Annotated in this window: 48 protein-coding genes (1 of these 48 running past the window's edge); 42 read left to right on the forward strand and 6 right to left on the reverse strand. The window is 28.4% G+C overall.

All coding sequences use genetic code 11. From position 1 onward, the window contains the following. Positions 1–171 precede the first annotated feature (171 nt). The 23 genes from rpoB to ACQY5W_RS10880 all read left to right on the forward strand — a co-directional run bounded on the left by rpoB (position 172) and on the right by ACQY5W_RS10880 (position 29191). Positions 172–4317, forward strand: a complete 4146-nt coding sequence (gene rpoB, locus ACQY5W_RS10770) for a DNA-directed RNA polymerase subunit beta (RefSeq protein ID WP_428024973.1) — start codon at positions 172–174, stop codon at positions 4315–4317. Then, on the forward strand, positions 4310–8836 hold the full coding sequence (gene rpoC / locus ACQY5W_RS10775) for a DNA-directed RNA polymerase subunit beta' (protein WP_428024974.1): 4527 nt from the start codon (positions 4310–4312) through the stop codon (positions 8834–8836). The genes rpoB and rpoC overlap by 8 nt, the downstream gene beginning before the upstream one ends. Before the next feature lie 37 nt (positions 8837–8873). Continuing rightward, positions 8874–9266 (forward strand): hypothetical protein, encoded by a 393-nt coding sequence (locus ACQY5W_RS10780; protein WP_428024975.1) that lies wholly within the window; start codon positions 8874–8876, stop codon positions 9264–9266. 56 nt (positions 9267–9322) lie between these two features. Further along, positions 9323–9610, forward strand: a complete 288-nt coding sequence (locus ACQY5W_RS10785; RefSeq protein ID WP_428024976.1) for a YciI family protein — start codon at positions 9323–9325, stop codon at positions 9608–9610. A 168-nt stretch (positions 9611–9778) separates the two neighbouring features. After that, positions 9779–10360 (forward strand): Wzz/FepE/Etk N-terminal domain-containing protein, encoded by a 582-nt coding sequence (locus ACQY5W_RS10790; protein ID WP_428024977.1) that lies wholly within the window; start codon positions 9779–9781, stop codon positions 10358–10360. Positions 10361–10387: 27 nt separating this feature from the next. After that, the gene (gene galE, locus ACQY5W_RS10795) at positions 10388–11425 is read left to right on the forward strand and encodes a UDP-glucose 4-epimerase GalE (RefSeq protein WP_428024978.1); all 1038 of its coding nucleotides are present in this window, start codon (positions 10388–10390) and stop codon (positions 11423–11425) included. A gap of 7 nt (positions 11426–11432) precedes the next feature. After that, the gene (locus tag ACQY5W_RS10800) at positions 11433–12602 is read left to right on the forward strand and encodes a nucleotide sugar dehydrogenase (RefSeq protein WP_428024979.1); all 1170 of its coding nucleotides are present in this window, start codon (positions 11433–11435) and stop codon (positions 12600–12602) included. A 16-nt stretch (positions 12603–12618) separates the two neighbouring features. Next, entirely contained in the window at positions 12619–13689 is a 1071-nt protein-coding gene (locus ACQY5W_RS10805; protein WP_428024980.1) for an NAD-dependent epimerase, read from the forward strand. Next, positions 13689–14936, forward strand: a complete 1248-nt coding sequence (tviB, locus tag ACQY5W_RS10810; protein WP_428024981.1) for a Vi polysaccharide biosynthesis UDP-N-acetylglucosamine C-6 dehydrogenase TviB — start codon at positions 13689–13691, stop codon at positions 14934–14936. Before ACQY5W_RS10805 ends, tviB begins: the two co-directional genes overlap by 1 nt. Before the next feature lie 160 nt (positions 14937–15096). Next, complete coding sequence (locus tag ACQY5W_RS10815) at positions 15097–16836, forward strand: ABC transporter ATP-binding protein (RefSeq protein ID WP_428024982.1); 1740 nt, start codon at positions 15097–15099, stop codon at positions 16834–16836. Continuing rightward, on the forward strand, positions 16817–17350 hold the full coding sequence (locus ACQY5W_RS10820) for a hypothetical protein (protein ID WP_428024983.1): 534 nt from the start codon (positions 16817–16819) through the stop codon (positions 17348–17350). Before ACQY5W_RS10815 ends, ACQY5W_RS10820 begins: the two co-directional genes overlap by 20 nt. Beyond that, positions 17347–18321: an NAD-dependent epimerase/dehydratase family protein gene (locus ACQY5W_RS10825; protein ID WP_428024984.1), complete on the forward strand. Its 975-nt coding sequence runs from the start codon at positions 17347–17349 to the stop codon at positions 18319–18321. The genes ACQY5W_RS10820 and ACQY5W_RS10825 overlap by 4 nt, the downstream gene beginning before the upstream one ends. 20 nt (positions 18322–18341) lie before the next feature. After that, a complete protein-coding gene (locus ACQY5W_RS10830; RefSeq protein ID WP_428024985.1) occupies positions 18342–19481 on the forward strand; it encodes a LegC family aminotransferase in 1140 nt (379 codons plus the stop codon). Continuing rightward, on the forward strand, positions 19478–20056 hold the full coding sequence (locus tag ACQY5W_RS10835; protein ID WP_428024986.1) for a NeuD/PglB/VioB family sugar acetyltransferase: 579 nt from the start codon (positions 19478–19480) through the stop codon (positions 20054–20056). Before ACQY5W_RS10830 ends, ACQY5W_RS10835 begins: the two co-directional genes overlap by 4 nt. Then, complete coding sequence (gene neuB, locus ACQY5W_RS10840) at positions 20053–21051, forward strand: N-acetylneuraminate synthase (protein WP_428024987.1); 999 nt, start codon at positions 20053–20055, stop codon at positions 21049–21051. Before ACQY5W_RS10835 ends, neuB begins: the two co-directional genes overlap by 4 nt. Beyond that, the gene (neuC, locus tag ACQY5W_RS10845; protein ID WP_428024988.1) at positions 21052–22212 is read left to right on the forward strand and encodes a UDP-N-acetylglucosamine 2-epimerase; all 1161 of its coding nucleotides are present in this window, start codon (positions 21052–21054) and stop codon (positions 22210–22212) included. Beyond that, the gene (gene hisF / locus ACQY5W_RS10850; RefSeq protein ID WP_428024989.1) at positions 22209–22964 is read left to right on the forward strand and encodes an imidazole glycerol phosphate synthase subunit HisF; all 756 of its coding nucleotides are present in this window, start codon (positions 22209–22211) and stop codon (positions 22962–22964) included. The genes neuC and hisF overlap by 4 nt, the downstream gene beginning before the upstream one ends. Continuing rightward, positions 22961–23563: an imidazole glycerol phosphate synthase subunit HisH gene (gene hisH / locus ACQY5W_RS10855; RefSeq protein ID WP_428024990.1), complete on the forward strand. Its 603-nt coding sequence runs from the start codon at positions 22961–22963 to the stop codon at positions 23561–23563. Before hisF ends, hisH begins: the two co-directional genes overlap by 4 nt. A 12-nt stretch (positions 23564–23575) precedes the next feature. Continuing rightward, entirely contained in the window at positions 23576–24793 is a 1218-nt protein-coding gene (locus ACQY5W_RS10860; protein ID WP_428024991.1) for an N-acetyl sugar amidotransferase, read from the forward strand. Next, on the forward strand, positions 24793–25839 hold the full coding sequence (locus ACQY5W_RS10865; protein WP_428024992.1) for a nucleotidyltransferase family protein: 1047 nt from the start codon (positions 24793–24795) through the stop codon (positions 25837–25839). Before ACQY5W_RS10860 ends, ACQY5W_RS10865 begins: the two co-directional genes overlap by 1 nt. Next, a complete protein-coding gene (locus ACQY5W_RS10870) occupies positions 25839–26522 on the forward strand; it encodes a cytidylyltransferase domain-containing protein (RefSeq protein WP_428024993.1) in 684 nt (227 codons plus the stop codon). Before ACQY5W_RS10865 ends, ACQY5W_RS10870 begins: the two co-directional genes overlap by 1 nt. A gap of 48 nt (positions 26523–26570) precedes the next feature. Further along, positions 26571–28031 (forward strand): MBOAT family O-acyltransferase, encoded by a 1461-nt coding sequence (locus ACQY5W_RS10875; protein ID WP_428024994.1) that lies wholly within the window; start codon positions 26571–26573, stop codon positions 28029–28031. An 11-nt stretch (positions 28032–28042) separates the two neighbouring features. Then, complete coding sequence (locus ACQY5W_RS10880) at positions 28043–29191, forward strand: hypothetical protein (protein WP_428024995.1); 1149 nt, start codon at positions 28043–28045, stop codon at positions 29189–29191. 267 nt (positions 29192–29458) lie between these two features. Here the strand turns inward: ACQY5W_RS10880 and ACQY5W_RS10885 are convergent, their stop codons facing one another. Further along, complete coding sequence (locus ACQY5W_RS10885; RefSeq protein ID WP_428024996.1) at positions 29459–30472, reverse strand: hypothetical protein; 1014 nt, start codon at positions 30470–30472, stop codon at positions 29459–29461. Positions 30473–30474: 2 nt separating this feature from the next. Next, positions 30475–31311: a sulfotransferase family 2 domain-containing protein gene (locus tag ACQY5W_RS10890; RefSeq protein ID WP_428024997.1), complete on the reverse strand. Its 837-nt coding sequence runs from the start codon at positions 31309–31311 to the stop codon at positions 30475–30477. Positions 31312–31650: 339 nt separating this feature from the next. On the opposite strand from ACQY5W_RS10890, the gene ACQY5W_RS10895 reads away from it, so the two are divergent. The 12 genes from ACQY5W_RS10895 to cysC are packed head-to-tail and all read left to right on the forward strand — an operon-like array spanning position 31651 to position 45300. Further along, on the forward strand, positions 31651–33234 hold the full coding sequence (locus tag ACQY5W_RS10895; RefSeq protein WP_428024998.1) for a hypothetical protein: 1584 nt from the start codon (positions 31651–31653) through the stop codon (positions 33232–33234). After that, positions 33234–34013, forward strand: coding sequence for a class I SAM-dependent methyltransferase (locus tag ACQY5W_RS10900; protein ID WP_428024999.1), 780 nt, complete (start codon positions 33234–33236; stop codon positions 34011–34013). Before ACQY5W_RS10895 ends, ACQY5W_RS10900 begins: the two co-directional genes overlap by 1 nt. Next, positions 34006–34857 carry a hypothetical protein gene (locus ACQY5W_RS10905; protein ID WP_428025000.1) on the forward strand — a complete coding sequence of 284 codons (852 nt, stop codon included), beginning with the start codon at positions 34006–34008 and terminating at the stop codon, positions 34855–34857. Before ACQY5W_RS10900 ends, ACQY5W_RS10905 begins: the two co-directional genes overlap by 8 nt. A 31-nt stretch (positions 34858–34888) precedes the next feature. Next, positions 34889–36043, forward strand: a complete 1155-nt coding sequence (locus ACQY5W_RS10910) for a hypothetical protein (RefSeq protein ID WP_428025001.1) — start codon at positions 34889–34891, stop codon at positions 36041–36043. Between the two features lie 35 nt (positions 36044–36078). Next, complete coding sequence (locus ACQY5W_RS10915) at positions 36079–37053, forward strand: EpsG family protein (protein WP_428025002.1); 975 nt, start codon at positions 36079–36081, stop codon at positions 37051–37053. Between the two features lie 7 nt (positions 37054–37060). After that, on the forward strand, positions 37061–38215 hold the full coding sequence (locus ACQY5W_RS10920; protein ID WP_428025003.1) for a glycosyltransferase: 1155 nt from the start codon (positions 37061–37063) through the stop codon (positions 38213–38215). Between the two features lie 26 nt (positions 38216–38241). Further along, a complete protein-coding gene (locus ACQY5W_RS10925) occupies positions 38242–39354 on the forward strand; it encodes a glycosyltransferase family 4 protein (RefSeq protein WP_428025004.1) in 1113 nt (370 codons plus the stop codon). Positions 39355–39363: 9 nt separating this feature from the next. Next, the gene (locus tag ACQY5W_RS10930; RefSeq protein ID WP_428025005.1) at positions 39364–40251 is read left to right on the forward strand and encodes an NAD-dependent epimerase/dehydratase family protein; all 888 of its coding nucleotides are present in this window, start codon (positions 39364–39366) and stop codon (positions 40249–40251) included. Next, positions 40248–41210 carry an MraY family glycosyltransferase gene (locus ACQY5W_RS10935; RefSeq protein WP_428025006.1) on the forward strand — a complete coding sequence of 321 codons (963 nt, stop codon included), beginning with the start codon at positions 40248–40250 and terminating at the stop codon, positions 41208–41210. The genes ACQY5W_RS10930 and ACQY5W_RS10935 overlap by 4 nt, the downstream gene beginning before the upstream one ends. Further along, a complete protein-coding gene (locus ACQY5W_RS10940; RefSeq protein WP_428025007.1) occupies positions 41210–42940 on the forward strand; it encodes a polysaccharide biosynthesis protein in 1731 nt (576 codons plus the stop codon). The genes ACQY5W_RS10935 and ACQY5W_RS10940 overlap by 1 nt, the downstream gene beginning before the upstream one ends. A 14-nt stretch (positions 42941–42954) precedes the next feature. Next, entirely contained in the window at positions 42955–44667 is a 1713-nt protein-coding gene (locus tag ACQY5W_RS10945) for an SLC13 family permease (protein WP_428025008.1), read from the forward strand. 12 nt (positions 44668–44679) lie between these two features. Further along, positions 44680–45300: an adenylyl-sulfate kinase gene (cysC, locus tag ACQY5W_RS10950; protein ID WP_428025009.1), complete on the forward strand. Its 621-nt coding sequence runs from the start codon at positions 44680–44682 to the stop codon at positions 45298–45300. Positions 45301–45367: 67 nt separating this feature from the next. Here the strand turns inward: cysC and ACQY5W_RS10955 are convergent, their stop codons facing one another. Genes ACQY5W_RS10955 through aceE form a run of 4 tightly spaced genes read right to left on the reverse strand, consistent with a single transcriptional unit; the run spans position 45368 to position 52132 of the window. Next, positions 45368–45925, reverse strand: a complete 558-nt coding sequence (locus ACQY5W_RS10955; RefSeq protein WP_428025010.1) for a hypothetical protein — start codon at positions 45923–45925, stop codon at positions 45368–45370. A 29-nt stretch (positions 45926–45954) separates the two neighbouring features. After that, a complete protein-coding gene (lpdA, locus tag ACQY5W_RS10960) occupies positions 45955–47718 on the reverse strand; it encodes a dihydrolipoyl dehydrogenase (RefSeq protein ID WP_428025011.1) in 1764 nt (587 codons plus the stop codon). A 9-nt stretch (positions 47719–47727) separates the two neighbouring features. Beyond that, a complete protein-coding gene (gene aceF / locus ACQY5W_RS10965; protein ID WP_428025012.1) occupies positions 47728–49437 on the reverse strand; it encodes a dihydrolipoyllysine-residue acetyltransferase in 1710 nt (569 codons plus the stop codon). A 10-nt stretch (positions 49438–49447) separates the two neighbouring features. After that, on the reverse strand, positions 49448–52132 hold the full coding sequence (gene aceE, locus ACQY5W_RS10970) for a pyruvate dehydrogenase (acetyl-transferring), homodimeric type (protein WP_428025013.1): 2685 nt from the start codon (positions 52130–52132) through the stop codon (positions 49448–49450). Positions 52133–52458: 326 nt separating this feature from the next. Here aceE and ACQY5W_RS10975 point away from each other — a divergent pair, with 326 nt between their 5' ends. From ACQY5W_RS10975 to ACQY5W_RS11005, 7 genes are all read left to right on the forward strand, one after another. Then, positions 52459–53223, forward strand: a complete 765-nt coding sequence (locus ACQY5W_RS10975) for a lipoate--protein ligase family protein (protein ID WP_428025014.1) — start codon at positions 52459–52461, stop codon at positions 53221–53223. After that, on the forward strand, positions 53207–54124 hold the full coding sequence (gene lipA, locus ACQY5W_RS10980) for a lipoyl synthase (protein ID WP_428025015.1): 918 nt from the start codon (positions 53207–53209) through the stop codon (positions 54122–54124). Before ACQY5W_RS10975 ends, lipA begins: the two co-directional genes overlap by 17 nt. A gap of 316 nt (positions 54125–54440) precedes the next feature. After that, positions 54441–55244: an FkbM family methyltransferase gene (locus ACQY5W_RS10985; protein ID WP_428025016.1), complete on the forward strand. Its 804-nt coding sequence runs from the start codon at positions 54441–54443 to the stop codon at positions 55242–55244. Next, the gene (locus ACQY5W_RS10990) at positions 55244–55438 is read left to right on the forward strand and encodes a YwbE family protein (RefSeq protein WP_428025017.1); all 195 of its coding nucleotides are present in this window, start codon (positions 55244–55246) and stop codon (positions 55436–55438) included. Before ACQY5W_RS10985 ends, ACQY5W_RS10990 begins: the two co-directional genes overlap by 1 nt. Next, positions 55438–55890 carry a YaiI/YqxD family protein gene (locus ACQY5W_RS10995; RefSeq protein WP_428025018.1) on the forward strand — a complete coding sequence of 151 codons (453 nt, stop codon included), beginning with the start codon at positions 55438–55440 and terminating at the stop codon, positions 55888–55890. Before ACQY5W_RS10990 ends, ACQY5W_RS10995 begins: the two co-directional genes overlap by 1 nt. A gap of 181 nt (positions 55891–56071) precedes the next feature. Further along, positions 56072–56515 (forward strand): cache domain-containing protein, encoded by a 444-nt coding sequence (locus tag ACQY5W_RS11000; protein ID WP_428025019.1) that lies wholly within the window; start codon positions 56072–56074, stop codon positions 56513–56515. Between the two features lie 113 nt (positions 56516–56628). Then, positions 56629–57671 carry part of the coding region annotated (locus tag ACQY5W_RS11005; RefSeq protein WP_428025020.1) for a HAMP domain-containing methyl-accepting chemotaxis protein on the forward strand (this coding region is incomplete at its 3' end). 548 nt of the annotated region lie beyond the right edge of the window, so 1043 of the 1591 annotated nt are shown.

Consider the following 57671-nt stretch of genomic DNA (forward strand, 5'->3'; position numbering starts at 1 on the left):
ATTACTCACCTGTAATTATGCTGTTATACAAGGCATTGTGCCTTGTATAAAGACTAGCATCTTTGAAGGCTAAGGTTAGAATTTGATCAAATTCTAACCCTATCCTTTAAGGATGCTTTTGCGCTTTATATACAAAGCTAAAAGTAAACCACATTTTTTATAAGGTCGACAATGTTAAACTCTTTAAAATCTGGTAATAGACTTAGAGTAGATTTTGCAAAAAATCCTCAACAAATCGAAATTCCAAATTTATTACAATTACAACAAAATTCGTATGACAATTTTTTAATGGTAGGAAAAGAGAATAGAAATGATGCTGGTATTGAAAAAGTATTTAAATCAATTTTCCCTATTCATGATGCCCAAGGTAGAATAACTCTTGACTACATCGAAAGTGAAGTAGGAAAACCAAAATATGATGTAAGAGAGTCTATGATTAGAGGTCTTACTTATTCAATTCCATTAAAAATCAAAATAAGATTAACACTTTGGGATGTAAACGAAAAAACTGGTGAAAAAATCGGTGTTAAAGACATGAAAGAGCAGTCTTTATTCGTAAGAGAAATACCTTTAATGACTGATAGAACTTCATTTATTGTAAATGGTGTTGAAAGAGTAGTTGTTAACCAATTACATAGATCGCCAGGTGTTATTTTTAAAGAAGAAGAATCAAACACTGCTGGAAATAAACTAATCTATACAGGACAAATTATTCCTGATAGAGGTTCATGGTTATATTTTGAATATGATGCAAAAGATGTATTATATGTAAGAATCAACAAAAGAAGAAAAGTTCCAGTAACTATTCTATTTAGAGCATTAGGTTATTCAAAAGAGGACATTATCAAAATGTTCTATCCTATACTAAATATCAAAGTTAAAAATAATAAATTCTTAACAGAATTTAATCCTGATGACTTTACTGGAAGAGTTGAATTTGATATCAAAGATGATAAAGGTAACTTAATCATTGGTGCAGGAAAAAGATTAACAGCTAGAAAAGCAAAAGCATTAGTTGATGGTGGATTAAAATTAGTTGAATATCCAGTTGAATTATTGATGGATAGAAGCACAGCAAGTACAATATTTGATCCAGAATCTGGTGAAGTATTATTTGATTCTTTAACTCATTTAGATGAATTAAAATTAAAAAAATTACTTGACTTAGGTTTTGATTCTTTTGATATTGCAAATGATTTAGCTGATGGTGTTGATGATTCTATTATTAACGCATTTGCTGCTGATGCAGAGTCTTTAAAACTTTTAAAACAAACTGAGCAACTAGAAGATGAAAACGATTTAGCTGCAATTAGAATTTATAAAGTAATGAGACCAGGTGAGCCTGTAACTAAAGAAGCTGCAAAAGATTTCGTTAAAAAACTATTCTTTGATCCAGAAAGATATGACTTAACAAAAGTGGGAAGAATGAAAATGAACCACAAGTTAGGTGTAAATGTTCCTGAATATGTTACAACACTTACATATGAAGACGTTATCAAAACTGTTCAATACCTTGTAAAAGTTAAATCAGGTCATGGACATATTGATGATAGAGATCACTTAGGAAATAGAAGAATTAGAGCTATTGGTGAATTACTTGCTAATGAAATGCACTCTGGTTTAATCAAAATGCAAAAAGCAATTAGAGATAAAATGACAACATTATCTGGTACATTAGAAGATATTATGCCACATGATTTAGTTAACTCTAAAATGATTACATCAACAATTACAGAGTTTTTTACATCTGGACAATTGTCTCAATTTATGGACCAAACTAACCCATTATCAGAAGTTACTCATAAAAGAAGACTTTCTGCACTTGGAGAAGGTGGACTTGTTAAAGAGAGAGCTGGATTTGAAGTAAGGGACGTTCACCCAACGCACTACGGAAGAATCTGTCCAGTTGAAACTCCAGAGGGACAAAATATTGGTCTTATCAATACTCTTTCTACATTTGCAAAAGTAAATGAATTAGGATTTATTGAAGCACCTTATAAAAAAGTTCATGATGGTGTAGTTTCAAATGAAATTATTTATGTAACTGCAACTCAAGAAGAGGGGTTATTAATTGCTCCTGGTTCTACAAAAGTTGATGATAATGGAAAAATTGTTGAGCCATTAATTGAAGCTAGACAAGATGGTGAAATCTTAATAGTTGAAAGAAATAAAGTTGATTTAATTGATATCTCTTCTCAAATGGTTATGGGGGTTGCCGCTTCACTTATTCCTTTCTTAGAGCATGATGATGCCAACAGAGCACTTATGGGATCAAACATGATGAGACAAGCTGTTCCATTATTAAGACCAAATGCTCCAATAGTTGGAACTGGTTTAGAAAAAACAGTTGCAAGAGACGCATGGGAAGCTATCAAAGCTAATAGAACTGGTATAGTTGAAAAAGCAGATGCAAAAAATATTTACGTTAGAGGTGAAGATGAAAATGGCGCATTTATTGACCATTATAGCGTAAATAAAAATGTTAGAACAAATAATAATACTTCTTTTGGACAAAGAATTGCTGTAAAAGAAGGTGATTTAGTTGAAAAAGGTCAAGTAATTGCAGATGGTCCTTCAATGGATAAAGGTGAGTTAGCAGTTGGTGTTAACGCTTGTGTTGCCTTTATGCCATGGAATGGATATAACTACGAAGATGCGATTATACTTTCTCAAAGACTAATTGAAGAAGACGCATTTACATCTGTTCATATTTATGAAAAAGAAGTAGAGTGTAGAGAATTAAAACACGGTAATGAAGAGATTACTAGAGATTTACCAGGTGTAAAAGATGAATCAATTACTCACCTTGATGAATCAGGAATTGTAAAGGTTGGTACATATATCAAACCAGGTATGATTATGGTTGGAAAAGTTACACCTAAAGGTGAAATTAAACCAACTCCTGAAGAAAGACTATTAAGAGCTATCTTTGGTGAAAAAGCTGGACATGTTATTAACAAATCACTTTACTGTCCTACTTCAATGGAAGGTACTGTTGTTGATGTTAAAGTGTTCACTAAAAAAGGTTATGAAAAAGATTCAAGAGCAATTGCTGAAATTGAATCAGAAAAAGCAGAACTTGATTTAAAACACCATGATAAATTATTAATGCTTGATAGAGAAGAGATTTTAAAAATCAATGATTTATTATCAAAAGCAGTTTTATCTAAAGATGTTGATTTAGATGAAGTAGTTTACAAAAAAGGTGAAACTATTCCTTTAGATGTATTATCTAATGTAAATAGATTTGCTATGAAAAAAGTTGTATCTTCATATGACAAAAATGTTGAGAATAAGTATAATGAAATCAAAGAGTATTTTATTAATCAAAAATCTCAATTAAGAAAAGATCATGAAGAAAAACTTGAAGTTCTTGAGCACGATGATATTTTACAATCTGGTGTAATCAAACAAGTTAAAGTTTATATTGCAACTAAGAGAAAAATCAAAGTTGGGGATAAAATGGCTGGACGACATGGAAACAAAGGTATTGTTTCTAACATTGTTCCACAAGTTGATATGCCTTATTTAGAAGATGGTTCAACAGTTGATGTTATTCTTAACCCACTTGGGGTTCCTTCAAGGATGAATATTGGACAAATTCTAGAAGTACATTTAGGATTAGTTGGTAAAAAACTAGGAACACAAATCCAAGATATCTTTGATGCAAAAAGAACTGAATTTGTTGCAGAATTAAGAGCAAAAATGACTGAGATTGCAGATGTTGCAAAACTTATGAATGGTAAAGAATTCTTAGCTAATTTAAGTGACGAAGAGTTAATTAAACATGCACAAGATTGGACAAAAGGTGTTAGATTTGCAACACAAGTTTTTGATGGTGTAAAAGAAGACGAATTTGTTAAATTATTTGAATTAGCAAAAATAGATTTAGATGGTAAAACTCAACTTATTGATGGTAAAACTGGTGATAAGATGAAAGAAAGAGTAAATGTAGGTTATATGTATATGCTTAAACTTCACCACTTAGTTGATGAAAAAGTACATGCAAGATCTACTGGACCTTATTCTCTTGTAACACAACAACCAGTTGGTGGAAAAGCACTATTTGGTGGTCAAAGATTTGGGGAGATGGAAGTTTGGGCATTGGAAGCTTATGGAGCAACTGCTGTTCTAAAAGAAATGCTTACAACAAAATCGGATGACGTTGAAGGAAGAACAAGAGCTTATAGAGCAATTTCAAATGGTGAAAATGTTCCAAAATCAGGTGTTCCTGAAACTTTCTTTGTATTAACAAAAGAGTTAAAAGCTTTAGGTTTAGATGTAGAGATTTTTGACGAGGTAGAAGATAATGAGTAAAAATACAGTATTAGAGCCAATTGAAATTAAAGAATTAGAAAGACCGCAAGATTTTTCAGCGTTTCAATTAAGATTAGCAAGTCCAGAAAAAATTCTTTCTTGGTCTTGTGGAGAAGTTAAAAAACCTGAAACAATTAACTATAGAACACTTAAACCAGAAAGAGATGGACTTTTTTGTGCTAAAATTTTTGGACCAGTAAAAGATTATGAGTGTCTTTGTGGTAAATATAAAAAGATGAGATATAAAGGTGTTGTTTGTGAAAAATGTGGGGTTGAAGTAACTTCTGCAAAGGTGCGACGACACAGAATGGGACATATTGATTTAGTATCTCCTGTTGCACATATCTGGATGGTTAGCTCACTTCCTACAAGAATTGGTACATTACTAGGTGTTAAATTAAAAGATTTAGAAAGAGTATTATATTATGAAGCATACATTGTAAATGAGCCAGGTGAAGCTTATTATGACAATGAGCATACTAAAAAAGTAATGAAATATGATATTTTAAATGAAGAGCAATATAGAACAATTTATGATCACTTTGAACACACTGGTTTTGAAGCAAACATGGGTGGACAAATTGTAAGAGATTTACTTGAAAATCTTGATTTAATGGAATTATTACATAGCTTAAAAGAAGAGATGCAATCTACTAAATCTGAAGCTAAAAGTAAAACTATTATCAAAAGATTAAAAGTTGTTGAAAACTTTATTAACTCTGGAAATAGACCTGAATGGATGATGTTAACTCAACTTCCAGTTCTTCCACCAGACTTAAGACCACTTGTTTCACTTGATGGTGGAAAATTTGCAGTTTCAGACGTAAATGACCTTTATAGAAGAGTTATCAACAGAAATAACAGACTTAAGAGATTATCAGAACTTGATGCACCTGAAATCATTCAAAGAAATGAAAAAAGAATGCTTCAAGAAGCGGTTGATGCACTATTTGATAATGGTAAAACTGCAAATGCTGTTAAGGGTGCAAATAAAAGACCTCTTAAATCTTTATCTGAAATTATTAAAGGGAAACAAGGGCGATTTAGACAAAACTTACTTGGAAAAAGGGTTGACTTCTCAGGAAGATCTGTAATCGTTGTTGGACCATCACTTAATATGGATCAATGTGGTATTCCTAAAAAAATGGCTTTAGAGTTATTTAAACCGCATTTAATGGCAAAACTAGAAGAAAAAGGTTATGCAACTACATTAAAATCAGCGAAAAGAATGATTGAAGCTGAAACAAATGAAGTATGGGAATGTTTAAGTGAAATTGTTGATGAATATCCTATTTTATTAAATAGAGCACCAACTCTTCATAAACTTTCAATTCAAGCATTTCACCCTACGTTAATTGATGGAAAAGCTATTCAATTACACCCATTAGTTTGTTCTGCATTTAATGCCGACTTCGATGGTGACCAAATGGCAGTTCACGTGCCTTTATCACAAGAAGCAATTGCTGAAGCAAAAATTCTTATGATGAGTTCAATGAACATTCTTTTACCAGCATCAGGTCGTGCTATTGCTGTACCTTCACAAGATATGATTTTAGGTATTTATTATCTATCATTGGAAAAAGATGGTGTAAAAGGTGAGCATAAATTATTTACAGGTGTTGATGAAGCAGTTATCGCTTTAGAGATGAAACAAGTAGATTTACATGCAAAAATTAGAACAAAAATTGATGATAGAATTATTCATACAACTGTAGGAAGACTTATTATTCATAATATTTTACCTGATTTTGTTCCTTTAGAATTATGGAATAAAATTTTAAAGAAAAAAGATATTGGTACTTTAGTTGATTATATTTATAAACATGGTGGATATGAAGTAACTCCAAGATTCTTAGATAACCTTAAAAATCTAGGATTTAGATATGCAACAGATGCAGGTATCTCTGTTTCTATTGATGATATTAGAGTTCCAGAAACAAAATCTGGGCACATTGCTAAATCTAAAAAAGAAGTTATTGAAGTACAAAAACAGTTTGCTCAAGGTTTATTAACTGAGCAAGAAAGATATAATAAAATCATTGATATCTGGACAGAAGTTAATAATAAACTTGGTCGAGAGATGATGGAACTTGTTGAAACTGATAAAAATGGATTTAACTCTATTTATATGATGGCTGATTCAGGGGCTAGAGGGTCTGCAGCTCAAATTAGACAGTTAGCAGGTATGAGGGGACTTATGGCTAAGCCAGATGGTTCTATTATTGAAACACCAATTATCTCTAACTTTAAAGAGGGGCTAAACGTACTTGAGTACTTTATTTCAACTCACGGAGCTAGAAAAGGTCTTGCCGATACTGCACTTAAAACTGCAAATGCTGGTTATTTAACAAGAAAACTAATTGACGTTTCTCAAAATGTAAGAATTACAGCTGAAGATTGTGGAACTCATGAAGGTATTGAAATTACTGACTTATCAAGCGGTAATGAGTTAATTGAGAGTTTAGAAGAGAGAATTACAGGAAGAGTAATAGCTGAAGATATTATTGATCCTATATCTAATGAGATTTTATTTACTGAAGGTACATTAATAACTGAAGAAGATGCAAAAATTGTAAGAGAATCAGAAGTTAAATCTGTAGTAATTAGAACTCCATTAACTTGTAAAGAAGAAAACGGATTATGTTCAAAATGTTATGGTCTAAATCTTGGTGAGCAAAGAAAAGCAAATCCAGGTGAAGCTGTTGGAGTACTTGCAGCACAATCAATTGGGGAGCCAGGAACACAGCTTACGCTTAGAACTTTCCACGTTGGGGGAACTGCTAGTGCAACTCAAACTGAGAGAGAATTAAGAGCAGATAAAGAAGGTTTTATTAGATATTATAATATCAAAACTTATGTATCTAAAGCTGAAAAATTAATTGTTGCAAATAGAAGAAATGCAGGTATTTTACTTGTTGAGCCAAAAATTAATGCACCATTTAAAGGAAAAGTTACAGTTGAAACTCTTCATGAAGAGACAATTTTAACAATTACAAATGGTAAAGATGAGAAAAAATTCTATTTAAGAAAGAATGACGTAGCAAGACCAAATGAACTTGCTGGTGTATCTGGTAAAATAGAAGGTAAACTATATTTACCATATTCAAATGGTGAAGAAGTTAATGAAAATGAATCAATCGTAGAGATGATTAAAGACGGATGGAATGTTCCAAACAGAATTCCTTTTGCATCTGAATTAAAAGTAAGAGATGGAGCTCCAATTACAACTGTTGTTACTTCTGGAGCTAAAGGTTCAATTAAATATTATAAATTAATTGGAGATTATTTAGAAAGAAGACCAGATATTAGAGCAGGACATAAAGTTGTTGAAAAAGGACTTTTTGCCGTAATCGTTGATGGCGATGATAGAGAAGCATTAAGACACTATATTTCAAGAGGTTCTGTTTTAGAGCTAAATGATAGTACGGATGTTGAAAAAGATACAATACTTTCTAAACCAGAAGGTACTGAGCAAGTTGTAATTGCAGAGTGGGATCCATATGCTAACCCAACAATTTCTGAAAAAGCTGGTACTGTAACATTTGAAGATATTATTCCAGGTCTTACAGCATCTGAACAATTTGATGATTTAACAGGTACTTCTAAATTAGTTATTAATGAGTATGTTCCTGCAGGATATAAACCAACTATCGTATTAGCTACTGAATCAAAAGAGCTAATAAGATATGCTTTAGATCCTAAAACTTCACTTTTTGTTAGTGAAGGTCAAAAAGTTGAAGTTGCTGATATTATTGGTAAAACGCCAAAAGCTTCTCAAAAATCAAAAGATATTACTGGAGGTCTTCCAAGAGTATCTGAATTATTTGAAGCAAGACGACCAAAAAATATAGCAGTACTTGCATCATTTGATGGTGTTGTAACTTTTGGTAAAAGTTTAAGAAGCAAACAAAGAGTTATTATTACTGATGATAAAGGTAATAAAGTTGAATATTTAGTTGATAAATCTAAACAAATTTTAGTACATGAAGGTGAGTTTGTTCATGCTGGTGAGGCATTAACAGATGGGCAAGTTGCTTCACATGATGTACTTAGAATTTTAGGTGAAAAAGCACTTCATTATTTTATTGTTTCTGAAGTACAACAAGTATATAGATCTCAAGGGGTAAATATTGCGGATAAACATATTGAGGTTATCTTATCTCAAATGTTAAGACAAGTTTCTATACTTGATGGTGGAGATACTAAGTTTATCGTTGGAGATATGGTTTCTAAGAAAAGATTCCAAATGGAAAATGAAAGAATTATGAGATTAGGTGGAGAACCTGCGATTGCTGATCCATTACTTTTAGGTATTACAAGAGCTGCTGTTACATCAGATTCTATTATTTCTGCTGCATCTTTCCAAGAGACTACTAAAGTTCTTACGGAAGCTGCAATTAGTGCTAAAATGGATATGTTAGAAGACTTAAAAGAAAACGTTGTAATTGGTAGAACTATACCAGTTGGAACAGGTCTTTATAAAAATCAAAAAGTTAAGTTTAAAGACTTAGAAGAATAGGCAATAGAGCTTTTGCTCTATTGTTATACATTTAACAATGGATTTATACTCACTACTTCTACTTTTTATTGCCGTTGAACTTTTTGAATCAAACTGGCAAAAACATGACAATCTTTATGGATTGATTTATAATAACTATCAAATTTACAAAAAAAATATTTTTCTATATTTTATCTTACATGCAAGTTTTTTTTATGCTCTTGCCGTAACAATTTACCTTAATAATTTTAATTTTTGGATGCTTTCGATTATAGGTATTAAGTTTTTAGATATGGCGTTTAAAATCAATATGATGCAAAAACTTAGTTCTGGATTTGAAATACATGAAGTAATGCCAATAAATATTAAAATAACAACTTTCTTTAGATACTTTAATGTTTTAATATATCCTGCTTCTTTTGCCTTTGCAAATGGCATGATTTTTAACTAATTTTATATTTTTATCATCTATTCTAGCTATAATAAGCAAAAAATAAAAGGAATAGTATGCAATATTTAGTAATAGCTTATGATAATGAAAATGTATTAGATAAAAGAATGGCATCAAGACCAGCTCACGTAGAAGCTACTCAAAAACTTATGGCTGAAGGTAAAATCGTAAGTGCATGTGCATTAATTGAAGATGATATTATGGTTGGTTCATCAGTATTAACAAACTTTGAAACAGAAGATGAATTTAATGAATGGTTAGAAAATGAGCCATATGTTAAAGGCGGAGTTTGGGATATGGAAGAGATTCAAATCGTACCTATAAAGATAATGCCTAAAGCATAATAATAGGACAAGTTTTTATTGGCTTTTATTCTAATCTAACTTTTATTATAAATTTTTTAATATAGAAATATATGGTTAATCAATTTAACATATAAAAAAGATAACTTTAGATAAAATCCGACATTAAAAAGATACTATTTTACAAGTTTAAGGAAAGGATTTATCAAATTGCAAGATATTAAGCAACAATGTAGTTATGAAGATGAAATAGATTTAAGAGAATTATTTAAAACAATTTGGCACAGAAAATATTTTATAGTTTCTTTTACTATGATAATTACTATTTTTGCTGGTTTTTATGCTTTTTTTAAGAATCCAGAACCAATTTATGAGGGTAAAGTGTTATTTGAAATTGGAGAATTACATAGTGAATCTTTTGGAACTATGTATTTAGATAATCCTAATAATTTATCAGAAATAATTAAAGTAAAACTAAATATAGATTCTACTTTACCTAGTAAAACAAATGATTTGATTGAATTAAGTGTAAAAAGTATAGATAAAGATAATATTAGAAAAGAGCTTGAAACAGCTATTGATTTTATAATTAATAGACATAAAGAAAAAGTAAAATTTTATAAAAATTATATAATGTCAAAACAAATTGGAAAAATAAAAATTGATGATAATCCCATAAATAAACCAAAGAAAAAACTAATAGTATCTGTTGCTTTTATAACAGGATTTATATTATCAATTTTTTTAGTTTTATTGATTGATTTTATTCAAAGTTTAAAAAAAGATGTTTAAACTGAAAAAACTTAAAAAGAATATAAAGTGAATATTTTAATAACAGGTGGTGCTGGCTATATAGGTACCCATACTTTAGTAGAACTTAATAATGCTGGATATGAGTTCATAGTTTATGATAATCTTTCAAATTCTTCACAAGCTTCAATTAAGGCTGTAGAAAAAATTATAAATAAAGATGTTATTTTTCAAGAAGGAGATATTAGAGATAAAGAAGCTTTGAAAAAGCTATTTTCTAAATATAATATTGATTCTGTTATTCATTTTGCTGGACTTAAAGCTGTTGGAGAATCAGTTTCAACTCCGCTTGAGTATTATAATAATAACGTATATGGAACTTTATGCTTACTTGAAGTTATGAAAGAGTTCGATTGTAAAAAAATTGTATTTTCAAGTTCTGCAACAGTTTATAATGAAATCGATTCAAAAAATTATATTCCTTTAACAGAAAATAATCCAATCGGTAATACAACAAACCCATATGGAACTAGTAAATTCATGGTTGAAAGAGTTTTAAAAGATTTATATATTTCTGATAATTCATTTAAAATAGCAATATTAAGATATTTTAATCCTGTAGGTGCTCATGAATCTGGGTTAATAGGAGAGGATCCTTCTGGTATACCAAATAATTTAATGCCATATATTTCTCAAGTTGCGGTTGCTAAAAGAGAGTATTTAAATGTTTTTGGAGATGATTATGATACACATGATGGTACAGGAGTAAGGGATTATATTCATGTGCTAGATTTAGCTGATGCTCATGTTAAAGCATTAAATTATTTAGATTTGATGGCTAATAATAATGTTCCTTTGATTGTAAATATTGGAACTGGCATTGGATATTCTGTTCTTGATATAATAAAAGCTTATGAAAAAGCAAGTAATAAGAAAATACCATATAAAATAGTAAATAGAAGATTAGGTGATATTTCAAAATGCTATGCAAATCCAACATATGCAAAAGAAATTTTAAATTGGGAAGCTAAAAGAACATTAGAACAGATGTGCATTGATAGCTGGAGATGGCAAAAGAATAATCCAAATGGATATAAGAAAGGTTAATTAAAGTATGAAAATTGCAATAGCGGGTACAGGATATGTAGGATTATCAAATGGTATTTTACTTTCTCAACATAATGAAGTAGTTGCATTAGATATTATTCCTGAAAAAGTAGAAATGCTTAAAAATAAAAAATCGCCAATAGAAGATAAAGAGATAGAAGAATATCTTTTAAGAGATGATTTAAATTTTACAGCTACATTAGATAAAGAAGAAGCCTATAAAGATGCTGATTATGTAATAATTGCAACTCCAACAGACTATGACCCTGAAACAAATTATTTTAATACAAAATCAATAGAGTATGTTATTGCAGATGTATTAAGTATAAATTCAAATACTACAATGGTAATCAAATCAACTATTCCAGTTGGTTATACAAAAACATTAAGAGAAAAATTCAAAACTGATAATATCATATTTTCACCAGAATTTCTTAGAGAAGGACTTGCTTTATATGATAACTTATATCCTTCAAGAATAATTGTTGGTGAAAAAAGTGAGAGAGCAACAGTATTTGCAAACTTATTAGCACAAGGTGCAATAAAAGAAAATATTGATATTCTTTTTACAGATTCGACAGAAGCAGAAGCCATAAAACTTTTTGCAAATACATATTTAGCAATGAGAGTTGCATATTTTAATGAATTAGATTCTTATGCTCAATCTCATAATTTAGATTCAAAACAAATAATTGAAGGTGTTGGATTAGATCCTAGAATTGGAAATCATTACAATAATCCATCTTTTGGCTATGGTGGATATTGTTTACCCAAAGATACAAAACAACTTAGAGCAAATTATGCTGATGTACCATCTAATTTGATTAATGCCATTGTTGAATCAAATAGTACAAGAAAAGATTTTATAGCAGATTCTATTTTAGCTAAAAAACCAAAAATAGTTGGTATTTACAGACTTGTAATGAAATCAGGAAGTGATAATTTTAGAAGTTCAGCTATTCAAGGTATTATGAAAAGAATAAAAGCAAAAGGAATCGAAGTCGTTGTTTATGAACCAGTTATAGAAGAAGATAATTTTTTTAACTCAAAAGTTATCAAAGATTTAGAAGAGTTTAAAAATATATCAGATGTAATAGTTGCAAATAGATTAAGTGAAGATATTCTTGATGTAAAAGACAAAGTTTATACAAGAGATATTTTTAATAGTGATAGTTGATAAAAGAAGGAATAAATTGAAGATATTAGTAACAGGAACAGCTGGATTTATTGGTAGTCACCTAGCCATAAAACTTTTAGAACGTGGAGATGAAGTAGTAGGATTAGATAATATCAATGATTACTATGACCAAAATGTAAAATATGGAAGACTTCAAAGCGGAGGTATAATTAATTCACTTGAAGAAGGAGAAAATATTTCTTATGGTAGATTATTAACATCCTCAATAAACTCAAATTATAAATTTATTAAATTAAATTTAGAAGATAAAGAGGCAATGATGGCTCTTTTTTCACAAGAAAAATTTGATGCTGTTTGTAATCTTGCTGCTCAAGCTGGAGTTAGATACTCTCTTACAAACCCAGATGCATATATGGATAGTAATATTATAGGATTTATGAATATTCTTGAATCATGCAGACATAATAATGTAAAAAATCTATCATATGCCAGTAGCTCATCTGTATATGGATTAAATGAAGAATTGCCATTTTCTACTAATCATAATGTTGATCATCCCATATCACTTTATGCTGCTAGTAAAAAGTCAAATGAACTTATGGCTCATACTTATTCTCATCTTTTTGGTATTTCTACTACTGGGCTTAGATTTTTTACTGTATATGGTCCATGGGGAAGACCAGATATGGCACTTTTTTTATTTACAAAAGCTGCTTTAGAAGGAAAAGCAATAGATGTATTTAATAACGGAAATATGTTAAGAGATTTTACATATGTAGATGATATTGTAGAAGGAATAATAAGAGTTATTGATAATCCAGCTAAATCAAACGAAAGTTGGGATAAAAAAGAACCCTCAACATCATCTGCACCTTATAAAATATATAATATTGGAAACAATAATCCTGTTAAGCTTATGGATTTTATAGAAGCTATAGAAAATAAATTAGGTAAAAAAATAGAAAAAAATATGCTACCAATTCAAGCTGGAGATGTTCCTGCTACTTATGCAGATGTAACAGATTTAGTTGAAGATTTAGATTATAAACCTAAAACACCAGTACAAGAAGGAATTAATAATTTTATTGATTGGTATTTAGAATTTTTTAATGTGGAGACAAAATAGTGAGTGATAAAATATGCATAATAGGCCTTGGTTATGTTGGTCTTCCTTTAGCTCATGCTTTTTCTTTAAAATATGAAGTGGTAGGGTTTGATATATCATCTTGGAGAATAGATGAATTAAATAAAGGATATGACAGAACTTTAGAATTAAGTGAAGTTCAAGTAAACGAAGCTTTATCAAATAATATGAAATTTACTTTAAATGTTGATGATATTAAAGATTGTAATATTTATATCGTAACAGTTCCAACTCCTATTGATAAAAATAAAAGACCTGATTTAACACCGCTTATAAAGGCAAGTGAAACAATAGGAAAAGTTTTAAAAAAAGATGACATAGTAATTTATGAGTCTACAGTATACCCCGGAGCTACAGAAGAGGATTGTGTACCTGTGTTGGAAAAAGTATCAGGATTAAAATTTAATGAGGATTTCTTCTGCGGTTACTCCCCTGAAAGAATTAATCCTGGAGATAAAGAACATACAGTTACAAAAATACTTAAAGTAACATCAGGCTCAACACCTGAAACTGGAGAAAGAGTAAATGATCTGTATGCTTCTATTATCACTGCTGGAACTCACTTGGCTCCTACAATTAAAGTAGCAGAAGCTGCAAAAGTTATAGAGAATTCTCAAAGAGATATTAATATTGCATTCGTAAATGAACTTGCAATCATTTTTAATAAATTAAATATAGATACAAATGCAGTACTTGAAGCTGCAGGTACAAAATGGAATTTCCTTCCCTTTAGGCCTGGCCTTGTAGGGGGACACTGTATAGGTGTGGATCCATACTACTTGACCCATAAAGCCCAACAAGTAGGATATAACCCTGAAATCATTCTAGCAGGAAGAAGATTAAATGATAATATGGGTATTTATGTAGCAAATCAAGTAATAAAACTTATGATAAAAAAAGGCCATAAAATTGAAGGTTCGAACATTTTAATTCTTGGTATCACTTTTAAAGAGAACTGCCCAGATATAAGAAATTCAAGGGTCATAGATGTAATAGAAGAGTTAAAAGAGTTTGGATGCAATATTGATGTATATGACCCGTGTGCAGATAAAGACGAAGTGAAACATGAGTATAACCTGGACTTGATAGATAGTTTAGATTCTTCAAAATATGAAGCTATAGTGTTAGCAGTGGCACATAATCAATTTAAAAAGTTAGAGTTAAAAGCAGATGATAATGTGGTGTTTGATATTAAATTTATTTTAGATGAAATTGATGGAAGATTATAATTATAAAAATACTACTTTGTAATAATCATATATAACAAAAAGAAATTTTTAGTAAGTATTGGATATACTCTCGGAACTATAGCCTTTATAAGAAACAGACATATCCATAAAAAAGTAAGTTAAAATATTATAATATATTAATTAAATAAAAGAATAAAAAATGATAGAAATGTATAAACAAATTTGGTTGCTATTTAATCCTCATGAAAAAAAACGGGTATTTCAACTTTTATTTTTAATGATAATAATGGCATTTGTAGAAATAATAGGAATAGGATCTATTATGCCTTTTTTAGCAGTTCTAGGGAACCCGGAAACTATAGAAACAAACAAATATCTAAATAGTATATATAACTTTTTTAACTTTCAAGATAAAAATAGCTTTTTAGTAGTTTTAGGTTGCTTTGCTTTTTTAATGTTATTAATCAGTGCCATCGTACGTAGTGTTACTAGTTATGCAAAATTCCGCTTTTCAAACTTGCGACGACATAGTTTAGGACAAAAATTACTTAAAAATTATCTTCATAGACCTTACAGCTTTTTTCTTTCAAAAAATAGCAGTGAAATAACTAAAGTTATACTTTCTGAAACTGATTTAGCTATAAGCCAATCAATACTTCCTTCTTTAAATGTGCTCACTTATAGTATACTTTCAGTAGGACTTATTGGATTTCTTGTGATGGTAGATCCTGTATTGGCAATGATACTTGCTTTAGTTGTTGGAGGTTTTTACATAATGATGTATATTTTTGTACGTAAATATATTACAAAAATAGGTCAAAAAAGAGATAAAGCAAATAGTAAACGTTTTAAAATAACTTCTGAAACAATATGGGGTATCAAAGATCTTAAAATTTTAGGTAGAGAAAAGATTTACCTAAATAACTTCAAAAAACCATCATATGAATTTTCAAATTATCAGCTTATAAGTCAAACACTTGGAGAGATACCACAATTTTTAGTAGAAGTTATAGCTTTTGGAGCACTACTAACAATAGCATTGTACGCACTTATAACTAATGAGGTAGATATAGGGACACTTTTACCGGTACTTGGACTTTATTCATTAGGAGCTCTAAAACTAAAACCTGCTGTGCAAAATGTGTATAAATCTCTTTCCTCAATGAAATTTGGTATTTCAGCTGTAAACAATATTATAAATGATTTACACGTTACGATAGATAATATAAACTTAAATAATGATAATAAAAGGCTGCAACTAAAAAAAGAGTTACAGCTACAAAACTTAGAGTTTATTTATCCAAATACAAAAATATCAGTTTTAAAAAATATTAATATCCAAATACAAGCAAACACAACAATAGGAATAATAGGTACTACAGGAGCGGGTAAAAGTACCCTTTTAGATATAATTCTGGGACTTTTAACTCCCACTGAAGGGAAAATAATCATAGATAAAAAAGAATTAACAAAACATAACATTCGCCAATGGCAAAATGCTATAGGCTATGTACCTCAAAATATCTTTTTATCTGATGATACGATAACAAGTAATATAGCATTTGGGATAGAAAAAGAAAATATAAATATGGAACAGGTAGAACAAGTAGCTAAAATGGCTCAAGTTCATGAATTTATTAATAAACTTGAACAAGGATATGATACTATCATAGGTGAAAGAGGTGTACGACTTTCGGGTGGACAAAGGCAACGATTAGGTATAGCTAGAGCACTCTACCACAATCCAGATCTATTAGTACTAGATGAAGCTACAAGTGCACTGGATAATCAAACAGAAGGAGAAGTAATGAAAGCTATTAACAGTATGAGTGGCAGTAAGACCATTATAATGATAGCACATAGACTTAGTACTGTAGAAAAATGTGATAAGATCATAAAGCTTGAAAATGGAGCAATAGTTGAATCAAAGAATAGATAAGTATGATTATTTAATAGTTCGTGCAGGTATCATAGGGATGAGTATTACTTATAAACTGAGGGGAAAGTACCCAAATGCAACTATAGCTATTATTGATAAAGAAGAGGATGTTGCAATTCCTGCTTTTTGGAGAGAAAATTACCATGGTATAAGTAACTTTAATTTAAAAGAAATGATTGAAATATTATACTACGAAACAAAATTATTTATCTTAAATAGTTTTAACTTTCGAGATTTGGCAATAGAAGAGATAAAAAATTATGATTCTAGTGTATTTACGAAAAAAGCAAAAGATGTGGTTAAAAATATAGAAGATAATTTTAAACCTATGCCTGCAGGTATTAGAGCACAACTTCTAAATAAACAAACAAATGAGTTAGTGCAAGATTTTATGATAGAACATGATAAAAATGCAACACATATTTTAAATGCAGTAAGTCCAGCATTTACTTGTAGTTTTGCTTTTGCTAGATATGTCGTAGATAAAATAAATAAAATGGAGAAGAATAAGTGAAAAAAGTTTTAGTTACTGGTGGAGCAGGATATATTGGAAGTGTTTTAGTAAGATTACTATTAAAAAAAGGTTATTTTGTTAGAGTTTTAGATAATTTATCTTTTGGAGGAGAAGCCATCGTAGAGCTTTTAAATGATGATAATTTTGATTTTATCAAAGGTGACATTAGAAATAAAGAAGATTTAATTAAAGCTATGCAAGATATTGACTATGTTGCTCATTTAGCTTCTATTGTAGGAGATCCAGCCTGTGCAGTAGATCCGGAGTTAACAAAAGATATTAATTTAAATGGTGCAAAACTAACTTACCAAGTTGCAAATGAGATGGGTATAAAAAGATTCGTATTTGCATCTACATGTAGTAATTATGGAAAAATGGAAGACTCAAATTCATATGTTAATGAAGAATCTGAGTTAAAACCTGTTTCTTTATATGCAGAAACAAAAGTAGAGTTTGAAAAATATTTATTATCACAAGATAAAAACAACGAAGCAAAACCTACTTGTCTAAGATTTTCTACTGTATATGGATTGTCTCCAAGAATTAGATTTGATTTAACAGTAAATGAATTTACAAAAGAGTTAGCAATGAACAGGGAGCTAGTAGTATTTGGTGAACAATTTTGGAGACCATATTGCCATGTAGTAGATTTATCAAGAGGTGTAATAGCAGTTATTGAAGCAGAAGAAGAAAAAGTAGCTTTTAATGTATTTAATGTTGGTGACTCAAATGAAAATTATCAAAAACAAATGATAGTTGATGAGATAAAAAAACAATTACCGGAAAGTAAAATCAAATATGTAAAAAAAGAAGAGGACCCTAGAGATTATAGAGTTTCTTTTGAAAAAATCAAAAATGAACTTGACTTCAAAGTTACCAAAAAAGTGCCAGATGGTATTAAACAAGTTATACAAATAGTAAGAGACGGATTTATCAATGATCCTGATGATAAAAAATATAAAAATGTATAAATTATAATATTGAGTCATATATGCAAAAGATAGTAGATTTTATTAAAATGAGTTTTAACACAAAAGATTTTATTCCTTTACATGAGCCTAGATTTATAGGAAATGAAAAAAAATATTTAAATGATTGTATAGATTCTACATTTGTTTCTAGTGTAGGAAAATATGTGGATATTTTTGAGGAAGAATTTGCCAAAAAAGTGGGTTCAAAATTTGCAATTGGAACAGTAAATGGGACAGCAGCTTTACATGTTTCGCTTATTTTAGCAAATGTAGAAAAAGATGATGAAGTTATTACACAGCCATTGACTTTCATTGCAACTTGTAACGCAATTTCTTATATAGGAGCAAAGCCCATATTTATAGATGTTGATTTAGGTACGATGGGAATGTCACCGGACTCTTTAGTAGAGTTTTTAGTGAAAAATTGTGAGATCAATGGAAATAAATGTATTAATAAAACTACAAAAAAGACCATTAAAGCATGTGTTCCTATGCATACTTTTGGTCATCCTTGTGAGATAGATAAAATTAAGAATATATGTGAAGAATGGAATATTACTTTAGTAGAAGATAGTGCAGAGTCATTAGGAAGTTATTACAAAGGTAAGCATACCGGTACGTTCGGTAAATTGGCTGCATTTAGCTTTAATGGGAATAAGATTATTACTTCAGGTGGTGGCGGAGTAATTGTAACAGATGATGAAGCATTAGCCAAGAGAGCAAAACATATAACAACTACTGCAAAAATCCCTCACCCTTTTGAATATGTTCATGATGAAATTGGCTATAACTACAGAATGCCAAATCTTAATGCATCATTGTTAGTTGCACAATTAGAACAATTAGAAAAATTTTTAGAGAATAAAAGAGATTTGGCAAATAAATATCAAGAGTTTTTTAAAGATATTCCAAATATTGATTTTATCATGGAACCTGAAAATACAATATCTAATTATTGGTTACATGCAGTTTTAGTTAAAGATATATCTCAAAGAGATGATTTTTTATCTTTTACAAATAGTAATGGAGTTATGACCAGACCTATATGGAAACTTATGAATGAGTTAGAGATGTTTACAGATTGCCAAAAGAGCAATTTAAAAAATGCAAAATATCTTGAAGAAAGAATTATAAATATACCAAGTTCGGTCAGGATATGAAAAAAGAAAAAATAATCTTAATCGGTGGTGGTGGACATTGTAGAAGTGCGATTGATATCATTGAAAGAGAAAACAAATATGAAATCGCTGGTATCATAGATAAGAAAGAAATGATAGGTTCTAATATATTTGATTATGAAATTATTGGCTGTGACGATGATCTAAAAGTGATTTTTAAAGATATTAAAAATGCACTTATTACAGTTGGTCATTTATATGATAATAAGGTTAGAGTAAATCTATATAAAAAATTAAAAAATATCGGTTTCTCTTTACCCACTATTATTTCACCATTTTCCTATGTCTCAAAATATTCTTTTATTGAGGAAGGCACAATAATAATGCATCATGCACTTGTTAACGCAAATGTAAAAATAGGTAAAAACTGTATAATAAATTCAAAAGCTTTGGTTGAGCATGATGTAATAATTGAAGACCATTGTCACATTTCTACGGGAACTATCCTTAATGGTGGTGTTTTTGTTAAAGCTAACACATTTATTGGGAGTAATAGTACATCAAAGCAGTATAGTGAAATTCATGGATTTATAAAAGCGGGGAGTCTTGTCAAATGAAAAAAGTATTTATAATTGCAGAAGCTGGAGTAAACCATAATGGTTCTATTGAAACTGCAAAAAAGCTTATTGATGTAGCTAAAGAAGCGGAAGTAGATGCAGTAAAATTCCAAACTTTTAAAACAGAAAATCTAGTATCTAAAAATGCACAGAAAGCAGAATATCAAAAGCAAACTACTGATGCTGAAGAATCTCAATTTGATATGATCAAAAAATTAGAATTGGATCTTAATACACATAATGAATTAATGAAGTATTGTGAAGAAAAAGAGATTATGTTTCTTTCAACTCCTTTTGATCATGACAGCATAGATCTTTTAGCAGAATTGGGATTAAAGATATTTAAAATACCAAGTGGGGAAATTACAAACCTTCCATACTTAAGGCATATAGGAAAACTAAATAAAAAAGTGATTTTATCTACTGGTATGTCAGATATCGGTGAGATAGAAAATGCCTTAGATATACTCATTGAATCTGGAACCCAGAAAGAAAATATTACTATATTACATGCAAATACAGAATACCCTACACCAATGGAAGATGTGAATTTAAAAGCGATGGTTACCATCGGCAATACATTTGATATAGATTACGGATATAGTGATCATACATTGGGTATAGAGGTTCCTACTGCAGCAGTTGCTATGGGAGCAAGTTGTATAGAAAAACATTTTACATTAGATAAAAACATGGAAGGTCCAGATCATAAAGCCAGTCTAGAGCCAGATGAGCTTATGGCAATGGTAACATCCATACGAAATATTGAAGCGGCATTGGGAAATGGAATAAAAAAACCGTCTAAAAGTGAATCTAAAAATATTGTTATTGCAAGAAAATCAATAGTTGCAAACTGTGATATAAAAAAAGGGGAAGTTTTAACTGATAAAAATTTAACCATAAAAAGACCAGGATCAGGAATAAACCCTATGCAATGGGATGAAATAATTGGCAGCATAGCAAAAAAAGATTATAAAGAAGATGAATTAATTTAAATGAAAAAAATATGTATAGTAACGGGAACTAGAGCCGAATATGGACTTTTATATTGGTTAATAAAAGAGATTGAATCCCAGAGTGATTTCTGCTTACAATTAATTGTTACAGGGATGCATTTAAGTCCGGAATTTGGCTTAACATATAAAGAAATAGAAAAAGAATTTAAGATAGATAAAAAAATTGAAATGCTGCTTTCATCAGATACTCCTATAGGGATATCAAAATCTATGGGATTAGCTCAAATAAGTTTTTCTGAGGCCTATAATGAATTAGCACCGGATTTAGTAATTATATTAGGTGATAGATATGAAATGCTTTCTGCTGCTAGCGCAGCAATGATAGCAAAGATCCCAATTGCACACCTTCATGGTGGTGAAACTACAGAAGGTGCTTTTGATGAAGCTATAAGACATAGTATTACAAAAATGAGTCATTTGCACTTCGTCGCATCAGAAGAGTATAGAAATAGAGTGATTCAATTAGGTGAAGAACCAAGTAGAGTTTTTAATGTTGGAGGGATGGGTATAGAAAATATCAAACGGTTAAAACTTTTAACACGAGATAAATTTGAAAAATCTATTAACTTTAAATTAAATAAAAAGAATATTTTAGTGACTTTTCATCCAGTAACATTGGAAAAGCAAACTTCAAAAGAACAATTTCAAGAATTATTAGATGCTTTAGATGAGTTGAAAGATACTCATATTATATTCACTAAAGCTAATAGCGATACTGATGGAAGAATTATAAATCAAATGCTTGATGAATATGTTATTAAAAATCCAGAAAAATCTATTGCCTTCATATCTTTAGGACAGCTCAGGTATCTTTCTTCTCTTCAATTTATTGATGCTATAGTAGGAAATAGTTCAAGTGGAATTATAGAAGCTCCCTCTTTTAAAATAGCAACGATAAATATCGGAGATAGACAAAAAGGGCGTCTAAAGGCAAATAGTATAATAGACACAAAACCTGAAAAACATGACATTTTGAACTCTTTTAATTTAGTTTTTAATAAGAAGTTAAAAGAAGAAATAGTAAACCCTTATGGAGATGGTTGTTCTAGCGAAAAGATATTAAATATATTGAAATCTATGGATTTTGATACATTATTGAAAAAAAATTTTTTTGACATTAAATTTAGGAGTAAAAATTGAATACAAGACTAATCGCAAAACTTGATGTAAAACCACCGTATGTCGTCAAACCTGTTCATTTTGAGGGATTGAGAAAAATAGGGCTTCCTTCAGAGATAGCAAAAGAGTATTATGAACAAGGTGCAGATGAAATCATGTATATTGATATAGTATCTTCATTATATCAAAGAGAGATACTTTTTGATGAGATCGAAAAAACAGCAAATGAAATATTTATTCCTTTTGGTGTAGGTGGAGGAGTTAAAACTATAGAAGATTTTTCTAAGCTATTTCATTGTGGAGCGGATAAAGTATCAATAAATACTTATGCTTTACAGGAAAACCCAGATATTATTAACCAGGCTGCCGAGATATTCGGAAATCAGGCTGTAGTTGTAAATATAGAAGCTAAAAGATGGAAAAATTACTATGAATGCTATACTGATTGTGGTAGAGTTCAAAGTAATAAAGATGTTATCGAGTGGGTAAAAGAAGTTGAGCAAAGAGGTGCTGGAGAAATATTTTTGCAATGTGTTGATACAGATGGTAGAAAAAAAGGCTTTGATCTTGAGTTAGCTAAGAAAGTTGTCGACAGTGTAAATATTCCAGTTGTTGTATCAAGCGGTGCGGGTAGTTTAGAAGATATAAAAGAATTAATCGAGTTTGTTAAACCAAGTGGTGTTGCAATAGCTTCATTGCTTCATTATAAAACAACAACAATAAAAGAGATTAAAGAATATTTAAGAAGTAATGGTATTGAGGTTTCAAAATGAGTAATTTAATTGGTATTATTAACTATGGTATAGCAGGTAATATTCATAGTATTAAAAAAGCAATAGTAAAAGCCGGTGGCACTGTAAAAGTAATCAATAAAAAAGAAGATATGACAGGCGTAGATAAAATCGTTATCCCTGGTGTTGGAAGCTTTAAAGATGCTATGACAGAATTAGAAAATGAAAAGCTTATTGAACCTTTAAAAGAAGCTATGAAGAGTAAGCCTGTTTTAGGAATTTGTCTTGGAATGCAAATCCTTTCTAGTTTAGGTTTTGAATATGGTATAACAAATGGACTAGATATTATTAAAGCAGAGGTCAAACCTATGATTGTAAATGGCAAAGTACCTCATGTCGGCTTTAATACTATTGAAGTTGTGAAGTCAAATCCTATATTAAAAGGTCTAGAGAAAGAAGAGTTCTATTTTATGCATTCTTATGAAGTTGTTAATTATACAGATATACTCTCTTTAACAGATTATTTAGGTCATAAATTTGTTTCTTCTATTCAAAAGGATAATATTTATGGAGTTCAGTTTCATCCAGAGAAAAGTAGAAAAGCTGGTATAAAACTTTTCGAAAATTTTATTAACTTATAAAGGTTTATGAATATGAAAGAAGAATTTGGAAAGTATGGATTACCATTAGAAGTAAAGTTTTGTAAAAAATGTACAATGAATAATCAAAGACCTTCTTCTACTGTTGAATTTAAACAAAAAGAAGGTGAAAAGAAAAGAACATTAGCTTTTAATGAAGATGGAATATGTGAAGCTTGTAAATATGCAGAAAAGAAAAAAACTATAAATTGGGAAGAACGACATAAACAACTTGAAGAATTGTGTAATAAGTTTAGAAGAAATGATGGGCGTTATGATGTTGTAGTACCTGGTAGTGGAGGTAAAGATAGTGTTCAAGCTGCTCATATGTTAAAGTATAAATATAATATGAATCCAATTTTGATAACTTGGCCACCTGCTCTTTATACAGAAATAGGTAGAAGAAATTTCGACTCCTGGTTGAATGCAGGTTTTGCAAATTATACATATAATCAGAATAAAAAGTTACATAGGTTTTTGACAAGAAGTGCATTTTTAAATTTAGGTCATCCTTTTCAACCATTCATCTTAGGACAAAAGAATTTAGCACCAAGACTTTCAGTTTTATTAGATATTCCTTTAGTAATATTTGGTGAAAATGAAGCTGAATATGGTAATGCAATAGAGGATAATGAAAAACCTACAAGAGATCCTAAATATTACAGTGCTGAACTTAGTATTAAAGATTTAGTATTAGGTGGAGTTTCTGCACAAGAGTTAATTGAAAAACATAATTTCAAATTATCAGATTTAGAAGCATATTTTCCAGTTAATCCATATGAAATAGAAAAAACAGGTACAGAGGTACATTATTTAGGATATTATGTTAAATGGCATCCTCAAGAAACATATTATTATTCAGTAGAAAATAGTGATTTTATGCCTAATGATCATAGAACAGAAGGTAGTTTTAGTAAATATAGTTCACTAGATGATAAAATTGATTGGTTACATTATCATACTACACATATTAAGTTTGGTATTGGTAGAGCAACTTACGATTCAGCACAAGAAGTTAGGAACGGAGATATTACCAGAGAAGAAGGAATATCTTTAATAAAAAGATTTGATGGAGAATTTCCAGAACAATATATTAAAGATTGTTGTGATTATATGGGTATTTCATTACAAAATTATTATGATACAATAGAAAAATTTAGAACTCCACATTTATGGGATAAGAAATATGGTAAATGGGAACTAAAACACCCAATTTGGAAAGAAAATAAATAATGAAAGACATCGAAGATATAATTGTATATGAATCTTCTACTATTTTAGAAGTTCTTGAGAAAATAGATAAAAGTTCAAAGCAATTAGCTATTGTAGTAGATGATAATAAAAAGCTTCTAGGTACAATAAGTGATGGGGATATAAGAAGAGCACTTTTAAGGAGTATATCGCTAACTGATAACATAAAAGATGTTTACTTTAAAGAATCTACCTTTGTAACAATCAATAACTCCAGAGAAGAGATATTAAATATATGTAAAAGAAAAAAAATACATCAAATACCTGTTGTTGACAATAGCGGAAACTTAATTGGATTAGAAATTTTAGATGAACTTATATCAAAAGAGAATAGACCCAATAAAGTAGTTTTAATGGTAGGAGGACTTGGAACAAGACTTAGACCTTTAACTGAAAATATTCCCAAACCTATGTTAACTGTGGGGAATAAACCAATTTTACATACTATTGTAGAAAAATTTGCCGAATACGGATATATTAATATTATAATGTGTGTAAATTATAAATCTCATATGATCAAAGAATATTTTGAAGATGGAAGTAAGTTCGGAGTTAATATTGAATATATATATGAAGAACAAAGAATGGGCACAGCAGGTGCCCTGAGCCTTTTAACAGAAAAACCGGATAGACCTTTTTTTGTAATGAACGGTGATTTACTAACAAATATAAATTTTGAAGCTTTAGAAAACTATCACAATAGTTATCATTCAATAGGGACTATGTGTGTTAGGGAATATGATTTACAGGTTCCTTACGGTGTAGTAAATATAGAAAATAGCAATATATTATCAATTGAAGAGAAACCAGTACACAAGTTTTTTGTAAATGCCGGAATATATATGTTATCTCCTGAAGCCTTAGATTACATTCCTAAAAATACTTTTTATGATATGCCAACTCTATTTGATAAATTAATCAAAGAAGAGAAAAAAATAGTATCTTTCCCAATTCGTGAGTACTGGCTTGATATAGGAAGAATAGAGGAGTATAAAAGGGCAAATGATGAATACGATAAGGTTTTTTAATGTTTAAAAAGAAAAAATTCTTAGCCGTTATTCCTGCAAGAGGAGGAAGTAAAAGACTACCTAAAAAAAACATACTTGATTTAGCAGGAAAGCCTTTAATTGCTTGGAGTATTGAAGCAGGTTTAAGAAGTAAATATATTGACGATGTAATTGTCACAAGTGATTGTGACGACATTCTTAAGATATCTAAAGAATACGGTGCAAAAACTCTTAAAAGACCTCAAGAACTGGCACAAGATACAACAACTACATTTGATACGATCATGCATACTCTTCAAAATACTGAACAATATGATTTTATTGTTTTATTACAACCAACAAGTCCTCTAAGAACTGAAGTACATATAGATGAGGCTATTGAGCTTTTAGATAGAAAAAATGCAGAAGCTGTTATTTCAATCTGTGAAATGGCACATAGTCCATTATGGAGTAATACACTACCAGTTGATGATAGTATGGAAAACTTTATAAACGAAGAAATAAAAAATACTAGAAGTCAAGATTTACCAAAATATTTTAGACTCAATGGAGCTATTTATATATGTAGAATTGAAAATTTCTTGAGAGAAAAAAGCTTCTTTATAAAAAAGAATATTTTTGGATATAAAATGGATCAAAATAATTCTATAGATATAGATACTAAATTAGACTTTGAAATAGCAAAAGTTTTAAAACAGAAATAGATTGTATAGAATAAAAGAGTTACTTTAAAGAGATGATAGGAGTTAAGAGTGCTATTTAATAGTTATGAATTTATATTTCTTTTTTTACCCATAACATTTTTTATTTATTTTTATCTTAATAATAAAAGATTAACAGAAGCTTCAAAAGCGTTTTTGGTTATATCATCATTGTTCTTTTACAGTTGGTGGAACCCAATTTATTTACCCCTCATACTATTATCAATGGTCTTTAACTATGTAATTGGTACTTCACTTGCTAAAGATGAAGAACACAAAAAGATATCAAAAAAACAGTTACTTACAATCGGTATAATTGGAAATGTTGGATTATTAGCCTACTTCAAATACTCTGATTTTTTAATTTCCAATATTAATTTTGCCTTAGATACCGATATACCTTTGTTTCATTTGGCTTTACCTTTAGCAATATCTTTTTTTACTTTCCAGCAAATAGCATATTTAGTAGATTCATACAGAGGTGAGACCAAAGAGTATGATTTTATGAATTATGCAGTATTTGTCACATTTTTTCCACAGTTAATTGCAGGTCCTATCGTGCATCACAAGGAGATGATGCCCCAGTTCTCAAATATTAAAAATAAAGTGATCAATTATAAAAATATCGCATTGGGGTTATTTATATTTTCTATTGGACTATTTAAAAAGGTAATCATAGCTGATACATTTGCAGTTTGGGCTACTAATGGCTTTGATAACTCAGATATACTTACTTTACTTGAAGCATGGGCAACTTCACTCTCTTATACATTTCAATTATATTTTGATTTTAGCGGATATACAGATATGGCTATTGGCGCAGCCCTTCTTTTCAATATAAAGTTACCTATTAATTTTAACTCTCCATACAAAGCAACAAATATTCAAGACTTTTGGAGAAGATGGCATATTACATTAAGCAGATTCCTAAGGGACTATATTTATATTCCATTAGGAGGGAATATAAGAGGAAACTTCAGAACTTATAATAATCTTATGGCAACTTTTATTATAGGGGGTATTTGGCACGGAGCAGGCTGGACCTTTGTATTTTGGGGCTTTCTACATGGATTATCTTTAATTATACATAGATTTTGTAGTAATTTAGGTTTAAAGATAAACCCTATATTGGGTTGGTTTATAACATTTAACTTTATAAATATAAGTTGGGTGTTCTTTAGAGCTAAAGAGTGGGAAGATGCTATTAAAGTTTTAAATGGAATGCTTGGTTTTAATGGAATAATTTTACCACTGTCACTTTCAAATAAATTAGCATTTTTATCTCAATATGGTATAGAGTTTGGTAGTTATGTACAAAATATTGGTGGTGATAAGTTTACACCTATTTGGATTATATCAGGTTTTGTATTGATTATTATCTTTAAAAATTCAACTCAAAGAATTGATAATTTTAAATTAAAATATAAAGCTGCTCTATGGTCTGGGATTGCTTTTGCAAGTGGTATATTATCACTTACTAAAGTATCTGAATTTTTATACTTTAATTTTTAGGAGATAGTAATATGTATAGTAAAAAGTGGATTAGAACTTGGTTTATTATTATTATTATTATTATTATTCCTATTGTTGGTGGTTTTAATTATATAATTGACCCATATGGATTATATAATACAAATATTATCAATAAACCAAAAATAAAACAATCTGATAAAATGAGACTAATTAAGGCGATTAAAACTCAAGAGATTAAACCAGTTTCAATTTGTTTGGGAACATCAAGAACTGAAGGTGGTTACGATCCAACTCATAAATATTTTTTACAGCCAGCATATAACTTAGCAGTATCGGGGAGTAGTATGTATGAAGCCAGAATTTATTTTGAAAATGCATTAAAACAAGGTAGATTAAAAAAAGTTTTATTAGTATCAGATTATATTATGTTCTCTATGGAGAAAAAAAAACAAGTTAATGAATTTGAAACATATTTTAAAGAAAATTCAAAAAAATATTTATTTAGTTTAGATACATTTATAGATTCATTAAATACATTAGTTGGAACCAATAAATCTGAAATTCTTTATTATGAAAATGGTCAAAGATTACATAATTATAAAGAAAAATACCTATATGAAATAGGTGGACATAGTGAAGCATTTAAAATAAATGAAACCTATTCTTATGAAAAAAATACCAATAATTATACATATAAAGATACTGGAGAAAATGCATTTATTGACTTTGAATTTATAGTTAATTCGTGTTATCAAAATAATATAAAACTAGATATTATTTTTGGTCCGTCCCATATTAGACAATGGGAAGCGTTTAATTACAAAAAAAGTTTTGATAAATGGCAACAATGGAAAAAAGATGTTGTAATATCCGTGAATAAAATAGCAAGCCGGTATAATAAAAAACAATTTAGAATAATGGACTTTGCAGTATATCATCCATTAACTGCGGAAGAAGTTCCAACTGATAAAAATGTTAAAATGAAATATTATTGGGAGTCGAATCATTATAAAAATGAATTAGGCTCTATTGTTTTAGATAAATTAATTGGAGATAGTCAATATAAATATTTTGGTGCTGAATTAAATTTTTCAAATATTGATGAACATTTAGAAAGTCAAAAAGTTAAAAGGCATCAATATATAGATACAAAAGCTTATCAGATTGAAGTGTGGGGAAAAGAAAAGAAAAGTAAATAAGCTTGAATATTTTATCTTTTAAGTTAATAAAATTTAGAAAAGAAAAGCTATGGAAAAAATTTCAGGCTGAATAATCATTTTTCATTAAGCCTAAATTTTGAAAAATAATTACTAATTCTAAAAAAATCATTTTTAATATTCCTAGAGCAATAATACTCTAGAATTTCACTTGCTGTTTTAGGATAATCTAAAAAAATGTAATTTCTATTCATAATTTAATATCTTTAATAATTAATAAAACAAGATTGTTTTATTAATCTAGTGACATTATCTTGTTGGAATATATTTTGCATTTTTTATCATTTTAACATATTCAGAATCAGTCTTAGAAAATGGCATATTCATATCTAAGTTTAGAGAATCTCTGAAATTCTCTTTTGGACCACAACAAAATGATAAACTAAACACTAATCTTGGTTTACTTTTAGCCCTACTACCAAAATGAAAACAGCTACATGGATCGCCAAAAACAATGGTTCCCTTTGAACCAAGTGCTTTTACAATTTCGTCTTGACTTACACATGAATTTACTTCTTCATCAGATAAATCCAAACTTTTATAAAATGAACCATAACCCGTCTTTTTTTCAATAAATTTAGTCAACTTTTTGGTAATTATTGTAAATGGACCAGTTTCTTCATCTACATCGTTAATATAAACAAACACTCTTATAAAGGGTCGAGTAACATTGTCTAAGTGCCAATTTTGTGATCCTAAATAGTTTTTTTCAAATGTATTATCTCTAGGATCACTTCTAAGCAAGTCAATACTTAACAAAGTAGGTACACCACCAAGATAATTACTAACAACATACAATATTTCATCAGAAAAACAAAAATTAAGCATTGCTTTATTTTGATAAATCTCTTTTCTATCTAAGATAGGATAAGGCATGACCATTACATCATTTTTTTGTTCTATCAAGTCAAATAGCTTTTCACATTCTGAAATCACTTGATCTAAGTATTTAAAATTCTGTGTTGAATCTAAAGACCATCCATCATCTTTCAACTGCTTATTCCTTTGCCAAGCAGCTTCTGAATCATCATTCTTCAGAACTCTTAAAAATGACTGATAATTTTGTTTTCTATAATTTATTGCTTTTCTATTTTTAATAGAATTATAAAAATTTGCTACTACACGATAACTACATAAACTCAATATACGTACACCAGAGAATTTGAGTCGTTCAAAAAGAAAATATAAAAGTAATTCAAAATAATTTCTATTATCTTCCCCATTCATGTAACGGTAAATTTTTCTTTTTATTGATTTCAACATAGTTAGCTCCTTAACTTAACATAAGTATCTGCTGCTTTACTTCCCAATTTAAGATAAATACGAGCTAACTTATGTTCAAAACTATTAGCAACTTGTGATACTTGATTCATATACTTACTGTGTAGAGCAGAATCTACCTTATTTCTTTCCAAGATCACTTTTCGGGCAGCATCTGAAACATCAACTTTGACAGTTGAACGATTTTGTGTAATATATGTATTAAATGCATTAAACCCAAGAAGTTTGTTGATCTCAATAAAAGAATCATCAAACATCTCTGTTGTACCTACAAAATCAAAATCTTTTTTTATATTGTTTTCTACAAGATCAAGTAAATTATCTGTAAGATAATCTTCTCCAATCCGGATATCCTCACCTGACATAACTTTTGCCTGTCCATCTTCCAAAACATAATTTAATTCATGGACATCAGCTTTTTCAATATCACTTTGTTTCATCTCGATAAATTGTTCAAAAGAGATATTGTTATCATGAAGATATCGATGTATTTTTGTTCCTTCACTCTTAAGTGAGTATGCATAATATGACCTTGCTCTGGATACAGGATCTCTTAAGAGAGTGAAATACCTTGATTCACCCTCCAACATTTTATGAAGTCCATAGGTAAAGTGTCCTGCTACAAGTCTAGCATTATTTAAAATATCTATTTTAGCTTGATCTTTTGAATTAAGTATTGAAAAGATATTATTGATTGTTTCTTCATTAAAAATGATAGTTGTTTTACAAAATTGATCCTGAAATTTGCGAAGCAAAAATTTTTCTACTGTTTTTCCTGCAGTTTTAACTTGATGGAGATAAAGAAAACGAGGTTGTGTCATAAAAAGTCCAATCTGAATTTTAAATAGGTTATTATCATTTAGAATTTTGATAATAAAACGGTGGATAGTATATCCGAAAGAGTTACAATTGTCAATATAATTTTTCTTATTCTTCTATTAGAAATTTTTCATACAAAAAAACTATTTTTTTCTTTTGAAGTTTAATATAGTTTGCATTATAATGTGCTTTTTATTTAAAGAAAATGTTATATTGTATTAATTAAAGATTTTAGATAACTTTTCTTATTCCATAGTAGTTGTTACTATTTGAATGATTTCCTTTAAATCAATTTAAAATAAAACCAGGCTATTTAAAATAAATTATTTATTAGGTAAAGTATGACCAATGTTTTTTATATGAGCTATCAGCCATATTTTGTAGAAATGGCAAAAATTCTTTATAAAGAGGATGATTTTCAACCAGTTTATTGGAATATTGTAAATGATATTGAGAATAATATTAAAGATGTTTTTGAAAATTGTATATTACATAACCATTATGATGCCATTAAGGGAATTCCCCCTAAAGAACTTGCAAATATTCTCTTAGAACCTTTATGTCCTAAGACTTTGCAAAAATTATCACAATGTGAACGAATTGCATTAAGGATGATGGAGAGAAACGACACATATGCAGATAACTTTGCACATAGAGATAGAGTTTTATTGTATAAATATTTTGTACAATATTGGGTAGCTATTATAAATAAACTCAAGCCTAAATATATAATTTTTGAAGAAGAGCCTCATCAGGCATCTGAATATGTGCTATATAAAGTAGCTAAAATGATGAATGTAGAAACCATTATGTTTATACGAACTACAATTGATCAACGAATGTATCCTGTTAATGAATTCGAAACAGGTTCTGAGATTATAAAGAAAAAATATGAAACCATATTAAATCAAAAAAACAAACTTGAAATATCAAATGAAATTGAAAAATATTTAGAAAAGATACAAGGAAACTATAGTGAAGTGATATCATTACATCTCTATGATCAAACAGATAATATTAATAATTTATTAGATGAAAAAAGTAAATTTTTAAAAAGACTTAAAAAGATTTTTTCTTTCAGTATTAATTTAAAAAAATTTAAAATACAGATAAAACTTCTTTTAGACTTTAATTCACAATATTTTAAAAGTGATCAAAAACAATATTTTAAAAGTTTTAAAAATTCTAACTTAAAATATATTGAACATATTTATTTCAAGTCAAAATCCATAATTAAAAAATATTTTTTAAAAAAGTATTATGACAAAATATCTGAAAAAAGTGTTGACTTAACAATACCTTATATTTTCTGTGCAATACATTATCAACCTGAAAAAACTACTTGTCCGTTAGGTGGTGACTTTGATGATCAATTATATATGATAGAACTATTATCTAAAACTATGCCTAAAGGGTGGACTCTATATGTAAAAGAGCATCCTAGTCAATTTGTTACAAGCTATGCAAGGTATGGTGAACATTTTAGATCCTACGGCTATTATGATCAAATAAAGAAATTAAAAAATGTAAAATTAGTCTCAATAAAAACTGATACATTTAGTTTAATTGATAATGCAAAAGCTGTGGCTACTGTAACAAGTACAAGCGCATGGGAAGCAGTTATTAGAGGGGTTCCTTCTTTAACTTTTGGATATTCATGGTTTAATCATTGTAATGGTATATTTTATGTTAAATCCCTGAAAGATTTAGAAGATTTTTTTGAGCTTATCCATCAAAATAATTATAAACCAAATATTGAAGATATAAAATGTTTTTTAACTATTTTAGAAAAAAATACATTTAAATCTGTTATTGGAGGGGAAGGTGTCCAAAAGTATTTTAATATTAGTGTAAAACAAAATGCGTTAGGACATATAAAAGCTATTAGGAATCTAATTGATTTTAATAAATTAAAGGAGAATTAATGCAAGAAAACAACTTTAAAAATATTTTTAAAAATTTTTTTGATAAAGACAAGAGTTTTATTATTTTAAAAAAAATTTATAGAAAGTTTTTTGATTTTAATGGTAATCATACTAAAGAAGAAAATTTGGAATGGATTAAAAATAACGCTTCGAATTGTGAAGATCTAGCAAAGAGTTTGTCTATTGAATTATGGAACGAAGCAATTCTAGTTTCTAAAGAGATAGAAGAGGAATCAATAAAAAAACTAAAAGAACTAAATATTAAATTAGGAGGAGGTGGTATTTATCCTTTTTTATATTTTATCACTAGATATTTACAACCTAATAATATTTTAGAAACAGGTGTTGCCGCAGGTTTTTCTTCGTATTCTTTATTATATGCAATTGATAAAAACAGTAAAGGTAAACTTTACAGTAGTGACTTCCCTTATTTTAGATTAGAAAATCCAGAACAATATATAGGATATATCGTTCCTGATGAACTTAAATCAAACTGGGATTTACTGATTAATGGTGATGATGTTAATATTCCTCAATTTTTAGAAAAAGTTTCTAGGTTTGATTTAATACATTATGATTCTGACAAAACTTATGCTGGAAAAGCAAAGTTTATGAATAGAATTATAAATAATATAAATAAAAATACGATTATTTTAATAGATGATATTCAAGACAACTCTTTCTTTTATGATTATATTATAGGTAATAATATCAATGATTGGTATATTTTTGAATTTGAAGGAAAATATGTTGGGATGATTGGTTCTTTGAATGTATAAATCTATTGTTTATGATTTTTTTCATAAAGTATTGACTTGGGGGTATTTCATATTAATTAAGTTAGTACGTTTTAAGTCTGAATTTGTAGGTTGTAAGTTTTTGGAGAATAGTTTTAAAACAAGTGATACTATTTTTATATTAGCTCCTGGAAGTTCAATTAATAATTATTCAGATATTGACTTTAGGCATATATCAAAACATGATTCTATTGGAATCAATAATTTTATAATCCATGAATTTAAATGTTCATTAAATTTATTAGAAACCCAGCCAAAAGATTTTAATTATTTTAATCTTATTAGAGAGGTAAAGAAACTAGATAATACTTTTTTGTACAAAGGATATGCTTCTTTAAATACAAAAAAGTTTAAAAATTTTCTCAATAATATAAAAGATATTCCTAATGAAATTAAAAAGTTTTATTTTGCGAAAGATGCATATGCAAAAGGATATTGGAAAGAAATTGATGAAAATTTCAAATCAAAAATATTGAATAAGCACAAATCTGATTTTATTTATAATTATATTTCTAGCTTAAACTATGCAGTAATGTTATCTTATAAATTAGGCTATAGAAATATCGTACTTTGTGGATTTGATATGGATAATAAATATTTTTATTGTGAAAATAAAAAATATGAAACTATTGTGAAAAAATATGACTTGTGTATAAAATCAAGTAATAATATTATAAATGATGATGATGATAAGCTTAAAGAGATCTTTGCTGTTCTTCAAGAAATCAATCATATGTTAAATTCAAATAAAAATGGTAATATAAGTTTTTATTATAGCAATAAAATACTTTCAAAGTTTTTTAAAGAGTACAAAAGTGAAAAATAAAAAATATTCAATTATTTAATCTTGGTTTGAAATGAATAATTTAAAAATTAAAATAACTGATATAGATGAAAATTTAAAAATTTATATTTTATTATTTAGTATTTTAGGATATTTAGCTAAAGGTTTATTTGATATACAATTTGGACTCTATTTAGGTATAGTTTTAGGTTTATTTCTCTTATCTCAAGTTTTTAATAATTTAAGAGTAAATAGATTTGTTTTTATTTATAGTTTGATCTCATTATTAGCTTATTTTTTAATTATTTTTAATAATACATTTGATGAAGGATTGTTCTTCTTACCTATAATTTTGTCTTCATTGGGAATTTCAATAGCTATAATAGATACAGTTTTTGAATATAAAAAATTCCATTACAACTTATCAAAAATAATATTATATGCACTTTTTATATATTGTGTTGTTTTTTTTATACTATTTGAAGATATGAATTATGCCTTAAAAGGTAGTAGAAATATGATTTCTGCATATCTTTTATGTTTATTACCATATTATTATATGGTAAGACATATTAATGGGGATAAAGTTTCCATATGGATTGCATTTTTTACTTTTTTAATTTGTTTGATATCAGTGGGTACTGCTGGAGTAATATTATCTTTTTTCTTTCTATATGCATTATTACATATAAGATATAAATATTTAACTTTTTTCTTGCTAATAATAATTTTCTTTGTATATTCTTTTGAGTTACAAAATTATTTTTATTCTTTTTTAAATAAAATAGATCCCGAAATCTTATCAAAAATTCTCTATAGATTGGATATCAATAATTTATATGGACCAAGTATTAGAGGAGTCATATTAAATAACTACATCTCAAATCTAGATTTATTTAGTTTTTTTTATGGAATAAAACTAGAAAACCTACATTGGAATATTAATGGTATAGACTATTATAATCCTCATAATAGTTATTTGTTACTACATGCAAAAAGTGGCATATTAGTATTTGTATATTTAAGTATTATAGGAGTCACTTTATATAAGCTATTTAAATTAAACAAAGTCCTGTTTTTTTTATTTTTAGTAATAATATTAAGAGCTTCATCTGATACTGTATCTTTTGCCCATGGTTATTTTGAATGGTCTATTTATTTGTTTTTTTTGTATATATTTTATTATAAAAACAGAGTTAATAGTATTAAAATTGGTTTTAGTAAATAATTAGATATAAACATAATATTAAGGAGTTCTTGATAATGACATATAAAAAATATGGAATAAATACATATAATGCATTATTATTTCTTTTTTCCATCACTATATTTTATTTAATGTATTTAGTAAGGGATACTATTCAAGATAGACCAAACTATCTTGAACATTTCACTTATCCTGTTGATACTATAAAAATAGAAATAGGTTTTAAATATTATATGAAACTATTTAATATTTTAGGTATTGACCCACAAATATCCATATGCTTAACTAGCGTTTTTATTTATATTTTACTAGCAAAAGTTTGGTATAAATATGTGTCGAAATTAAATAGTATTGAATCAATTTTAATATTTAATTTTATCATGCTTACCTTATTTAATCATTATGTTGGTACTTCCATAAGAATGGGATTAGCAATAGCGATAGCTTTGTATTCAAGTATGAAAATTATTGAAGGGAATAAAAAATATTGGATAATGATATTTCTTTCTATATTTTTTCATTATGGAATTTCGTTATTTGTTTTATTATTTACTTGGGTAAAACTTTTTGAAAAGCGAAGTATAAGATTTCACTTATTTTCACTTATTTTAATATTTTTATTAACTTTTATTATTTTTTATTGGGCAGTACCAATATTAGAATTTTTAAATAATGAACAAAGATATAGTCATTATTTTGATGGAAAGGATATGACTGATAGAATAATGCCATTTACCTTACTATTTTTAATTGGAAGTTTATTCCTATTATTAATAAAACGAAGTGAGCAATGGTCTATACTTTATTTACTTGTTGGATATAGTATACCTTTTATAATTGTTATTGTAATTATAAAAGTAAATATATTACCTAAAATGCTTATGCCGTTAATTTTTTTATCAGCTGTATTAATTATAAATAGTTACAGGTTTGAGTATATTAAATTAAATGGTATTATACGTTTTAATTTACTTATTATCGCTAATGTTGTGGCTATTATGTACGCACTAAAGATGTATCAATATTATTAGGATTTAAATGAAGAAAAAATTAGCTATATTAATAAATTCACTTTCAGGAGGTGGAGCAGAAAGAGTTGTTTCTATTCTCTTAAAAGAACTACAAAGAAAATATGATATCACCTTGATCTTGATGATGGATAAAATAACTTATGATATACCTGATAATATTGAAGTAATATATCTTGAAAAAATAGTTGCAGAGGAAATTAATTTAATAAAAATCATAAAGATCCCTTATCTAAGCTGGAAATATAAAAAAATATGTAACCATAGGGGAGTAGATATTAGCTTATCTTTTATGTATAGACCTAATTTTATTAATACTTTCGCAAAAATACTCGGCTTAAAGTCTAAAGTAGTTATAAGTGAACGAAATACTGCGTCTATGACTTACAATGGAAATTCTATAGGTTCTATAGTTGGACGATTTTTAGTAAAAAAACTTTATCCTAAAGCTAATATGATTATCCCAAATTCAAAAGGTAGTGCTTTTGATTTAATAAAAAGTTTTAATATTCCAGCTAATAAAATAGAAGTGATAAACAATCCTATTGATGTAGATAAAATCAATCAATTAGCAAATGAACCATTGGACACTGGGTTAAAAACCAATAAGTTTGTATTTATTCTTGTAGGAAGACTTGAAAAACATAAGAGACAAGAATTAGTTATTAGAGCTTTTTCAAAACTGTCATTTACAGAATGTGAGCTTTGGATATTAGGAGAAGGTTTAAAAAACTCAGAATTACAAGAGTTAATAAAAAGACTAGGATTAGAAAATTATGTAAAAATGTTAGGATTTGATAAAAATCCTTATAAGTATATGAATAAAGCAGATTGTTTTATTTTAAGTTCAACAAGAGAAGGTTTTCCTAATGTATTAATAGAGGCTTTAGCTTGTGGACTTCCTGTTATTTCTACAGATTGTGATAGTGGACCTAGAGAGATCCTTTCTCCTAGAAGTGACTTATCAATAAAACTACATAATAGTTTAGAAATTGCAGAGTATGGAATATTAACTCCAGTAAATGACGAAGATAAAATTATTGATGCGATGAACATTCTTCTGGAAAGAAATACAATATATGAAGACTATAAATCTAAATCAAAAGTAAGATCAAAAGATTTTAATTTAAAAAAAACTATACATTTATTTGAAAGAGTCTTATAATTAAAAATATGAAAAGAAATACTAAGTTGACAAAAAAAATACTTTTTATAGTGAATATAGATTGGTTTTTTATAACACATAGATTACCTTTAGCTTTAGAAGCTTTAAAAAAAGGTTATGATGTTTACATAGCCTGTGGAATATCTGATAAGAAAGAATATTTAGAAAGTTTAGGTTTAAAGGTATATCCTTTAGCTATATCAAGAAGTGGGACTACTATCAAACGTGAATTTAAAGCATTTACTGAAATATATAAAGTAACAAAAGAAATAAATCCAGATATAGCTCATTTTATAACTATAAAACCAGTGCTTTATGGAGGTATAACTTCAAGGTTTTTAAATATATCTAAAAAAGTATTTTCTATATCTGGACTTGGTTTTATATTTATAAGGCAAGGAATAAAAGCTTCAATTGTTAGAATGATAATAAAAAGTATGTATCGATTTGCTCTTGGAGGAAAAAAATCTTATGTAATTGTTCAAAATCTTGATGATAAAGAAGTTGTAAAATCAATTTTAAATGTACCAATCATACTGATAAAAGGTTCAGGTGTAGATTTGAATCAATATAAATGGATAAAAGAAAGCAATCAAAATATTAAGGTTTCTATGGCTTGTAGGCTTTTAAAAGATAAAGGTGTCTTTGAATATATAGATGCATCAAGAATTTTGAAACAAAAATTTCCAAATATAGAATTTGAACTATATGGAGATATAGATATTGGTAATCCTGCAAGTTTAACTATGGAAGATACTAAAAAGATAAAAGAAAATGGTTTTGTAAATCTATATGGATTTACAGATAATATTGCAAATGTATTTTCAGATTCAAATATTATAGTTCTTCCTTCATACAGAGAAGGATTGCCTAAAGTTCTTATTGAAGCAGCATCTTGTGGGAGAGCAGTAGTTACTACTGATGTTCCTGGATGTAGAGATGCTATAGAGCCAAATATTTCAGGACTTTTATGTAAAGTAAGAGATTCTAAATCGTTAGCAGAAATGATAGAAAAATTGATAGTAGATAATAATTTGAGAAACAGTATGGGAAAATCTGGTAGAGAATTGGCTGAAAGAGAGTTTGATATAAGTAAAATTGTTAAAAAACATTTTGAAATATATGAAGGAAATATATGAAGGAAATGTATGATAAATAGTGATAACAATTTGGGTTATAGAAAACTCTTAATTACAGGTTCAAATGGTTTTATAGGAAACTACTTCATAAATAAATATAAAGATAAATATAAAATAAAAACTTTTAGCTTTTTAAAAGATGATTTTACTACTTTTGATTGTAGAGATATAAATGTTGTACTTTATCTATCAGCTCTCGTTCATCAAATGGGTGGAGCAATTTTGGAGGAATATGAGAAAGTAAATGTAACTCAAACTTTAAAGTTAGCTAGAAAAGCTAAAGAGTGTGGCGTAAAACACTTCATATTTATGAGTACAGTGAAAGTATATGGAGAAGAGACTACTAGAAAATACACTGAGAATAGTATTTGTAGACCAGAAGATGAATATGGCAAAAGTAAATTTATAGCAGAAATTGAACTTAAAAAGTTAGAGGATGAAAGCTTTAAAGTAAGCATTATAAGAACTCCTATTGTATATGGTTATGGTGTAAAAGCAAATATTAAATCACTTGTTAATCTCACAAACAAAGTACCATTGTTACCTTTTGGAAAAATAGACAATATAAGAAGTATGGTTTATATAGGAAACCTTTGTCATCTCATTGATGAATTAATCATACAAAATAAAGCTGGAATATTTTTAGCTAGCGATGATAAACCTTTGAGTACTTCAAAATTTATTGAACTTATAGCAAAGAACTTAAATAAGAACACGTATTTGATAAAAATACCCTTTTTTGAAACTTTATTAAAGTCATTAAAACCTTCATTTCATAAAAGACTTTACGGAAGTTTAGAAGTGGATAATACTATTACCAAAGAGCAATTAAATCTTAAAAACCCATATAGTGTTGAAGATGGAATAAGCTACATGATTAAGGGAGAGCAATTTTGATTTATTTAGTTTTATTATTAGTATCATTTTCTTTAACTTATTTAATAAAAAACTATGCTATCAAAAAGTCTTTAGTTGCACAAGTAAATGATAGAAGTTCACACATTACTCCTACTCCACATGGAGGCGGTATTGCTATTGCAATAACATGGTTTATTGGTTTGATTTATTTATATTTTACAAAACAGATTGACCAAACACTTTTTTATGCACTTTTAGTTGGAATTATTATTTCAGTAGTTAGTTTTCTTGATGATTTATTTGAATTAAGTGCAAAAGTAAGACTTATTATTCAATCATTTGTTTCTTTATTTGGATTATATATTTTAGGTGGTTTTAATAGTATTGACTTAGGCTTATTTTCAATTGAAAATCAAATTTTTACTAATATTTTTGCTTTTTTTATGATTATATGGTTTATAAACCTTTATAACTTTTTGGATGGAATAAATGGTTATGCTGGAAGTGAGGCAGTCTTTTTAAGTTTTGCTTCCTATTTACTTTTTGGAGGTAGTCATTTTTTACTTTTAGCTGTTGCAGTTCTTGGATTTTTATACTGGAATTGGAATAAGGCTAAAATATTTATGGGAGATGTTGGAAGTACACTTTTAGGGTATAATATTGCAATTTTCACACTCTATTATGCAAATCAAGAGCCTAGAAATCTATGGATATGGATTATATTATTTAGTGTATATTGGTTTGATGCAACGTTAACATTGATTCGAAGAAAGTTAAATGGTGAAAAACTATCTCAGGCACATAAAAAACATGCTTATCAAAGACTTACGCAAGCTGGCTGGAGTCACTATAAGGTTACTAATTATTCTATAGGATTAAATATATTAATTTTTTGTAATGTTTATTTTATTTCAAATATATTTATTGCTTTTTTAGTTACTTTATTGATACTTTTTATTATAATGAAATATATAGATTCAAAAAAGGCTTTTTCCTAATGTTTCAAATTGATAAAAGAATATTAAATATATTAGTAATAGTTGTACTTAGCTTTATTACTTTTTATTGGACTTTTTTTATTTTTCATCAAAAGCCAATATTATCAGTTATACTTGGAGTTACAGCTGTAAGAATTTTGGCTTCTTTTTTAATTTTTAAAGATTATTCACTATCATGGAGTAAATCTACTCAAAGAACATTTTTAATTAAAAGTATAGTTTATATTAGTGCATTTGTTGTTTATTTACCTATTTTTTATGGACAAGTTAGATTTGCTCTTCTTGCTAGTGAACTATTTTTATATCTATTTTTAATAAATTTTTTAATGTATTCGTATAATTATTATGTTAATAAATCTAAAACAATAAAAGATAAGTCTGTTGTAATATATGGTGCTGGAAAAGCTGGTGTTAAACTAGCTGAAGAGTTTAGACATAGCCAATATAGTATAAAATATTTTATTGATGATTCTAAAAATCTTCAAAAAAGAAGTATTGATGGTATACAAATTATTTCAAGAACAAAGTTAAAAGAAGTAATTAAAAATTCAAAATTTGATCTTCTTTTAATTGCAATGCCAAGTGCAGAAAAAAGTAGAATAAAATTTATTTATGATAAATTGAATCCTCATTTTAAGAGTGTAAAAATTCTTCCTACATTAAATGAAATTCTTCAAGAAAAAGATTATTCTACGCAGTTAAAAGACATCTCTGTAGAAGATTTGTTAGCACGTCATCCAAAAGATTTGGATAAAGAGAAAATAGAGAGTTTCATTAAAAACAAAGTTGTATTAATCACTGGAGCTGGTGGAAGTATTGGCAGTGAAATATCAAGACAGTGTAAAAAGTTTGGTGCAAAGCAATTAATTTTAGTTGACCACAGTGAGTATAATTTGTATGCTATTATTGAAGAATTAAATGCTAATAATGTTATCCCTGTTATGCAAACTGTTAGAAATTTTGGATTTATTGAGAATACATTTAAAAAATATAATCCTCAAATAGTAATCCATGCAGCTGCTTATAAACATGTACCTCTTGTTGAAGATAATATTTTAGAAGGTATTTCAAATAATATAATAGGTACAAAAAATTGTATTGATTTATCTATTAAATATGGAGTTGAAAAGTTTGTATTAATTTCAACTGATAAAGCTGTTCGTCCTACAAATGTAATGGGAACTACAAAACGAATATGTGAATTATATGCACAGAATGTAAAATCTAAATCTACAGAAATTGTAGCTGTTCGATTTGGAAATGTTTTAGGAAGTAGTGGAAGTGTTATTCCTAAATTTAAATCTCAAATTGAAGCAGGTGGTCCTATAACTGTAACCCATCCTGATATTACTAGATACTTTATGCTTATACCAGAAGCTTGTGAGTTAGTATTACAAGCAGCAAGTATTGGTAAAGGTGGAGAGATTTTCATACTTGATATGGGTGAGCCTATTAAAATAGTTGATTTAGCTAAAAAAATGATAGAACTTAGTGGAAGAGAAAATATACAAATTGAGTATTCTGGGTTAAGACCAGGAGAAAAACTTTATGAAGAACTTCTTATAAATGACAGTGATAAAAAAACAGATTATGATTCAATCACTGTTGCTAGTTCAACTTTTTATAATATTGCTAAATTGAATAATGATATAGAAGAGCTTCTTATTTGTGAAGACAAAATCGCAAAATTAAAAGAGATAGTTCCTGAGTTTAATCATCAATTAAATTAAAAGAAGAAAAAAATATGAATATATTAATTGGAATATCTTTAATAACACTACTAATACTTTTAGTTCAAAACAAGTTTAAAGCGGGATTTTTGTTTTTTGGTTTAGTTTTACTTTATTATTTTTTAGATTTAATTAAATTAGAAAAAATGCTTGGTGGTTTTATTAATTCATCTCTAATAACATTGGTACTATTGCTCATTATTTCAATAGTATTTGAAAAAACATTTTTTGTAACTACTATTGGTGATAAATTATTTTCTAAATCTTATACAAAATCATTATTAAAATTATCATTATTTACATCTCTTTTTTCTGCTTTTTTAAACAATACTGCAGTTGTTGCTTCCATGATGAGTGTTGTAAAACAAAATAAATTTCATAGTCCATCAAAACTTTTATTACCTCTTTCTTATGCTGCTATTTTTGGAGGAACAATAACATTAATTGGAACTTCTACAAATCTTTTGATTAATAGTTTTATGATTGAAAATAATATAACTCCTTTAAAACTTTTTGATTTTGTTTATGTTGGAATTCCAATAGCATTTATAGGGGCTTTTATTTTACTTTTTATAGCTAGATTTTTGCCAGATATAAAATCAGAAAAACAAATAGAAAACTATTTTTTAGAAGCAAAAGTTTTAAAAAATTCTAAACTTATTGGAAAGAGTGTTCTTGAAAATAAATTAAGAAATTTGGAGTATCTATTTTTAAGTGAAATTCTAAGAAATGATAAGATTATATCTCCCGTAAATCCAAATGAAATTATTTGTGAAAATGACACGTTACTTTTGAGTGGGGATATTAAGCATATTGAGATTTTAAAAAACTTTGATGGCTTAGTATTAGATAATGTTAATCAAAAGTTTGATAAAAATATTGTGGAAGTCATATTATCACATGAGTCAACATTGATAAATAAGACAATTAAAGATACAAATTTTAGAACAAAATTTAATGCTTCCGTTGTAGCAATTAAAAGAGGAAACCAACAATTATCAGGAAAAATTAGTGAAGTAAAATTGCAAATGGGAGATAATATTGTATTAGCTGTTGGTGATGATTTCACAAAAAGAGATAATATAGAAAAAAACTTTTATATTATTTCAAAAATAGGTCTTGAAAAGAGACTTGATAAAAAAAGTAGTTTTTTTGTTTTATTTTCATTTTTAGCAATTTTATTTAGTAGTTTTTTTGGAATTATTTCATTAGTTAAAGGATTATTTTTACTTCTTGCTATTTTTTTAGGATTTAAATTAATTTCTGTTTCAGAAATACAAAGAAGATTTCCTTATGAATTAGTGCTTATAATTGGTTCAGCATTGGGAATTGCACATGTTATGATAGATAGTGGTATATCTAAATATTTAGCAGATTTTTTAAGTTTTTTATTTGGTAGTTATGGAATATTTGGTGCTTTTATTTCTATTTATCTTTTTACATTTTTATTAACAGAAATTATCACAAATAATGCAGCAGCTGCTTTGAGTTTTCCAATTGCATATTCTACTGCTATAACTTTTGATAGTAGTATTTTGCCTTTTGTTATGGCAGTCGCATATGGTGCGAGTGCTAGTTTTATTTTTCCTTATGGTTATCAAACAAATTTAATGGTATATAGTGTAGGTAAATATAATATTAAAACATTTTTCAAAAGTGGTATAGTAGTATCTATTGTTTATTCAGCATTAGTTTTAGTACTAATACCAATATTTTTCCCATTTTGATTAGGAGTATTTATGAATAATGAAAATATAGTTTGGCATCAACAAAATATTAAAAAAGCTAATAGGTCTAAACTTTTAAATCAAAAACCATGTATCTTATGGTTTACAGGGCTTAGTGGAAGTGGTAAATCAACACTTGCAAATGCTTTAGAAGCTGAACTTTTTAAAAGAGGAAGAAAAACATATTTACTTGATGGAGATAATGTTAGGCATGGGCTTAATAAAGATTTGGGATTTAGTGAATTAGATAGAGTTGAAAATATTAGAAGAATAGGGGAAGTAAGTAAATTGTTTGTTGATGCAGGATTGATTGTATTGACTGCTTTTATTAGTCCATTTAAATCTGATAGGCAAATAGCTAGAAGTTTAGTAAAATATGATGAATTTATTGAAATCTTTGTAGATACACCTTTAGATATTTGTGAAAATAGAGACCCTAAAGGGTTATATAAAAAAGCAAGAGAAGGAGCAATAAAAAATTTTACAGGAATTGACTCTCCTTATGAAACTCCAATAAATCCTGAAATTATTATTAATAATAGTGAAAATAGTATAGAAAAAAATTGTGATATTATATTAGATTATTTAATTAAACATGGATATATTCAAGGTAATAATGATTACACAATTTAGTAGTAATATATAAAATAAGATAGCATATAAATTACATTAGAGTATTTTGTATAATGGGCTAGAGAGCTTAGAAACTATTTTTAAAGCTTTTAAATAGTAGTTCTTTATGGTTTGTTGCTGTATCTTGATTTAAAATCATTATCATAAAATCTGCATTTAAAAAGTGTGTATAAAAGTGTTCTATTTTAGGATAGATGTAACTCTTTTTTATTGTTGGATAAATATATTTTTTAGATGGATAAAACTGCATTGTTATATATAAAAATAGCGTTGTTAAGATTGTTACTTCTATTACTGTAAAAAGTTTTGCAAAAAAAGATTTGATTTTTTCACTATTTATAAAAGTTGTAAATAGTTTTATTAAAATATTCCAACCAAAATATAGTATTAAAATATTTATTACAAAAGCAATTAATATTAAAGTAGTATATGTATCTGCTTTTGTTATATAAAACTTTTGAAGAACTGTTCCTGTAAAGCCAGCTAGTTTTGCAGATATAGTAAGTATAAAAAATATTTTAAAGTATTCAAATATCTTAAGATAGCTTTTTTGTATATAGCTGTGATATATTAAAAAACAGATAATTAGTATTAGTATAAAATCAAGTATATTATAAAATGTCATTCGACATTATAGCATAACTAAAAAGAGTTTTATCTCTTTTTAGCTTTTGCATTTGGTAAGTCAGTAATACTTCCATGAAATATTTCAGCTGCCATACCAACTGATTCATGTAAAGTAGGATGTGCATGAATTGTAAGTGCAATATCTTCAGCATCACAATCCATTTCAAGTGCTAGTGAAATTTCACCTAGTAATTCACCTGCATTATCCCCAACAAGTGCTCCACCAATTAATTGGTGAGTATCTTTATCGAAAATAAGTTTTGTCATACCATCTTTTGATACATCTGCAGCTAAAGCTCTTCCTGATGCAGACCAAGGGAATGTAGCAACTTCATAGTTAATACCAGCAGCTTTCGCTTCATTTTCAGTCATACCAGCCCATGCAATTTCAGGGAATGTATAAGCAATACTTGGTATTTGTTTTGGTTCAAAGAATACTTTATGTCCTGCAATTACTTCAGCTGCAACATGACCTTCATGCACTGCTTTATGTGCAAGCATTGGTTGACCAACAATATCTCCAATTGCAAAAATATTAGGTACATTTGTTCTCATTTGTTTATCAACTTTAATGATTCCATATTCATCAACATTTACACCACAATTTTGAAGGTCAAGTTTATTACCGTTTGCGCTTCTTCCCATTGCTACAAGAATTGCATCATAAACTACAGCACCTTCAGGAGCATTTTTACCTTTAAATTCAACATAAACACCATCTTGTTTAGGAATGATTGATTGTGCTTGAGTTTCAAACATAACATTAAATCTATTTGCATTTGATTTAGTGTACATTTTAACTATATCAGTATCTGTTCCTGACATTAGTTGTTTACCTCTAACCACGAAGTCAACTTGGCTTCCTAATTTTTGATAAACAGTTCCCATTTCAAGACCGATAATTCCACCACCCATTACTAGAAGTCTTTTTGGAACTTCTTTAACTTCAAGTGCATCAGTAGAATCCCAAATTCTAGGATCTTCATGTGGAATAAATGACATTTTAGAGCTCTGGCTTCCAGCTGCAATAATACAATTATCAAAAGTAACTTTTGTTTGTTTTCCTGCAATATCAGTATGTTCTACAATAACAGAGTTTTTATCTAAAAATTTAGCATAACCTTGTACTACAGTTACTTTTCTCATTTTAGCCATTGCACTTAAACCATCAGTTAGTTTTTTTACAACGCCACTTTTATAAGCTGCAACACCTGGTAAATCAATTTCTGGTTTTGTAAACTTAATACCTGCATGTGAAATGTGCTCAGCTTCTTCCATAACTTTTGCTACGTGAAGAAGTGCCTTAGATGGAATACAACCAACATTTAGACAAACTCCACCTAAAGTTGGATATCTTTCAACTAAAACTGTATCTAAGCCTAAATCCGCACATCTAAAAGCAGCTGAATAACCACCAGGTCCTGCTCCTATTACTAGAACTTGACCTTTGATTTCTGTTGCACCATCAGTATTTGTTGTTGTAATTGCTGGCTTTGCAGCTGGTGCTGCTTGTACTTTTTCTTCTACAGCTGGTGCTGCAGAAGTTTCATCTTCAACTTCAATTCTAGCGATTAAATCACCAGAATTTACTTTATCTCCAACCTTTACAAGTATTTCTTTTATAATACCCGAATGTGTTGTTGGAACATCCATAGAAGCTTTTTCAGTCTCTAATGTAATAAGACCATCCTCTTCTTCTACTTTATCTCCAATGTTAACCATTACGTCAATTAAATCAACATCTTTGTCTGCACCTAAATCAGGAATAAAAATATCTACTATATTACTCATTTTTTTTCCTTACAGACTTAATAGTCTAATATCACTCAATAGTTGTGATAATGTAGTTGTGAATCTTGCACCATCTGCACCATCAATTACTTTATGGTCATAAGATAATGATAATGGTAAAGTTAATCTTGGCACAAATGTTTCACCATTCCATACAGGTTTCATTTCAGATTTTGATAATCCTAAAATTGCCACTTCAGGAGCATTGATTATTGGAGTAAATTTAGTTCCACCAATTCCACCTAAAGATGAAATAGTAAATGAAGCACCTTGCATATCTTGTGCTTTTAGTTTACCATCTCTTGCTTTTTGTGAAATTTCAGCCATCTCAATTGCAATCTCTTTAAATCCTTTTTTATTTACATCTCTTATTACAGGTACAACCAATCCATTTGGTGTATCAACTGCAATAGCAATATGGAAATATTTTTTCATAATTAAACTTTGCCCATCTGCACTTAATGATGAGTTAAATTTAGGATGGATTTCTAATGCTTTAGCAACAGCTTTTACAACAAATACAAGTGGTGAAAGTTTAAATCCATTTGCAATTGCATTTTGTTCTTTTCTAAAGCTTTCTAATTCTGTAATATCAGCTTCATCAAATTGTGTTACATGAGGAATTGATACCCAATTTCTATGTAATGATGGTCCAGATATTTTTTGAATTCTTGTTAATTCAACAGTTTCAATTTCTCCAAATTGTGCAAAATCAATCTCTTTTGCTTCTGGGAAATTAAATCCTAACCCAGTACCTGTTGCAGTTGCTGGTTTATTAAGTTGTTCTTTAACATAAGCTTTTATGTCATCTTTAAGAATTCTTCCTTTATTTCCAGTTCCTTTAACAAACCCTAAATCAACTCCAAATTCACGTGCTAGTTTTCTTACGCTTGGACTTGCATATACTTTTTTAGCTTTTTGAGATAATACACTTGTATTTTCTTTTACTGTTGCAGTTGCAACAGCTGCTTGTAAAGTTGCAGGTGCTTTTGTCTCTGGTTTTGGTGCTTCTTGTACAGGAGCTTGAACTGGTGTTGGAACTTTACTTTCCATTACAACAGTTTTAACCATTTTTGCAATTAAATCGCCACTGTTTACTTTATCTCCAACTTTTACAAAAAGTTCTAAAATTTCTCCAGCAAATGGTGCTGGAACATCCATAGAAGCTTTTTCAGTCTCTAAAGTAATAAGTCCAGCTTCAGCTTCAACTGTATCACCAACATTAACCATAATATCAATTAAATCAACATCTTTATCAGCACCTAAATCAGGTATATAAACTTCTTCAATAACTGAACAAATTGTTTGGTCTTGAATTAGTTGACAAGAAACTTGTGCACCAGATGAAGAGATTGCTTGAAGTTCTGCCTCTACTGATTTTAAATCTGCTGGTGCTGAACTTGTAGCTGCAGCTGTCGGAGTTGCTTCTACTTTTTTCTCAGCTACAGGAGCAGCTGGTGCTTCTGCACTAGCTGCATCTTGGATTTCAATTCTTGCAATTAAATCACCAGAATTTACTTTATCTCCAACTTTAACAAGTATTTCTTTTACAACTCCTGCATGTGTTGTTGGAACATCCATAGATGCTTTTTCAGTTTCAAGTGTAATTAAACCATCTTCAACTTCAACAACATCCCCAATACTAACCATTACGTCAATTAAATCAACATCTTTGTCAGCACCTAAGTCAGGAATAAAAATATCTTGAATTCTACTCATCTTCTACTCCTTACGCTTTTAATGGGTTGATTTTATCTGGGTTGATGTTATGTTTTTTCATTGCATCAGCTAAAACAGATTTATCTAATTTACCATTTCTAACAAGTTGTGATAAAGTTGTAAATACAATAAAGTCTGAATCAACTTCAAAGAAACTTCTTAAGTTTGCTCTACTATCACTTCTACCAAATCCATCAGTTCCAAGTGCTTTAAAGCTTCCTTTTAAGTATGGGCTGATTTGTTCAGAGTATGCTTTCATATAATCCGTTGCTGATACAAAAATTGAATCTGCATCTTGACCTAGAACTTGAGCAACATAAGGAACTTTATCCTCTTCATCAATGTGAAGCATGTTATATCTTTCAACATCTTGTGCATCTCTTGTAAGTTCATTATATGAAGTTACAGAGTAAACATCACTTGCAATTCCATAATCAGAAGCTAAAATTTTAGCTGCAGTTCTAACTTGCTCTAAAATTGAACCAGAACCTAATAAGTTAACTTTGTAGTTATTTTTAGCTTCTATAGTTTCTAATTTATAAATACCTTTTTTGATACCTTCTTCTACACCTGTAGGCATTGCTGGCTGTTGATAGTTTTCATTTAATGTTGTAATATAGTAGAATACATCTTCTTGTGTTTCACCATACATTCTATTAATACCATCTTGAACGATAACAGCAACTTCATAACCATAAGTTGGATCATAAGTAACACAGTTTGGAATAGTATTAGCAATAATATGTGAGTGTCCATCTTCGTGTTGTAAACCTTCACCATTAAGTGTAGTTCTTCCAGAAGTTCCACCAACTAAGAAACCTTTTGCTTTTTGATCTCCTGCTGCCCAACACATATCACCTGTTCTTTGGAATCCAAACATTGAGTAGAAAATATAAAATGGAATCATAGGACAATCATTGATTGAGTATGAAGTAGCTGCAGCTATCCAAGAACCCATTGAACCTAACTCATTAATACCTTCTTGTAATACTTGACCTTTTTTATCTTCTTTATAGTATGCCACTTGATCTTTATCTTGTGGAATATATTTTTGACCCTCAGCAGCATAAATACCAAGTTGTCTAAACATACCTTCCATACCAAATGTTCTAGCTTCATCAGGAACGATAGGAACAATTCTTTTTCCAATTTGTTTATCTTTTACAAGAATATTTAAAACTCTTACAAATGCCATTGTTGTAGAGATTTCTCTATCTGCACTTCCTTGTAAGATTGAGTCAAATGCACTTAATTCAGGAAGAACAAGTTTTTCAGTAAATGTTTCTCTTCTTTGAGGAACAAATCCACCAAGTGCAGCTCTTCTTTCTTTGATATATTTCATCTCTTCAGAATCTTCTGCTGGTAAATAGTATGGTAATTTTTCGATTTCATCATCAGTTACAGGGATATCAAATCTATCTCTAAATTGTCTTAAAGATTTTAAATCAACTTTTTTAACACCGTGAGCAATATTTTTACCTTCAGCTGCTTCACCCATTCCGTAACCTTTAACTGTTTTAGCTAAGATAACAGATGGTCTCCCTTTTGTTTCATTTGCTTTTTTATATGCAGCATAAACTTTAACTGGGTCATGTCCACCTCTGTTTAATGCCCAAATTTCATCATCACTCATATTTTCTACAAGTTTTGCAGTTTCAGGGTATTTGTTGAAGAATTTTTCTCTTGTGTAAGCTCCACCTTTTTGTTTAAAGTTTTGGTACTCACCATCAACAGTCTCTTCCATAAGTTCTAATAGTTTACCTGATGTATCTTTTGCTAATAATTCATCCCATTTACTTCCCCAGATAACTTTAAGTACTTCCCATCCAGCACCTCTAAATTGTCCTTCAAGTTCTTGGATAATTTTTCCATTCCCTCTAACTGGTCCATCTAGTCTTTGTAAGTTACAGTTAATAACGAAGATTAAGTTTTCTAATCCTTCTCTTCCTGCTAATCCAATTGCTCCCAATGATTCTGGTTCGTCACACTCACCATCACCCATGAAACAATAGATTTTTTGATTACTACAATCTTTTATTCCTCTGTCAGTTAAATATTTTAAAAATCTTGCTTGATAAATAGCTTGTATTGGTCCAAGTCCCATAGATACAGTTGGAAATTGCCAATAGTTAGGCATAAGTCTAGGGTGTGGATATGAAGATAAACCTTTTCCATCAACTTCTTGTCTAAAGTTATCTAATTGTTCTTGAGTAAGTCTTCCTTCTAAGAAGCTTCTTGCATAAATTCCTGGAGCAATGTGTCCTTGGAAAAATATTAAATCTCCACCATCTTTATCATTTGGTGCTTTAAAGAAGTGATTAAAAGCTACATCATAAAGTGTTGCAGATGATTGGAAAGATGAAATGTGACCACCAAGTTCTAAATCTTTTTTAGAACCTCTTAAAACCATAAGTTGCGCATTCCATCTTATAATTGATCTTATCTTTCTCTCTAGTGATAAATTACCTGGCATTTTAGGTTCTTGTTCTACTGGAATAGTATTTAAATAAGCTGTTTTTGCATCATATGGCAAATAAGCTCCATTTCTTCTAGCTTTATCAATTAGCTTTTCTAAAAGAAAATGAGCTCTATGGCTCCCTTCTTCTTCAATAACTGCTTCTAAAGCATCAATCCATTCTTGAGTTTCTTCTGGATTAAGATCTTTTAAGACATCGTTTAAGTTTTCAACTGACATTTAGTAATCCTTGTTAGATTTTTTAATAGAAATTGCGATTTTTTCCACTCTTTTTAATGAGCATATGAACATTAAGAAAAAATAATACATGCCAATAAACGAGTGTATCGAATTGTGAGCATATGGTACTTATTTTTACTTAAATTTTATTTATAATTTAAATTAATATTTTTATTTAAGTTTATTTAGAAATATTATCAATTATAATGAAAAAACAGCAAATTTTAGCGAATTTTATCATAAATTTATGTTAAAAATATGTAAAAATTTAATTAAAATTTAAGTTTAAGAAGAAAATAATTATTTTTCTATAAGAAAAGGTATTTATGATTGAAGAAAAAAGTTCTTTTAGAGTTATAAAAGATGGTCAAAATTGTGCTAAAATAAATATGGCAACAGATGATGCTTTAATATCATCATTTGAAAATAATGACACTCCTATATTTAGAGTATATCATTGGACAAATTCTTTTACCATTGGCGTATCACAGGACTTTAGTTCTTATTCTTTTACTAATGATTATGTTGGTGATTATGCTAAAAGAGTAACTGGTGGTGGAGTACTTTTCCATGGACATGATTTGTCATATTCTTTAGTTATACCAACAGAACTTTTGAAAAGTTACAATATTAAACAGTCTTATGAAAAAATTTGTTATTTTTTGATAAATTTTTATAAAAAACTGGGTTTAAAAACCAATTATGCAAAAGATGATGAGTCTGTAATGTTGTCAAAAAGTGAATTTTGTCAAGTAGGTTTTGAAGCATATGATATTTTAGTAAATGGACAAAAAATTGGTGGAAATGCTCAAAGAAGAACAAAAAAAGTGATATTTCAACATGGTTCAATTCCACTTTATACTGTGAAAAAAAGTAACACAAATGATGATAAATGTAACAGCATTGATAATAGATATGGAATTAGTTTAGAAGATTTAAATATAAATTTAACATATGAAAAGGCAAAAGAGTTATTAATTGACTCTTTTGAAAAAAGTTTTAATGTGGAATTAATATCTTCACAATTAACACAAAAAGAGATAAATAAAAAAGAAGAGTTATTAAAGGATAAATATGACTATACCATCTAATATGGAATTTAGTGAGAAAAAAGTAAATTTTAAAAAACCAGAGTGGTTAAGAAAAAAATTAACACCCAGTGCTCAAATAGAGATGGAAGGTCTTTTAAAAGATGTGGGTGGATTACATACAATTTGTCAAGAGGCAAAATGTCCAAATATAAGTGAATGTTTTGCAAAGAAAAATGCAACATTTTTAATTCTTGGTGATATCTGTACAAGAAGATGTTCATACTGTAATGTAAAAACTGGACTTCCTACTGAAGTTGATTTAAGTGAAATACAAAAAGTTACGACTTCTGTAAAACACTTGGGACTTAAATTTGTAGTTATTACAAGTCCTGCAAGGGATGATTTACCAGATGGTGGAGCACAGCAATTTTACAGAGTGACAAAAGATATTTTAGAAAAATGTCCAGGAACACAAGTGGAGATTTTGGTACCTGATTTTAAAGCACGAGAAGAGTCACTTCAAACTGTTGTTGATTCTGGAGCCGTTATTATTGGACATAATATTGAGACAGTGCCAAGATTTTATAAAATCAGAAAAAATGCTTCATATGAAAGATCAATTCAAGTTTTAAAAAGACTAAAAGAACTAGGTGGAGATAAAATCAAAACAAAATCAGCTCTTATGGTAGGACTTGGTGAAACTGAAGAAGAGATGGTACAAGTATTTAAAGACCTTGTTTCTGTTGGTTGTAAATTTTTAAGTATTGGACAATACTTAGCACCAAGTGGAGATTTTGAAAAAGTTGTAGAATATGTAAAACCAGAACAATTTGCAAGGTATAAACAACTTGCTATGGATTTAGGATTTGAATTTGTACACTCAACTCCATATGCAAGAAGTTCTTATCTGGCACATGAATATTTAGGTCATGAAAGTGCTAACAAAGATTTACTAAAATAAGATGATGATATAATCCTTCAAATAAAAAGGATAAACCATCAATCTTATAAATATTGATTATATAAATCAAAAAGATAAAGAGTTAGTTGAACTCTTTGTCTTTTCTAAAACTACTAAAAAATATATTCTAGGTATAAATAAACTTACAAAATCAGTATTAAAATATATAGAAGTAGATGGAATAATTGATGATTTTACAAGAGTTCAAAGCTCACGTAAAAAAACAGTTCTAAAAATAGAAGATGTACCAAAAGATGCTTTAATACTATCAACTTCAAGTGGAAGTCCCCTAGAAGTAAAAAATAGACTTGATAAAATGGGTTTTAAAAATATAACTTATCTCGCTCTTTGTAAATATAGTGATTTAAAACTAGCTAGTCCTGATTTTATAGATGATTTTAAAGATGACTTTATAAATAATAAAGCTCAATATGAAAAGACCTACAATCTTCTTGCTGATGATAAATCAAAAAAGATATTTGAGAAGGTGATTAATTTTAAAATATCCTATGACTTAGAGTTTATGCAAGGTTTTACAAACGACCACGAAAGCCAATATTTTGATAAAGAGATAATTCCAAAAATTAAAAATATAAGATTTGTAGATGGTGGGGGATATGTGGGGGATACTTTAAAAGAGATTATTAAAAACTATCCTGATTTTGAAAAAATATATTGTGTAGAACCAAACGCTTTACATATAAATATAGCAAAAAGAGATTTTGGTGATATTGCTAATATTGAGTTTATAAATTGTGGACTTGGAAGTAAAAAAATATCATCAAATATAAAAGAAGAGTTACAAAATAACTGTGCCCATGATTATCAAGCTACAAATATTAATAGCTTAGATAATTTGATTAAAGATGAAGTAGATTATATAAAACTTGATATCGAAGGCGCAGAACAAGATACAATAAAGGGTGCAAAAGAAACAATAAAAAAACATAAACCCATACTTGCAGTTTGTATTTATCATAAAGCAGAAGATTGGTATAAAGTTCCACAATTGGTTTTGGAAATAGAAAAAGAATATGACATATATCTAAGACATTATATGGAAGGAATTTATGAAACTGTAATGTATTTTATTCCCAAAATAAATATAAAAGGAAAGTAATGAAAGATGGTAAAAAACGTTTTGATATAAAAATTGGAGCAACGGTAAATATAGTTTTAAAACAAGATCAAAGAAGTGGAAAATTAACACAAGGCATAGTTAAAAATATTTTGACTAATTCTCCAACTCATCCACATGGCATAAAAGTAAGACTTCAAGATGGACAAGTTGGCAGAGTGCAAGAGATATTATAATGAAACTTTTTATAGATGGAGATGCTTTTCCAAATATGCTTAAACCTATTGTTTTAAGAGCTATTGAAAAAAATGCTTTAGAAACGTTAGTTTTTGCAAATAAAAAAATAGATATTGGTAAATCAAACTATGTCAAATATATTATTGTTGATATGGGAGCAGATGAAGCAGATAATAAAATTGTTGATGAGGTTGAAAAAAATGATTTGGTTATAACTGCTGATATTCCACTTGCTTCTAGAGTTATAGAAAAAGAAGCCTATGCCATTGACCATAGAGGTGAAACTTACACAGATGATAATATTAAACAATATTTAGCAATAAGGAATTTAATGCAAAGTTTAAGAGATGCTGGTGAAATGACAAAAGGACCCGCACCTTTTAATAAAAAAGATGTACAAAAGTTTGCAAGTTCATTAAATGCGTTTTTACAAAAACTTACAAAAATGTAAGAAATATGTTTGAAAAATTTATAAAAATAAATTATAAAATTATTTTTTTTGTAGTTTATTCTCAACAAATTACCTTATTTAGGGAATATTATAAAAAAAGTTGAATTATTAAACCTTGTTAAAATTAAGTTCATTTTAATATTATATATGTAAATATTTATAAAATCATAAGGAGAAAAAGATGAATAAATTAGTTACATTGGGGGCGTCAATTTTATTGAGTGCAACATTTTCGTTTGCAGATAGTACACAAGCACAAGCTGAAGCTTTAGTTAAAGAAGGGGTAGCTTTTTGTAAAGAAGTAGGTGTTGCAAAGTGTGTAGAAGAGTTTAATAAGCCAGAAAGTAAGTTTGTTAGAGATGATTTATATATCTGGGCAAACGACTTTAATGGAGTGATAACAGCTCATCCTAAAAAACCACTAAAAGGTAAAAATCTTTTACATTATAAAGATAAAGACGGAACAGAATTATTTAATGAGTTTATTAAAAAAGTAAAAGCTGATGGTTCTGGTTGGGTTGATTATGTTTGGGCACATCCAAAAACAGGAAAACAAACTCCAAAAACTTCATTTGTAATTGGAATTGGTGAAGATCAACTAATTGGTGCTGGTGTATATAAATAATCAAGATATTTGATATTTTTTTAAACCTCAAGAAATTTTCTTGGGGTTTGATTTTCTATTTAAATACATCTTTTGTATTTAAGTGGGGAATTTAAATGAATAGGATGGGGCACATGTTAGGAATAAAAAATTTAGAAATTGGTAAAAAAGTATTAATTGCACCAGCTATAGTTGTTATTTTTTTAATTATACTTGGTGTATTTTCTATTATGGTATTAAAAGCCAATAAAAAAAGTTTGAATGAAATTGTTGAGGTAAAGTTTGAACTATATAAATCTAGTAGTAAAATTTTATCAGAGATAAATTTATATAATTCTGTTTTGTATAAAGTATTTAGCTATGCAGTTAATGATTATGCACAAAGTGAAATTGATAAACAATTAGCAATTTTAGAAAAAGTAAAAAAAGAATATTTAGAAATTACTAATCACATTATAAATTTACCTGAATTGACAAAAAAAGAGAAAGAGACCTTTGCGTTAATTCAAAAAGAAATTAAAGATTATAACAAAGCAGTTGCAGATGCAATTGATATGTTGACTATCGATGTTGGAATGGCAACACCAATGTTATCAGTAACAGATGAGATATATATAAAGCTAAATAATAACTTAGAAAAAATTAGTTCAGCAGCAGATGAGCAAAATAGAATTACCTATGAAAACGAATTAACACAAATAGATAGAACTCTTAGTTTACTTTATGTCTTAATTGTTGTTGCTTTGATTGTTGCATTTTTTGTAATCTCTTTTATTACAAAAGCTATAAAAAATCCTTTAGCGGAGTTCCAATTTGGATTATTAGAGTTTTTTAAATATTTAAATCTTGAAACAACGGAAGCAAAAGAGATAAATCTTGATTCAAAAGATGAATTAGGACAAATGGCTAAAATAGTAAATGATAATATATTAAGAACAAAAGCAAACCTTGAAAATGATAGAAAAATTGTTGATAGTGCAATTGAGTGTGCTAATGAAGCTAAAAAAGGTTTCTTAGATAAACAAATAAAAGGAAATACTAGCAATCCTTCTTTAGATGAGTTGAAAAATGTTATCAATGAGATGTTAAGTGCAATTGAATCAAATATAAAAAATGCAATGTCAGTTCTGTCTCTTTATACAAATTATGATTATCGTTCAAAAATTGATACTTCAAA

The organism is Arcobacter sp., assembly GCF_050300555.1.
In the GTDB taxonomy this organism is placed as follows: Bacteria; Campylobacterota; Campylobacteria; order Campylobacterales; family Arcobacteraceae; genus Arcobacter.

Bases quoted from the DNA above. Each gene is read 5' to 3' on its own strand.
- ACQY5W_RS10885 (WP_428024996.1), bottom strand. From the start codon at position 30,472: ATGTTGAAATCAATAAAAAGAAAAATTTACCGTTACATGAATGGGGAA.
- ACQY5W_RS10800 (WP_428024979.1), top strand. From the start codon at position 11,433: ATGAAAATTGCAATAGCGGGTACAGGATATGTAGGATTATCAAATGGT.
- ACQY5W_RS10995 (WP_428025018.1), top strand. From the start codon at position 55,438: ATGAAACTTTTTATAGATGGAGATGCTTTTCCAAATATGCTTAAACCT.
- aceF (WP_428025012.1), bottom strand. From the start codon at position 49,437: ATGAGTAGAATTCAAGATATTTTTATTCCTGACTTAGGTGCTGACAAA.
- ACQY5W_RS10985 (WP_428025016.1), top strand. From the start codon at position 54,441: ATGGGTTTTAAAAATATAACTTATCTCGCTCTTTGTAAATATAGTGAT.
- aceE (WP_428025013.1), bottom strand. From the start codon at position 52,132: ATGTCAGTTGAAAACTTAAACGATGTCTTAAAAGATCTTAATCCAGAA.
- ACQY5W_RS10930 (WP_428025005.1), top strand. From the start codon at position 39,364: ATGATAAATAGTGATAACAATTTGGGTTATAGAAAACTCTTAATTACA.
- ACQY5W_RS10815 (WP_428024982.1), top strand. From the start codon at position 15,097: ATGATAGAAATGTATAAACAAATTTGGTTGCTATTTAATCCTCATGAA.
- ACQY5W_RS10940 (WP_428025007.1), top strand. From the start codon at position 41,210: ATGTTTCAAATTGATAAAAGAATATTAAATATATTAGTAATAGTTGTA.
- ACQY5W_RS10945 (WP_428025008.1), top strand. From the start codon at position 42,955: ATGAATATATTAATTGGAATATCTTTAATAACACTACTAATACTTTTA.
- ACQY5W_RS11000 (WP_428025019.1), top strand. From the start codon at position 56,072: ATGAATAAATTAGTTACATTGGGGGCGTCAATTTTATTGAGTGCAACA.
- ACQY5W_RS10830 (WP_428024985.1), top strand. From the start codon at position 18,342: ATGCAAAAGATAGTAGATTTTATTAAAATGAGTTTTAACACAAAAGAT.
- ACQY5W_RS10900 (WP_428024999.1), top strand. From the start codon at position 33,234: ATGCAAGAAAACAACTTTAAAAATATTTTTAAAAATTTTTTTGATAAA.
- ACQY5W_RS10955 (WP_428025010.1), bottom strand. From the start codon at position 45,925: ATGACATTTTATAATATACTTGATTTTATACTAATACTAATTATCTGT.
- cysC (WP_428025009.1), top strand. From the start codon at position 44,680: ATGAATAATGAAAATATAGTTTGGCATCAACAAAATATTAAAAAAGCT.
- ACQY5W_RS10895 (WP_428024998.1), top strand. From the start codon at position 31,651: ATGACCAATGTTTTTTATATGAGCTATCAGCCATATTTTGTAGAAATG.
- ACQY5W_RS10915 (WP_428025002.1), top strand. From the start codon at position 36,079: ATGACATATAAAAAATATGGAATAAATACATATAATGCATTATTATTT.
- neuB (WP_428024987.1), top strand. From the start codon at position 20,053: ATGAAAAAAGTATTTATAATTGCAGAAGCTGGAGTAAACCATAATGGT.
- ACQY5W_RS10835 (WP_428024986.1), top strand. From the start codon at position 19,478: ATGAAAAAAGAAAAAATAATCTTAATCGGTGGTGGTGGACATTGTAGA.
- lipA (WP_428025015.1), top strand. From the start codon at position 53,207: ATGACTATACCATCTAATATGGAATTTAGTGAGAAAAAAGTAAATTTT.
- ACQY5W_RS10860 (WP_428024991.1), top strand. From the start codon at position 23,576: ATGAAAGAAGAATTTGGAAAGTATGGATTACCATTAGAAGTAAAGTTT.
- ACQY5W_RS10990 (WP_428025017.1), top strand. From the start codon at position 55,244: ATGAAAGATGGTAAAAAACGTTTTGATATAAAAATTGGAGCAACGGTA.
- ACQY5W_RS10780 (WP_428024975.1), top strand. From the start codon at position 8,874: ATGGATTTATACTCACTACTTCTACTTTTTATTGCCGTTGAACTTTTT.
- lpdA (WP_428025011.1), bottom strand. From the start codon at position 47,718: ATGAGTAATATAGTAGATATTTTTATTCCTGATTTAGGTGCAGACAAA.
- rpoC (WP_428024974.1), top strand. From the start codon at position 4,310: ATGAGTAAAAATACAGTATTAGAGCCAATTGAAATTAAAGAATTAGAA.
- ACQY5W_RS10975 (WP_428025014.1), top strand. From the start codon at position 52,459: ATGATTGAAGAAAAAAGTTCTTTTAGAGTTATAAAAGATGGTCAAAAT.
- hisH (WP_428024990.1), top strand. From the start codon at position 22,961: ATGAGTAATTTAATTGGTATTATTAACTATGGTATAGCAGGTAATATT.
- rpoB (WP_428024973.1), top strand. From the start codon at position 172: ATGTTAAACTCTTTAAAATCTGGTAATAGACTTAGAGTAGATTTTGCA.
- ACQY5W_RS10880 (WP_428024995.1), top strand. From the start codon at position 28,043: ATGTATAGTAAAAAGTGGATTAGAACTTGGTTTATTATTATTATTATT.
- ACQY5W_RS10905 (WP_428025000.1), top strand. From the start codon at position 34,006: ATGTATAAATCTATTGTTTATGATTTTTTTCATAAAGTATTGACTTGG.
- neuC (WP_428024988.1), top strand. From the start codon at position 21,052: ATGAAAAAAATATGTATAGTAACGGGAACTAGAGCCGAATATGGACTT.
- ACQY5W_RS10910 (WP_428025001.1), top strand. From the start codon at position 34,889: ATGAATAATTTAAAAATTAAAATAACTGATATAGATGAAAATTTAAAA.
- ACQY5W_RS10870 (WP_428024993.1), top strand. From the start codon at position 25,839: ATGTTTAAAAAGAAAAAATTCTTAGCCGTTATTCCTGCAAGAGGAGGA.
- ACQY5W_RS10785 (WP_428024976.1), top strand. From the start codon at position 9,323: ATGCAATATTTAGTAATAGCTTATGATAATGAAAATGTATTAGATAAA.
- ACQY5W_RS10920 (WP_428025003.1), top strand. From the start codon at position 37,061: ATGAAGAAAAAATTAGCTATATTAATAAATTCACTTTCAGGAGGTGGA.
- ACQY5W_RS10890 (WP_428024997.1), bottom strand. From the start codon at position 31,311: ATGACACAACCTCGTTTTCTTTATCTCCATCAAGTTAAAACTGCAGGA.
- ACQY5W_RS10865 (WP_428024992.1), top strand. From the start codon at position 24,793: ATGAAAGACATCGAAGATATAATTGTATATGAATCTTCTACTATTTTA.